Annotated in this window: 41 protein-coding genes and 3 pseudogenes (2 of these 44 cut by a window edge); 26 read left to right on the top strand and 18 right to left on the bottom strand. The window is 62.2% G+C overall.

Annotated features, from left to right (window positions below; translation table 11 throughout):
• On the bottom strand, positions 1-143 hold the 5' portion of the coding sequence (locus ACFE77_RS00615; protein ID WP_375419693.1) for a helix-turn-helix transcriptional regulator. Its footprint begins 694 nt before the window's first position; the window shows 143 of its 837 coding nt (coding positions 1-143); its start codon is at positions 141-143; the stop codon falls past the left edge of the window.
• Positions 144-240: 97 nt separating this feature from the next.
• Here ACFE77_RS00615 and ACFE77_RS00610 point away from each other — a divergent pair, with 97 nt between their 5' ends.
• Both ACFE77_RS00610 and ACFE77_RS00605 read left to right on the top strand, forming a co-directional pair.
• Complete coding sequence (locus ACFE77_RS00610; RefSeq protein ID WP_375419670.1) at positions 241-1140, top strand: SDR family oxidoreductase; 900 nt, start codon at positions 241-243, stop codon at positions 1138-1140.
• Positions 1141-1755: 615 nt separating this feature from the next.
• Positions 1756-3111, top strand: a complete 1356-nt coding sequence (locus ACFE77_RS00605) for an APC family permease (RefSeq protein ID WP_375419669.1) — start codon at positions 1756-1758, stop codon at positions 3109-3111.
• A 191-nt stretch (positions 3112-3302) separates the two neighbouring features.
• On the opposite strand, the gene ACFE77_RS00600 is transcribed toward ACFE77_RS00605, so the two are convergent.
• The gene (locus tag ACFE77_RS00600) at positions 3303-5234 is read right to left on the bottom strand and encodes an alpha/beta hydrolase family protein (protein WP_375419668.1); all 1932 of its coding nucleotides are present in this window, start codon (positions 5232-5234) and stop codon (positions 3303-3305) included.
• A gap of 736 nt (positions 5235-5970) precedes the next feature.
• Here ACFE77_RS00600 and ACFE77_RS00595 point away from each other — a divergent pair.
• The 6 genes and pseudogenes from ACFE77_RS00595 to ACFE77_RS00570 all read left to right on the top strand — a co-directional run bounded on the left by ACFE77_RS00595 (position 5971) and on the right by ACFE77_RS00570 (position 15177).
• On the top strand, positions 5971-8850 hold the full coding sequence (locus ACFE77_RS00595; protein ID WP_375419667.1) for a TonB-dependent receptor plug domain-containing protein: 2880 nt from the start codon (positions 5971-5973) through the stop codon (positions 8848-8850).
• A gap of 156 nt (positions 8851-9006) precedes the next feature.
• A pseudogene (locus ACFE77_RS00590) lies at positions 9007-9195 on the top strand (LacI family DNA-binding transcriptional regulator); the annotation flags it as partial.
• 48 nt (positions 9196-9243) lie between these two features.
• Positions 9244-10113: a substrate-binding domain-containing protein gene (locus ACFE77_RS00585; RefSeq protein WP_375419692.1), complete on the top strand. Its 870-nt coding sequence runs from the start codon at positions 9244-9246 to the stop codon at positions 10111-10113.
• Positions 10114-10147: 34 nt separating this feature from the next.
• Positions 10148-11500: a histidinol dehydrogenase gene (hisD, locus tag ACFE77_RS00580; RefSeq protein WP_375419666.1), complete on the top strand. Its 1353-nt coding sequence runs from the start codon at positions 10148-10150 to the stop codon at positions 11498-11500.
• A gap of 48 nt (positions 11501-11548) precedes the next feature.
• Complete coding sequence (locus ACFE77_RS00575; RefSeq protein WP_375419665.1) at positions 11549-12934, top strand: GntP family permease; 1386 nt, start codon at positions 11549-11551, stop codon at positions 12932-12934.
• Positions 12934-15177, top strand: coding sequence for an alpha-amylase family protein (locus ACFE77_RS00570; protein WP_375419664.1), 2244 nt, complete (start codon positions 12934-12936; stop codon positions 15175-15177). The genes ACFE77_RS00575 and ACFE77_RS00570 overlap by 1 nt, the downstream gene beginning before the upstream one ends.
• Positions 15178-15559: 382 nt before the next feature.
• Here the strand turns inward: ACFE77_RS00570 and ACFE77_RS00565 are convergent.
• Positions 15560-16659, bottom strand: a protein-coding gene (locus ACFE77_RS00565; protein ID WP_375419663.1) for an IS3 family transposase whose coding sequence is annotated in 2 segments (ribosomal slippage) — positions 15560-16407 and positions 16407-16659 — 1101 coding nt in all. Because the reading frame shifts where the segments join, the coding sequence is not laid out codon by codon here.
• 91 nt (positions 16660-16750) lie between these two features.
• Here ACFE77_RS00565 and ACFE77_RS00560 point away from each other — a divergent pair.
• Positions 16751-17050, top strand: a complete 300-nt coding sequence (locus tag ACFE77_RS00560) for a cupin domain-containing protein (protein WP_375419662.1) — start codon at positions 16751-16753, stop codon at positions 17048-17050.
• A gap of 889 nt (positions 17051-17939) precedes the next feature.
• On the opposite strand, the pseudogene ACFE77_RS00555 reads toward ACFE77_RS00560, so the two are convergent.
• A pseudogene (locus ACFE77_RS00555) lies at positions 17940-18796 on the bottom strand (L-lactate dehydrogenase).
• A 228-nt stretch (positions 18797-19024) separates the two neighbouring features.
• Complete coding sequence (locus ACFE77_RS00550) at positions 19025-19516, bottom strand: hypothetical protein (RefSeq protein ID WP_375419661.1); 492 nt, start codon at positions 19514-19516, stop codon at positions 19025-19027.
• A 727-nt stretch (positions 19517-20243) separates the two neighbouring features.
• On the opposite strand from ACFE77_RS00550, the gene ACFE77_RS00545 reads away from it, so the two are divergent.
• Positions 20244-20591 carry an HIRAN domain-containing protein gene (locus tag ACFE77_RS00545; RefSeq protein WP_375419660.1) on the top strand — a complete coding sequence of 116 codons (348 nt, stop codon included), beginning with the start codon at positions 20244-20246 and terminating at the stop codon, positions 20589-20591.
• A gap of 273 nt (positions 20592-20864) precedes the next feature.
• On the opposite strand, the gene ACFE77_RS00540 is transcribed toward ACFE77_RS00545, so the two are convergent.
• The 3 genes from ACFE77_RS00540 to ACFE77_RS00530 all read right to left on the bottom strand — a co-directional run bounded on the left by ACFE77_RS00540 (position 20865) and on the right by ACFE77_RS00530 (position 22381).
• Positions 20865-21491 carry an SOS response-associated peptidase gene (locus tag ACFE77_RS00540; protein ID WP_375419659.1) on the bottom strand — a complete coding sequence of 209 codons (627 nt, stop codon included), beginning with the start codon at positions 21489-21491 and terminating at the stop codon, positions 20865-20867.
• A gap of 42 nt (positions 21492-21533) precedes the next feature.
• The gene (locus ACFE77_RS00535) at positions 21534-21803 is read right to left on the bottom strand and encodes an HU family DNA-binding protein (RefSeq protein ID WP_375419658.1); all 270 of its coding nucleotides are present in this window, start codon (positions 21801-21803) and stop codon (positions 21534-21536) included.
• A 131-nt stretch (positions 21804-21934) separates the two neighbouring features.
• Positions 21935-22381: a hypothetical protein gene (locus ACFE77_RS00530; protein WP_375419657.1), complete on the bottom strand. Its 447-nt coding sequence runs from the start codon at positions 22379-22381 to the stop codon at positions 21935-21937.
• Positions 22382-22551: 170 nt separating this feature from the next.
• On the opposite strand from ACFE77_RS00530, the gene ACFE77_RS00525 reads away from it, so the two are divergent.
• From ACFE77_RS00525 to ACFE77_RS00515, 3 genes and pseudogenes are all read left to right on the top strand, one after another.
• The gene (locus tag ACFE77_RS00525) at positions 22552-23313 is read left to right on the top strand and encodes an ImuA family protein (RefSeq protein WP_375419656.1); all 762 of its coding nucleotides are present in this window, start codon (positions 22552-22554) and stop codon (positions 23311-23313) included.
• 163 nt (positions 23314-23476) lie between these two features.
• Positions 23477-25020 (top strand): annotated as a pseudogene (locus tag ACFE77_RS00520) (DNA polymerase Y family protein).
• Positions 25017-28280: an error-prone DNA polymerase gene (locus tag ACFE77_RS00515; protein ID WP_375419655.1), complete on the top strand. Its 3264-nt coding sequence runs from the start codon at positions 25017-25019 to the stop codon at positions 28278-28280. The pseudogene ACFE77_RS00520 and the gene ACFE77_RS00515 overlap by 4 nt, the downstream one beginning before the upstream one ends.
• 746 nt (positions 28281-29026) lie before the next feature.
• Here the strand turns inward: ACFE77_RS00515 and ACFE77_RS00510 are convergent.
• Positions 29027-30760, bottom strand: a complete 1734-nt coding sequence (locus ACFE77_RS00510; protein ID WP_375419654.1) for a putative bifunctional diguanylate cyclase/phosphodiesterase — start codon at positions 30758-30760, stop codon at positions 29027-29029.
• Positions 30761-31152: 392 nt separating this feature from the next.
• Between ACFE77_RS00510 and ACFE77_RS00505 the strand changes: the two genes are divergently transcribed.
• Entirely contained in the window at positions 31153-32469 is a 1317-nt protein-coding gene (locus ACFE77_RS00505; protein ID WP_375419653.1) for a GGDEF domain-containing protein, read from the top strand.
• A gap of 107 nt (positions 32470-32576) precedes the next feature.
• On the opposite strand, the gene ACFE77_RS00500 is transcribed toward ACFE77_RS00505, so the two are convergent.
• Positions 32577-33569, bottom strand: a complete 993-nt coding sequence (locus ACFE77_RS00500; RefSeq protein ID WP_375419652.1) for an SDR family oxidoreductase — start codon at positions 33567-33569, stop codon at positions 32577-32579.
• Positions 33570-33721: 152 nt separating this feature from the next.
• Positions 33722-34486, bottom strand: coding sequence for an EAL domain-containing protein (locus ACFE77_RS00495; protein WP_375419691.1), 765 nt, complete (start codon positions 34484-34486; stop codon positions 33722-33724).
• Positions 34487-35105: 619 nt separating this feature from the next.
• On the opposite strand from ACFE77_RS00495, the gene ACFE77_RS00490 reads away from it, so the two are divergent.
• Positions 35106-36086, top strand: a complete 981-nt coding sequence (locus ACFE77_RS00490) for a hypothetical protein (RefSeq protein WP_375419651.1) — start codon at positions 35106-35108, stop codon at positions 36084-36086.
• Positions 36087-37853: 1767 nt separating this feature from the next.
• Here the strand turns inward: ACFE77_RS00490 and ACFE77_RS00485 are convergent.
• Positions 37854-38318 (bottom strand): J domain-containing protein, encoded by a 465-nt coding sequence (locus ACFE77_RS00485; protein WP_375419650.1) that lies wholly within the window; start codon positions 38316-38318, stop codon positions 37854-37856.
• Between the two features lie 656 nt (positions 38319-38974).
• Positions 38975-40330 carry a serine hydrolase domain-containing protein gene (locus tag ACFE77_RS00480; protein ID WP_375419649.1) on the bottom strand — a complete coding sequence of 452 codons (1356 nt, stop codon included), beginning with the start codon at positions 40328-40330 and terminating at the stop codon, positions 38975-38977.
• 150 nt (positions 40331-40480) lie between these two features.
• Between ACFE77_RS00480 and ACFE77_RS00475 the strand changes: the two genes are divergently transcribed.
• The 5 genes from ACFE77_RS00475 (at position 40481) to ACFE77_RS00455 (ending at position 47574) form a co-directional block, all read left to right on the top strand.
• Positions 40481-41125 (top strand): glutathione S-transferase, encoded by a 645-nt coding sequence (locus tag ACFE77_RS00475; RefSeq protein WP_375419648.1) that lies wholly within the window; start codon positions 40481-40483, stop codon positions 41123-41125.
• A gap of 413 nt (positions 41126-41538) precedes the next feature.
• Positions 41539-44328, top strand: coding sequence for a TonB-dependent receptor plug domain-containing protein (locus ACFE77_RS00470; protein ID WP_375419647.1), 2790 nt, complete (start codon positions 41539-41541; stop codon positions 44326-44328).
• 328 nt (positions 44329-44656) lie between these two features.
• Positions 44657-45097: a DUF3617 domain-containing protein gene (locus ACFE77_RS00465; protein WP_375419646.1), complete on the top strand. Its 441-nt coding sequence runs from the start codon at positions 44657-44659 to the stop codon at positions 45095-45097.
• A gap of 36 nt (positions 45098-45133) precedes the next feature.
• The gene (locus ACFE77_RS00460) at positions 45134-46000 is read left to right on the top strand and encodes an ABC transporter ATP-binding protein (protein WP_375419645.1); all 867 of its coding nucleotides are present in this window, start codon (positions 45134-45136) and stop codon (positions 45998-46000) included.
• Positions 45997-47574 carry an ABC transporter permease gene (locus tag ACFE77_RS00455; RefSeq protein ID WP_375419644.1) on the top strand — a complete coding sequence of 526 codons (1578 nt, stop codon included), beginning with the start codon at positions 45997-45999 and terminating at the stop codon, positions 47572-47574. Before ACFE77_RS00460 ends, ACFE77_RS00455 begins: the two co-directional genes overlap by 4 nt.
• Positions 47575-47594: 20 nt before the next feature.
• Here ACFE77_RS00455 and ACFE77_RS00450 read toward each other — a convergent pair whose 3' ends face one another.
• Complete coding sequence (locus ACFE77_RS00450) at positions 47595-47813, bottom strand: hypothetical protein (RefSeq protein WP_375419643.1); 219 nt, start codon at positions 47811-47813, stop codon at positions 47595-47597.
• Positions 47814-47911: 98 nt separating this feature from the next.
• Positions 47912-48118 (bottom strand): cold-shock protein, encoded by a 207-nt coding sequence (locus ACFE77_RS00445; RefSeq protein ID WP_375419642.1) that lies wholly within the window; start codon positions 48116-48118, stop codon positions 47912-47914.
• Between the two features lie 321 nt (positions 48119-48439).
• Between ACFE77_RS00445 and ACFE77_RS00440 the strand changes: the two genes are divergently transcribed.
• Positions 48440-49480, top strand: coding sequence for an alpha/beta fold hydrolase (locus tag ACFE77_RS00440; RefSeq protein ID WP_375419641.1), 1041 nt, complete (start codon positions 48440-48442; stop codon positions 49478-49480).
• Between the two features lie 140 nt (positions 49481-49620).
• On the opposite strand, the gene ACFE77_RS00435 is transcribed toward ACFE77_RS00440, so the two are convergent.
• Positions 49621-50481: a LysR substrate-binding domain-containing protein gene (locus ACFE77_RS00435; RefSeq protein ID WP_375419640.1), complete on the bottom strand. Its 861-nt coding sequence runs from the start codon at positions 50479-50481 to the stop codon at positions 49621-49623.
• A gap of 367 nt (positions 50482-50848) precedes the next feature.
• Here ACFE77_RS00435 and ACFE77_RS00430 point away from each other — a divergent pair, with 367 nt between their 5' ends.
• The 3 genes from ACFE77_RS00430 to ACFE77_RS00420 all read left to right on the top strand — a co-directional run bounded on the left by ACFE77_RS00430 (position 50849) and on the right by ACFE77_RS00420 (position 54401).
• Entirely contained in the window at positions 50849-51388 is a 540-nt protein-coding gene (locus ACFE77_RS00430; protein WP_375419639.1) for a GFA family protein, read from the top strand.
• A gap of 195 nt (positions 51389-51583) precedes the next feature.
• On the top strand, positions 51584-52597 hold the full coding sequence (locus tag ACFE77_RS00425) for a D-cysteine desulfhydrase family protein (RefSeq protein WP_375419638.1): 1014 nt from the start codon (positions 51584-51586) through the stop codon (positions 52595-52597).
• Positions 52598-52919: 322 nt separating this feature from the next.
• A complete protein-coding gene (locus tag ACFE77_RS00420; RefSeq protein WP_375419637.1) occupies positions 52920-54401 on the top strand; it encodes an MFS transporter in 1482 nt (493 codons plus the stop codon).
• A 237-nt stretch (positions 54402-54638) separates the two neighbouring features.
• Here the strand turns inward: ACFE77_RS00420 and ACFE77_RS00415 are convergent, their stop codons facing one another.
• Positions 54639-54935, bottom strand: a complete 297-nt coding sequence (locus ACFE77_RS00415) for a hypothetical protein (RefSeq protein ID WP_375419636.1) — start codon at positions 54933-54935, stop codon at positions 54639-54641.
• 19 nt (positions 54936-54954) lie between these two features.
• The gene (locus ACFE77_RS00410; protein ID WP_375419635.1) at positions 54955-55278 is read right to left on the bottom strand and encodes a UrcA family protein; all 324 of its coding nucleotides are present in this window, start codon (positions 55276-55278) and stop codon (positions 54955-54957) included.
• Between the two features lie 120 nt (positions 55279-55398).
• On the opposite strand from ACFE77_RS00410, the gene ACFE77_RS00405 reads away from it, so the two are divergent.
• A complete protein-coding gene (locus ACFE77_RS00405; RefSeq protein WP_375419634.1) occupies positions 55399-56976 on the top strand; it encodes a winged helix-turn-helix domain-containing protein in 1578 nt (525 codons plus the stop codon).
• 312 nt (positions 56977-57288) lie between these two features.
• Positions 57289-57671 carry the 5' portion of a fasciclin domain-containing protein gene (locus tag ACFE77_RS00400; RefSeq protein ID WP_375419633.1) on the top strand. 43 nt of this gene lie beyond the right edge of the window, so the window shows 383 of its 426 coding nt (coding positions 1-383); its start codon is at positions 57289-57291; its stop codon lies beyond the right edge, outside the window.

Raw genomic sequence — 57671 nt, 5'->3', positions numbered from 1 at the left:
ATATTCGCGCGGGCGGCGACCTCCTCGCGGCGCAGCCCCGGCGTCCGCCGGCGGCCGCCTACGAAGCCGAACGTCGCGGGGTCGAGCCGGATACGGCGATCGCGCAGGTAAGTGCCGAGCTGATTTGGCGTACCGTCGGACATGATCAAGCCTGGTGCTGCTTATACCGGGATAATCTCACTACTTTAACAGGCTTCCATCTGAGGTGACATGCGATCCTCTTCAACACGGGGATTTCCCATGCGTGTATTCCTGACCGGCGCGACCGGCTTCATCGGTTCCCGGATCCTGCCCGAACTGCTCGCGGCCGGGCACCAGGTCGTCGGCAACACCCGGTCCAACGCGGGTGCACGCCAACTGGAGGAGGCCGGCGCCGCGGTCCACCGCGGAGACCTCGAAGATCCGGCAGCGCTGGCGAAGGGCGCCGAGGATGCCGATGCCGTGATTCACACCGCCTTTGACCACGACTTCGCGCGCTACGCAGAGAATTGTGACAAGGACCGGCGGGTGATCGAGGCGATCGCCGACGTGCTCGCCGGGTCCGATCGACCGCTCCTCATTACCTCGGCGGTCGGCATGGGTAGCCCGGGGGCGGGGCAGTTCGCGCGCGAGGACGTCCTCGACCGCGATCACCCGATGCCCCGCATCGCCAGCGAACTCGCAGGCCTGGCGGCCGGCGAATGCGGCGTCTCGGTAGGCGTCGTGCGGCTGCCCCAGGTCCATGATCCGGTGAAGCAGGGGCTGATCTCGCCGCTGATCGATCTTGCCCGGGAAAAGCGCATGTCGGTCTATGTGGGCGAAGGCGGCAACCGCTGGTGCGCCGCCGCCGTGGAGGACGTGGCGCGCCTCTATGTCTTGGCGCTGGAACGACACAAGCCGGGCGTCCGCTGGAACGCAGTCGCCGAAGAGGCCATACCGATGCGGTCGATTGCGGAGGCAATCGGCGCCGGGTTGGGCGTGTCGGTCTCCTCCATGAGCCAGACCGAGGCCGCGGCGCATTTCGGGTGGTTGGCGGAGTTCGCCGCATTCGACATGCCTGCTTCCGGGACGGTCACACGCGAACGGCTCGGCTGGAGGCCCCACGGTCCAATGTTGATCGAGAACCTCGCCCGGATGGACTACTTGGTCGCCTCGGTCTGATTGAAACGCCACAACAACGCGCTGCCGCTGCCGTCTCTTCCAAACTTTGTCGTTCAGCTGTCGTTCCCAATGGCTGAGATGAACAAACGGCCGGTTCAAGGAGCGGCAAACCGGCCCTGAGTGGCCGCAACTGGGCCACATGCCCGCCGGTCGCCATCCTGACATCCGCAGGTTAAAAGCAAGTCGCGATCAAGCTAGAAGGGGCACCATCGTCATAAATGAGCATCTGCCATCTGACGCTTATGGACTCCTCATCCTGGCACCTGAGATCGAGCTAAGCAGTGGCTGGCTCGGCGGCGACAGGGTTGTCGGTCGCGCAGCCATCCGTGACCTGCTGATCAAGTCCGCTCGTTTCAGCGAGGATGAACGGCAAAGACTGACTATATACCTACCCGGTAGAGCGATGACGATCCGGTTGGATGAGATCGAAAGATTGTTTGAAGCCTAACTCCGCTCCGCGCTGGCCGCTGAACCAAGATCCGCTTCTGAGTAGCAGCGATGGCCTTGTGAGCGGCCGATTATGGGTCCGGCTTTCTAACCTAGGAGATCTCTGGTCCGTCGCTGCCATCCAGTCTGAAGCGTTAGCGTGCGAACCTATCGGAGCCGCGCGCGTTCATGAAAACAGCCCCAGACGTGGAGGAGCGCCAGTCAGGTCCACAGGCAACGCTTGCGGTCCATGACGGGGTGGCAATCACAATCGGCATCGTACTTGGTGCAGGTATCTTCCGTGCGCCGTCGATCGTCGCCCAGGGCAGCTCGAGTGCCGCGGGCATGCTGGTGCTGTGGCTGGCCGGAGGGCTGATCGCGCTGCTCGGTGCGCTATGCTACGCCGAGCTGGCCGCCGCTTGGCCGAACGTCGGGGGAGATTACCATTTCCTGCGCCGTGCCTACGGGCGAAAGCTCGCACTGCTGTATGCCTGGGCACGCCTTGCCGTGATCCAGACCGGGTCCGTGGCGGTGCTTGCCTTTGTCTTCGGCGACTATCTCGCGGCTGTGCTGCCGATCGGTGAGGCATCTGCTGCCATCTACGCGGCATCAGCGACGGTCGCGGTTACCGCGCTGAACTGGGCTGGATTGCGCCCGGCCGTGGGCGCGCAGAAATGGCTGGTGCCGCTGGAGGTCGGCGGGCTGATCATGGTCATCGCAGCCGGGCTGTTTGTCGCGCCGGGCGCGCCGGCACCGGCAGCGCCGCCTCCTTCTGGGGCGGGTTCGGTCGGACTGGCGATGGTGTTCGTTCTGCTGACCTACGGCGGCTGGAGCGAGGCGGCCTTTGTCTCGGCCGAGCTGCGCGGTGGCGGACGGCGCGTGCTGCCCGTGCTGCTGATTAGCCTGGCGGTGCTCACCAGCCTCTTCCTGCTGGTGAACCTCGCCTATGTCCGCGTGCTCGGCTTGGATGGGGTTGCCGCGTCGCGAGCAGTCGGAGCCGATGTGATGCAAGCGGCCTTTGGACCAGTGGGTTCCGTTCTGCTGGCGGTAGCGGTGGCCCTGGCGGCGCTCACCTCCGCTAACGCGACGATCATCACCGGCGCGCGATCAGCCTATGCGCTCGGCCAAGACGTTCGCGTACTGCGCTGGCTCGGCCGCTGGCACGCGCCGAGCGGATCGCCGCGCAACGCGCTGCTGGCGCAGGGCGCAGTTGTGCTGACGCTGGTGCTGGCCGGTGGCTTTGCCCGCGACGGCTTCCAGACGGCAGTCGACTACACCGCGCCGACCTTCTGGTTCTTCTTCCTGCTGACGGGCGCCTCGCTCATCGTGCTCCGCCAACGCGAGCCCGGACGCCCGCGCCCATTCCGGGTGCCGCTCTACCCGTTGCTGCCGCTCGCCTTCTGTGCAGCGAACGCCTGGCTTCTATGGTCGAGCCTCGTCGACACTGGCTGGGGAGCGCTGGTCGGGGTCGGGGTCGTCGCTACAGGTGGCCTGCTGCTCCCGTTGCTAGACTTGAGCGCGAAAGGCGGCGACGACGATCGGTAGGAGCCATTCCCAACGTCTGAAGTTGCCTCAGTGAGGAGGCGAAGGCGAGCCTCACTCGGCCTTTGAGGCTGCTTTACCGGCATTGATCCTTGGGCATCGTGCTGACCATATACAGCGCTGAACAATGCTCTCGTCTCACCCGAACTAAGCTACCTCGTGCAACTACTAGGGGTGAGATTACTGGCTGCTGATCAGACCGGATTGTGCTTTGCGAGGAATGCCTCCAGCGCCTGGAGAAATTGAAGCCGGTCCTCGCCACGCGTAAAATGATGGTCGGCAGCGGGTTGCTCGATGTAGGTGACGTCCTTGCGGGCGGCTCTAAGGCCTTCGACCATCTCACGAGACTGAGCAATAGGCACTACTCGGTCCTTCTTACCGTGCACCAGCAGCAGCGGGACCGAAAAATCCTTCGCGAAGTTTATTGGCGACACTGCCTTCAGATCTGGCGCCTGCATTTTAAGCCAGTCCTTGCGCGCGCCTGCGCCGAGAAAGTCGCTGTCGTGTCGCTGCATGCGATTGAGGTCCGATACGCCCGCGTAGGATACAGCGCATCGGTAGATTGAGCCGTCGCGCTGTGCGGCCCGCATGGCGGCGTAGCCACCATATGATGCGCCTACCATGCACACCCGCTTTGGATCAGCAATGCCGTTCTTAACGAGCGCAGCCACTGCGTCGTTCAGGTCGTCCTGCATCGCGAGGCCCCACTGGCCCATGCCCCTGGCCGTGAACAGCGTGCCATAGCCCGACGACCCGCGGTAGTTCGGCTGGACCACCGCATAGCCGCGATCGGCAAGGAACTGCGTCCACCAGTCCCATTCCTCCGCGTCCCTAGCAAAGGGGCCGCCGTGTGGCATAACGATTAGCGGAGCGTTCTTCGTGTCGGCACGTGGGAGCGTCAGTACAGCCGCGATCTCGAGCCCGTCACGCCCCTTATAGCGAATTGTACGCACCGGATGGAGCCGCTTAAGACCAATGGTCGAGTTGTTGGTGCTCAGCAGTTGCATGGTGTCATCAGCACCATTGTAGAAGAAATAGCCTCCCGGCGCATCTGCGCCACCGATGTGGACAATTGCAGAGCTATGATCGCGACTCAGCGAAACGATGCGCGGCGACCCGCCCTTTATGCGGGCGGCGAAATTCTTCTGCATTGCTGCCATTTCCGGGTTCGTCCAGATTACGCCTGGCTTATCCTCCAGGACGTCGACGCCGAGATAGCCATACCCGCTTTGATCTCGCCTAAGCCCTCCGATGTCGAACCCCTTTGTCGCGAACAATTGCTTGCCGCGCTGGAGCGTGCGCAGGTCGAACTCATATAACGCCGAATAGCCGCCCTCATCATCACTGATCGTCAGGGCCTTGCCGGGCTCCTTCAAGAATAATGTTGGGACGGTCAGCGCTTCAAGGTGCGTACGGGCTCGATCGATCACTTTGTAGCTGTCACGCGCCGTGTCGCGGTACAGCACGCGGCGATTACGCCCGTCGTCGCTTGTTCCGATCCCCATGCGGATTGTACCACCACCGTCGGCATACCAATTCCAGACGCCCTCGCGCCCCAGCTGAACTGTCTTAGCCTTACCAGTAGAGACGTTGACCTCCTCGACATGCGGCCAAAAGCCAGCTTCGTCACGGTAGATCGCGCTTTGCGACGCCATTAGCACTCGAGGAGTGCCATCATCGGCAAACCACACCACGTCGTCCGCGTTCTGACCTGCTTCGCGCGACGTGAGCCTAACAAGCTTGCCGCCCTTCGCTGGCACACCGTATGCGCGGGTCACATACCATTCGCTGCCCTGCACCGGCACGATCTGCCCGACGCCGAGCACCAGCCAGTCATCGTTGACCCAGCGCCACCATTTGAGGTCGACATCCCCCGTGCCAATCAGCTCCTTCTTGGCGCCGTCCAGCGACACAATTGCAAAGTACTGGTTGCCGGAAATTGCCACCTTTCCGGCCACTGCCTTCCCATTAGGAGAGATTTCGGGACCTTCGAAAGCTGGAACTTGGGCGAAGACCTCTGTCGCATAATGAGAGGGCCCGGCAACGCTGGCCTTCACCGCCTGCTGTGCATTTCCATAATCGGAAATGAGTCCAGCCGATAGCAACAGTAGCGCCAGACGTCGCATTCATGATCCCCCATAAGCCCGCCGCATGTCTGCCCTTGCTGAGCTTGCTTCACAAGAAGGGACAATGCTGCTCCGCCGTCGTTTGCCTCGAAATTGTTAAATTACCCTATCGAGAGAACGGGTACGCGGCAGCACGCCAACGGCGAGTCCATATATCTGGTTTGCGCCAGTCGGCCTACTTACGGCGGCTTTATCCCGGCTGGCCGGAGTGGCTCTTGAATGGACGAAGTGCGGTTGCAATCGCATCTTCTCTTGTCCTCCAATGACCAGCTCAGGACATCCAGGTAGCTGCTTCCCGCCCGGTCGAAGCTGCCGTTCGATCAAGTGAACGAACGGCTGAAATCGGGGAGCCCCACGTTGGTGCTGAATGGCTGATTGTGGGTCTTGCTGACCGCAACCATGACGATTGGCAGCTTCGGGTAACTTCAGATGGCAGGTCGCGCGTGCGCGATCAAGTAACGGGAAGAACGCCTCCAATCGACCGATCACCAGCCACGACGACCCGTCATCAAAAACGAGGTGGGCAGAACCCGCAGCGTTGGCGAGGCAGGAACGTCCTTGTCCAACATACGCGGCACATCGCCTGATTGCCTCAGTCACTACAGGGTTGACAATCACTGACCGCGACCGCATCAACCTGCATGCGCATGCAATTACGAACATGCGGTCACGGGACGCTCGAGAAAGACGGGCTCGGATAAGCCGATCCAGGCAGGACGGCGAGGGAGAGGGTTTGATGCGCGGAGCTTCACTAATTGCTATCGCCGTGGGGTTGGCAGCCACGCCGGCAACGGCGCAGACAGCCACAGATTCGTCTGGAGCTGGGCAGACAGAGGCAGCGCAAGCTCGAGACACGCAGCCTGGTCAGCCGCTGGCGCCGGAGGGCACACCAAACGGCACGACGCCAGATTCCTTAGACGCTGTCGGTCAGCAGGCAACAAGCCAGGACGCTGCAACGCAGGATGGCGGCGAGATCGTCGTTACCGGTAGTCGTATCGCCCAAAAGGGATTTTCGGCGCCGACTCCAGTGACAGCGATCACGCAGGAGGAGCTGCTTGCCAAAGCGCCGGTGACCGTCAATGATATCGTCCGAGATATCCCGCAGCTGCGCCCCAATCTCCAGAATAATGCCTCGGTTGATCCGGGTATCAGCACATTCAACCTGCGCAACCTTGGCGCGACTCGTACGCTGACACTGATCGATGGTCGGCGTGCGATCGACTCCAGCCCGATCAGCGGGTTCGACACAAATCTGCTGCCGGCCGCCCTGATCAGCCGGGTGGAGGTAGTTACGGCCGGCGCGTCCTCCGTATACGGATCCGATGCGGTGACTGGCGTCGTGAATATCTTCCTCGACGGTAAGTTCGACGGCTTAAAGATCAATGGCGAGATCGGTGTCACCGACGCCGGCGACAACCGCGCCTTCTCTGTAAACGCAGCTGCCGGCACTGATTTTGGCGGGGGGCGCGGTCATGTAGTCGTTGCCGGGTCACTCTATCGTAAGCCAGATATCGTCTACGCAGGCGCACGTGACTGGGGCGAGCCGGGCTGGGTGCTGCTGAACAACGCTGCATACACGCCCACAAATGATCAGCCGCGGCGCATCCAGGTGCGTGACGGCCGGCTCGCCACGATGACCGCGGGCGGTTTGATTACCAGCGCCGGGCCGCTGCAATTTACCCAATTCGGCGAGAACGGTGCGCAGTCGACTTTCCGCCGCGGCACTAACGTAACCGGCGTGTACATGCAGGGTGGTGACGGTGAGCTGTCTACGCCGCGTTTTGCCGTGCTTTCGCCACAGGCAGAGCGGGACAACCTATTCGGCCGGGCAAGTTGGGAGTTCGGTGACCGCTTGGACGGCTTCGTTGAGGGGCTGTACGCCCGCTCGCTCGGACGAGCGACAAATGTGCCTAACTACAACAATGCCGACATTACTGTTTCACGCGACAACGCCTTCCTGCCCACCAACATACGCGCGGCGATGGTAGCTAATAATCTGACTACAATTCGTATGGGTCGCCTGAACTATGAACTCGGGATCAACGATAATACCACCGAGTTCAAGTACCTCCGCGGAGTGGCGGGTCTGAACGGCAAGTTGTTCGATGACTGGAAGTGGGATGCGTCCGTCACATACACCAAGGCTTTGCTAAACAGCTTTGCTTTGAACAATCGCAACAATGCTAACTGGAACCGTGCGCTGGACTCCGTCATCGGACCCAATGGCCAGCCGATCTGCCGTTCCACCCTCACAAATCCGGGCGACGGTTGCGCCCCCGCCAACGTATTCGGCGTGGGTTCCGTGTCACCCGCAGCAGTTGCATATGCAACTGGCACGTCCACGCGCAACGGCGACAGCCGAGGCCTCGACATTCAGGCCAACTTCAGCGGTGATATCTTCTCTACCTGGGCAGGACCGGTGTCCGTCGCATTCGGCGGCGAATATCGCGACGAGTCGGTTGTATTTACCACCGACCCGATCTCAGAGGCGCTCGGCTGGCGGCAGAGCACGGCCTTGCCGTATCGTGGCGACGTGCAGGTCAAGGAAGCATACCTCGAGACGAGCATCCCATTGGCGGGCGGATCCCGATTTGTGGAGGATTTGCGCTTAGACCTGGCTGGGAGGGTGGTCGATTACACCACGTCCGGATCCACGTTCGTCTGGAAGGCGAGTGGCAACTATGCGATCAATAAGCAGCTACGGTTCCGCGGTACCTATTCGCGCGATTTCCGAGCTCCCAAGATAAACGAGTTGTTCGCCGCCCCGACCCGCAGCAGCGGCTCCACGGTGTTTGACCCGGTCACCAACACCACAGTGACCGTGGACAATTTCACCGGCGGTAATCCAACTCTGATGCCGGAGCGTGCGACGACTAAGACCGTCGGTGCGGTGTTCAGGCCCGACTTCCTGCGTGGTTTCTCGCTTTCGGTCGACTATTACGACATTGACCTCAAGGACGCGATCTCGGGCGTGTCGCTGCAGGAAACGGTAGATCGCTGCGTGGCAGGTGATCAATCTTATTGCGGCTTTATCACTCGCGAACCGGTGACCAACCGAATCACCAGTCTTTTCCTGACTTCGTTCAACGCGCAGCGTTTGCGTACAAACGGCGTTGATATCGAGGCTTCCTATGTCACACCCCTGTCTCGGATCAGCAGCGCATTGAACGGCACCCTGTCGCTCAGTTCGGTTGCAAGTTACGTGAACAAGCTGGAAACGGTGTCGATCAGCGGGGCAAGCAACGACTCGGCCGGGCAGCTGATGGGTACACTAGCAACGCCAAAATGGCGTGACACTACTACGCTGATCTACCGCAACTCCGGCCTAACCGCGCGTGTCGCGGCGAACATTATTGGTGGCGGCAAGTACAACAACCTCTACAACGCAAAAGAGATCGATCGAAACAATTATCCCGCGTACGTGTTTACCGACACGACAATCTCGTATGAGTTTCAGGATGGCTTGGAACTCTATTTGAAGGTAGAGAACATCACTGATACCGATCCCCCGATTATGGCAAGCAACGAGGCGGTGATCCGTGCCAATGCGACAAATCTGACCTTCTATCCTCTTCTCGGCCGCACCTTTGCAGTCGGAGGACGGCTCAACTTCTAAGCGTTCCCCTTAGGCAACCTCTTGCCTCCTCCTTCCTCCCACTGTGCCCGCCGGTTCGTCCGGCGGGCACTCTTGTTTGAGCAGGGCTGGAGCATGGGGAGCGCACGGAGGCTGTGCTAGGATGCTCTGATCCTGAACGGCGGAACACCACAAGACATGTCTGACGAACCCGATCCGATCTCGCCGAAGCTCTCGCCTCTCGTTCGATCCAGTCCGGTCACCGCGTACGACGTGGCACACCGAGCGGGCGTGTCCCAGTCGGCCGTGTCCCGGACCTTCACTCCGGGCGCTAGCGTATCGGAAAAAACCAGGCAAAAGGTAGTGAAAGCAGCGGCCGAGCTGAACTACCGACCTAACCTGATCGCCCGCTCGCTGTCGACCCGGCGATCGAACATGATTGGCATCATCGTGCCGCCACTCGAAAATCAATTCTACCCTGAAATGCTAGAGACGCTGGCAGGTGCCTTTGGTCAATATGGCCAGCGCATCCTGCTGTTTACCTCCCGTCACGATGCGTCCAACGATCCAATCCTTCAGGACGTTCTAAATGCGCGGGTAGACGCTCTGGTGATGGTCTCTGCTTCCGTGTCTTCGGTGTTTGCCGACGAGTGCCGCGCAATCGGGCTACCGATAGTCATGCTGAACCGCAAAACAGACAGCCGTAGCGTATCCAGCGTCACTGGAGCCAACCGTAAAGGGGCGGCAGCCATAGCCGACTTCCTGGTAGCGGGGCGCCACACGCGCTTTGCTTATCTTGCGGGATTAGAAACCTCCTCTACGAGCCGCGACCGCGAGGAGGCATTCGTAGAGCGGCTGGCCCACCATGGTAAGGAGCTGGCGTGCCGCGAGATTGGTAATTACTCTACCGCCGGCGCGACCGCTGCCGCGCGTGCGCTTCTGGGTCGTGATAGACCACCTGACGCGATCTTCTGTGCCAACGATCATATGGCGCTCGTAACCATCGGTCTGGCGCGCTCAGAATTCGGCCTAGACGTTGGTCGTGCGGTATCGGTCGTAGGCTTTGACGATTCTCAGCTTGCGCGATGGCCACTGTTCTTGCTCACTACGTATTCGCAGCCTTTGGCGACCATGGCGGACAAGGTGGCAGAGATCGTGGACGAGCAGCTGAACGGCGATGGTGGCTCGGTGGCAGAGATCGAGGTGCCCGGCGAGTTACTGGTACGCCAATCGGCTCGCTTGCCACGGCGCGGGCTATCAGGCCCGCCAGAACGAATGATCTGGCGGGCGCCAAAGAACGGCTGACGTACTGCGGGTGGCGTTGACAGGCTTATCTTGCATGCGTATGCAAAAAAGAAGAACAATTGGGAGGGCGTTTGTGGCGCGGTGGATCAAGCGGGGCGCGACAGACGCGACCATGCGGCAGCAGGCCGACCGGCAGGTTCGCGATACGGTTGAGGGCATCCTGGAACAGATCACAGCCGGCGGTGACGACGCTGTGCGTGACTTATCCATCCGCTTTGATGGGCTTGACCGGGACTCCTACCGCCTCACAGATGCCGAAATCGAGGCCTGCCTGGACAGCATGGCTCCACGCGACCTAGATGACATCGCCTTCGCGCAGGAACAGGTTCGTACCTTCGCCACGCACCAGCGCGCTACGATCCTGGATCTGGAGGTCGAAACCCGGCCTGGCGTAGTGCTAGGGCATCGTAACATCCCGGTTGACGCGGCTGGCTGCTACGTACCGGGCGGCAAATACCCACTTTTGGCCAGTGCGCACATGTCGGTGATCACCGCAAAGGTAGCGGGCGTCGCGCGCGTCGCGACTTGCGCGCCGCCGTTCGGCGGCCGGCCCGCTCCTGCGATCGTTGCAGCACAGCATTTGGCCGGAGCCGACGAAATTTACTGTATCGGCGGTATCCAGGCGGTCGGCGCGATGGCGTTGGGAACGCAGACCATTGCGCCCGTGGACATGCTGGTGGGGCCGGGCAACGCTTATGTCGCGGAGGCCAAGCGGCAGCTGTTCGGTCGCGTTGGCATCGACCTGCTAGCGGGGCCAACGGAGACGCTGATCATCGCCGATGACAGTACAGACGGCGAAATGTGCGCGACGGACCTTCTCGGCCAGGCAGAGCATGGGCCGGACTCTCCCGCGATCCTGCTGACCACGTCAGAGCGGCTGGCAAATGATACGCTACGCGAGGTGGAGCGCCTTCTGGCCGTGCTGCCCACCGCGCCTATCGCAGGTCGCGCGTGGCACGATCATGGCGAGATCATCGTGGCGGAAACCGACGAAGAGATGGTTGAAGTAGCGAACCAGATCGCGTCGGAGCACGTACAGGTACTGTGCCGCGACCCTGAATATTTTCACAAGCGCATGCGCAATTACGGTGCGTTGTTCCTGGGGCCGCGCACCAATGTCGCGTATGGCGACAAGGTGATCGGCACCAATCATACCCTGCCAACCAGGCGCGCGGGCCGCTACACGGGCGGACTTTGGGTTGGATCCTTTCTCAAGACGCACACCTTTCAGCGCGTTCTGACAGACGAAGCCTCGGCGGAGATCGGCGCTTATTGTTCGCGGCTGTGCGCGCTCGAAGGCTTTGTCGGCCACGGCGAACAGGCGAACCTGCGAGTACGCCGCTATGGCGGGCGCAACGTGCCGTACGGAGCCGCAGTGGAGGGCTGACGAGAAGGAACGGTCGACCCGGAAAACGGGCGTACGGAAGGGAGAGAGATGGCCGTTCTGGCAAGTCTGATCAGCCTCGCATTCCTGATGTTCGTGGCTTATCGAGGTTTTAGCGTCATCTTGCTCGCGCCGGTGGCTGCAATGATCCCGGTGCTGCTCTTACAGCCGGGCGACGTGCCGCTCGTGTTTACCGGCGTGTTCATGGAACGCGCAGTCGGGTTCATTAAACTCTACTTCCCACTATTTCTACTCGGCGCCTTGTTTGGCAAATTGATGGAACTTTCGGGTTTTGCGCGCGCGCTAATCAATTGGGTGGCCAAGCGGACGGGAGGTCGAGCGGCTGTTGGGCCGGTGGTGCTGGTTTCCGCGCTGCTAACCTATGGCGGCGTGTCGCTGTTCGTCGTCGTTTTCGCCGTCTACCCCTTTGCGGCCGAGCTGTTCCGGCAGGCTAAGGTGCCTAAGCGACTGCTTCCCGCCAGCATGGCGCTTGGTGCATTCAGCTTCACTATGGATGCGCTGCCCGGCACGCCACAAATCCAGAACATAATTCCAACCAGCTTTTTCGGAACCACAGCTTGGGCGGCGCCGTGGCTGGGTCTGATTGGAAGCGCGTTCATCGCGGCGCTGGGTACTGCCTATCTGCAGTGGCGGGTGCGCGCAGCAGGCGACGAGGGATATGGTGAGAACCATCTGAACGAGCCGGTGTCGCTGCCCGATGCAGCGCCGGCAAACCCGATCCGGGCGCTGTTGCCGCTTGTGACGGTGGTCGCGGCGAATGCCCTGTTCGCGACCGCAGTTGCCCGTAGCTTCGGCCCGGAAGTCAGCGTCGCCCTTCCGGGCGTCGCGACCGTCGTCACGGCCAAAACCAGCAGCGTAGCGGCCATTTGGGCCTTGGAGGGGGCGCTGCTGCTCGCGATCCTGCTGGTGATCGCCCTTCGCTTCCGGCACGTTGTCGAAGGATTCAGCGAGCGGACCCGGCCGGCGATCGCCGGAGCGTTGCTCGCGGCGATGAACACCGCATCCGAATATGGTTATGGTGCTGTAATCGCAGCGCTGCCGGGCTTCATTGCTGTCCGTAATGCGGTAGCGTTGATTCCCGATCCGCTGGTCAACGCCGCGGTAGTAACCACCACTCTCGCCGGGATCACCGGGTCTGCATCGGGCGGGCTGGGCATCGCGCTCGGCGCCATGGGAGAGCGGTTTGGTGCAGCCGCACAGGCGGCCGGCATCCCGCTGGAGGTCATGCACCGGGTCACCGCTATGGCGAGCGGAGGCATGGACGCGCTGCCGCACAACGGGGCGGTGATCACGGTACTTGCAGTGACCGGACTAACCCACCGCCAAGCCTACAAAGACATATTTGCGATCACGCTGATCAAGACCGCGGCCGTGTTCGTGGTGATCGGTGTATTTTACGCGACGGGCATTACCTGATGGAAAGGCGGAAAATGCATACTAACAGGCGCGAATTCGCGGGCGGCGCTGCGGCACTGGCCGTCGGCCTAGCCGCAGGCACCGGTCCTGCGCTGGCGACGGCAACAAAGACTTCAACGCCAGCGCGCCTCGACCCGAACGCCTGGCATCAACGAATTAAGCGTATCGTCCAGGTAAACTTCAACGAGCGCGATCCAGAAAGCTTCGATGTCGACCGCTGGGCCGATTATCTCGCCGCGACAGAAGCGCAGGCTACGTTCCTGAGCGTTACTAACATCGTTGCGTTCTACCCTACGGCATTGCCCGACCTGCCGGTCAGCCGCTATCTGAACGGCCGCGACCTGTTCGGCGAGTGCGTGGCCGCCCTACGCAAGCGCGGCATCCGCATCTTGGGACGGCTTAGCATTGACGTTGCAGAGATCGGGCTCGCCGAGGGGCGTCCAGAGTGGTTCCGTCGCAACGCCAACGGGTCTCTGGTGGTGCGCGGGCTGGTAGGAGGGCCAGGTGACCCAGCCTCGTCGCGCGAGCATGCGGCCACCTGCCAGTTCAGCACCTACTACTCGGAGTTCGTACCTGCGCTTATTAACGAGGTCCTGTCCCGCTACGCGATCGACGGCATCTACTCGAACGGTTGGCCCGGGGTGGATGCACCGGTCTGCTACTGCCGGGCCTGCCGCGCCATCGGCGAACCAGGCAGCGAAGCCTACAAGCAGGCGTACCAGCGCCGCGCTGTGGAGTTGTGGCGGCTTTACAGCGACCTGGTCAGCCGACGGGGGTCAGCCGCTATCTTCTCCGGAAACTTAGGGGGCGGTTTTCGCGGCGGTGACCTGGATCTCACAGAGCTAACCGCGCAGGCGCCCTGGTTCCTAGCCGATAATCAGGGGCGCGGGGGCGTCGGGGCACCAACTTGGGACGCCAGCCAGCAGACGCGGATTGCCAAGGCGATCGTCGGGTCTAAGCCGGTCCCGAACTCGACCGGATCGTACCAGATTGCCGGCGATAATCGCTGGCGCAACGTCACCGGCAACCCTGACGAGGTTCGATCTCGGCTCTTCCAAACCGCGGCGGCGGGCGGCGTGCTCTACTATCACTGGCTCGGGTACCAGCAGGGGTTCGTCGAGGACCGGCGCTGGCAGGAAGTCGGGCGCGAGGTGTTTGCATGGCAGGCAAAGCATGATCGTCACTTCCACAATTTGGCGTCCTTGGCCGAGGTGGCGATGGTCGTCTCGCAGCGGTCTAACCGTTTGTACAAGCCGCCGGTCGGCACCGAGACCCTGGACGCTGTGCAGGGCATGTACCAGCTGCTTACGGAGGCACGAATCCCGTTCGACGTTGTGCTGGACAACGCGTTGTCGGCAGATGCGCTAAAGTCATACCGAGTCCTAGTGCTGGCGAACGCCGCGCTGCTGAGCGACGCGCAGGCAGCGCAGATCGAAGCGTTCGTGGGGCGGGGCGGCTCTTTGCTGACTACGTTTGAAACTGGCCTATACGACGAGGCCGGCAAGCCCCGCGCCGACTTTGCGCTAGCGCGGCTCTTTAGCATGCGGCGGACGGGGCCGCGTGAGAGTTTTGGTATCGCGGCGTCGGCGCCGGGTGGACCGTTCCCCGGTTCTAGCGCTACCCAGCGGCTGGGAAGGCCGCACCCGCTGACCGCAAGCTTTCGCGACACTAACTGGATCCAGGGTTCGAGCGCGCGGGTACCGATTGCTGCTGAGGGAACGGCGATCCTGACACACGTCCCTCGCTATCCCTGGTACCCGACAGAAGCCGTGTTTCCGCGCGAACCGCGCACGGACTCACCGACGGTAGTCGCACGTGAGCGAGGGCGGTCGCGGATCGCTCACCTCGCGGGAGACGTGGAGGCGGGATACTGGCGGACCGGAGCTGGTGACTTAGGTGACCTCGTTACCAACGCGCTGCAATGGATAAACGGCGACGGGGGAGCGTTTCAGGTTGAGGGCGAAGGGCTGGTCGAGACGTTTGGCTGGCGGACTGAGCCGGGTTATGCCGTTCACCTGGTCAATTTTACTAACCCCAACTTCCGCGCCGCTGCGCTGCGCCGGGCTCACCGGGTCGGGCCGCAAACGGTGAGCATGCGAGTGCCGGCATCATTCCAGGTTACCGAAGCGCGGCTGTTGCGGTCAGAACGCAGCGTTCCCGTCCGCCGAACGGCCAAGGGTATTGAGTTCGTGGTGCCCGACCTTGTCGACTACGAAGTCGCGGCGTTAGAGGCGAGAGCTTAGCGGTCCGCAAATAACTGGTTGCTCGACGCTGCCAGCCGAATTGTCCCGGGGGATGCGCCTCGACCCTGACTACGTCCTTTTGCGCTAAGCATCGGTCGAGCATTCGATCTCGCGGCGCGACTATGCGCGTCTCAATCTACCAAGTTCTGGTCGCAAACGGCTGAACCAAGGAGACAGCTATGTGCAAAGAAGTCGGTATTGCGGTTGCAGCAGCGCTGACGCCTCAGGTGCCTTAGCAGCAACCATGCAAGGGCAGCCGGGCGTCAAGCGCACGGATCTTCATGAGCTGCCCCCTTCTGAGTGGTCCATCGACTATGACAGTCTGGATCGAGGTTGAGGGTCCCCCGGTTTCTCATCCAGGCTGAGGGTGAGTTTCCGGCGTTCATACGGCGGCGATCTTGACCGCGGCAGCAGCATATTCGACTGGCGTCAGCCAGCCAAGCGATGTGTGAGGACGGCTCTCATTGTAGTCCCGACGCCAGGCTTCGATCTTAGTTCGGGCATCGGCAAGCGACAGGAACCAGTGTGCGTTCAAGCACTCGTCGCGCAAGCGACCGTTGAAGCTCTCGATGAAGGCGTTGTCCGTTGGTTTGCCCGGCCGGCTAAAGTCCAGCGTCACACCGTTCTCGTAGGCCCAGCGGTCCAGCGCCTTCGAGATGAACTCCGGCCCGTTGTCCACCCGGATGGTTCTGGGTGCGCCGCGGATTGACGAGATCCGCGTCATCGCCGCAACCACCTGTTCGCCCTTGATACCCTGGTCGACATCAATCGCCAGCGCCTCGCGGGTGAAGGCGTCGACCACCGTCAGCGCCCGCAGCCTTCGACCGTCGAACAGCGCGTCCGAGACAAAGTCCATCGACCACATTTCGTTCGCCGCCAGCGCCGCTGGTTGCCGCACCCGATTGGCAGCGCTGACATTACGTCTAGGCTTCTTGAGCCGAAGGCTCAGTCCATCCTCCCGGTAAAGCCGGTAGACACGCTTGTGGTTCACGAACCATCCCTCCCTGCGCAGCAGGATGTAGATCCTGAAGTAGCCATACCGCGTCCGGGTCGCCGCCAGATCGCGGATCCGCATCACAAGCGGCGTCTGGTCGGGGCGGTGTGACACGTAGCGCACCGAAGACCGCTCGGCGCCCAGAACCGAGCAGCTACGCCTTTCGCTGACCCCATGAGACGCCTGAACGTGCGCGACGAGCTCGCGTCGCCGCCCAGGCGTCAGAGCTTTTTTGCCAGCACGTCCTGCAGAATGTGCTTGTCCAGGCTCAGATCGGCGACCAGCTGCTTCAGCTTCCGGTTCTCGTCCTCAAGCTGCTTCACCCGCCGCAACTCACCGACGCCTAGCCCACCGTACACCTTCTTCCAGCGATAGAATGTCTGCTCCGAAATCCCCATCCGCCGGATGACTTCGGCCACCGACGTGCCGGTTTCCGCCTGCTTCAGCGCGAAGGCGATTTGCTCGTCCGTGTACCTCGACTTCTTCATGTCCCAGCTCCTTGCCCGCAGGCTTCATAGGGCCGGAAAACTCTCATTCAGATTGGGCTAAAAACAGGGGGGACGTCATCAACGACATGACTTGTCGATCGCCAACTGGGAGACCGTTCAAGCCCGGATTGAGATCGCTCCGGGAGCCACCGCGCTTTGGCACCGCCACTCAGGAGAGGAGGTCATCTACGTCATCGAAGGCATGCTCGAGTATCAGCTAGAGGGGAAATCCCCCGCGACGTACAAGGCTGGCGAAGTTCTATTCATTCCTGCAGGTGTGGCACATCAAGCGTACAATCCTGGCAGGGCCAACGGCGCCGAGCTCGCGACCTACATAGTAGAAAAGGGCAAGCCGCTCGTGCAACCCGCTCCTGACGTTGAGCAGCGTTGACGATCACGGCGCTCTGCTGTCCAGACGACTAGAAACGCACATGCCGCCACACCGGCGCGAGGGGTAGTAAACTCGGGCCGATGAATGAACGGCTGATGTTGAGGAGCCTCAAACTGGTCCTGAATGACCGAGAGTGGGTCTTGCTGTTCAAAGAGCGCGCTGCCGGAGGCTCTGGCGTCCCGACCGTAGGCAGCTACCCGGCCATCATTCCTGCCGGTATGGACCGTTGATCCGTAGTTGATGACGGTCTATATCGAATATGCTGGTTCGCTCTCGATAGCGGATACATCAACCCTGAGGCTCGAGATGTGCTAGCGTCTCGAGCCTCAAATTTTGGAGGGGCCAGCGCTGCTAGACGCCGACCCCCGTCACTCACTCGCCTTTGCGAGCAACTTCGATGATTTTGAGCACCAAAGTGGCAAACGCGATGCAAAGTATCGCGCCACCAATGAGCAACTGTGCTAGTTCACTGTTTCCGATAGAGAATACACCTCCTTTGACGGCATGAATACGCCCGACGCTGCTAGGCGCCGTTCGTCACCGCCATGTTCCTCCTGAATGATCATCGCTCCGCGGGGAAGGGGGTTTACAGCATCGGTAGCGACCTCGGACCGGGCAGCCGATCCGCGTTGGAGCGCCCAGCTCTTGGCTCCTCGTTGTCGACTAAAGTCGCGTGCTTTCGAGTCGTTCAGTGAATTGGCCGGATGCGCCGAGCGCTCTTGCTGGCGTGAGCGAGGCCTACCCTATTGCGAGACATCAGCCGAGCATGCTGACCTTCCGCCGAAGCATAGCTTAGGTGCAACCTTGCGCCGCACGCCTGCTCAGGTGAGGCGATCGGCGGGGGCAAGGGCTTGCTGATTTAACATTGATTGGTTGCCATGATTGCTTCTCAGCTGGCTGCTTGCAGGGTTTGTCGTAGGAGGTCGCTCGATGCGACCAGCGCGATCTGCTCGTCGTCGGTTAGCAACGGCGTCAGGATCCGCAGGATGCCGCCTGCACCAACCAGGCAGGGGAGGCTCAGGTAGATGCCGTCGATCCCGTACTGCCCTGTCAGCAGCGTTGAGACAGGCAGTATCACGCGCTCGTCGCGGTGGATGGCCTCGCAGATGCGCGCGATCGAGCTAGCGACGCCAAACGAGTGTAACCCTTTCCGTCGCTGATCGTGTAACCTGCGCGCATAACGTCGTGCGCTACGCCGGGACGGTCGAAGCTCTGCTCGCCCAGATATGCGTCGAGATCCATGCCGCCGATGCGCACGGTCGAGTAGGCCATGACTTCGCTGTCACCATGTTCGCCGAGCACAAGGGCCTCGACGGCGCCGGGTGCGATCGCGAGCTGATCCGCGATCCGCTTCCTGAAGCGGTTGCTGTCCAGGAGAGTGCCCGTGCCGATCACACGTTCCGGCGGTAGCCCCGATGTCTGCTGTGCGACCTGCGTCATTGCGTCGGCCGGGTTGGAGGCAACCACGAGGATGCCGTCGAACCCTGCTTCCATCGCCTGAGTGACGCACTCTCGCACAATGGCGGCGCTTCTGCCCGCAACAGCGGTGCGCGGCTCGACGTCCTTGGTTCCAGCACCTGCGGTGATGACGAGGATGCTGGCGTCGGCGACGTCGGCGTAGTCACCGGCCCAGATCCGCACCGGCTGAGCTATCGCATTGGCATCGGCGATGTCGGTCGCCTCGGCGCCGGCTCGTTCCGGATTGTGGTCGATCAGCACGATCTCGGCGAACAACCCGCGCAGCATCAATGCGTAGGCGGCGGTGGCGCCGACGTTACCCGCGCCGACAATGGCGATGCGCGACGATGTAGACATGAGTGACCTTCCTGGATGCCGAACGGAAGCCAGCGTTCAGCGCCAGCCCGGTCGAACGGATGTAACGACCAGATCCTCCTGATGGGTACGGCGTTCATCGCACGCCCGACAATCGTAGGTCTGCGGACGACTGAGCAACGGAATTGAGAGACGCTGCACCTACTTCAAAGCACGCGCGAGATCGGCCTTGCTCATCTTTGATCTACCGGGGATGCCTTGCTCCTTGGCCAGCCTGTAGAGGAGCGCTTTCGATCGCTGATCATCGTGATGGTTGGTCTTGGATGCTACATCGGCCGGCTGGGCCGAGTACTGTTTGCCCATCTTCGTGTCGGCCCGCTTCTTGGCGGTGGTAAGATCATACTCCGACGCGGTAAGTTTCTCTCGCTCGGCTCTGGGCAGATAACGCTCCTGGGTTTCGCCACTTGGCGCGCCCGACTTTGTACCCCAATCTTCCTTGGTCCACTCCGCCAGCGAGTTGTCCGCCTTCTTCTTGCCTTCGTATCCTCCGCCCTGTTTCTTGTACTCGGCGACGGCAAGTTGCGCCTTCCGAGCGGACCACTCGCCTTCCTCTCCGCCTTTCTCGCCGGCGATGACGCTCTTCTTGATCTTGTCCCAAAGGTCAGGATCGCTACGCTTTGCGGTGCTGCTCATCGATGAACAACTTGGAGGCGACGGGCCGGTTCCGGCGTCGGTGTACCATCGCGATTTGACCCCGAGGTAAAGCGCTCGATCTTCTCCGTAAGGTTCAGTTATGCGGCCCGTCCGCCCCCTCGTTGCGGCGGCGGAGTACGCGCAGAATCACAAGCGCAGCTAAGAACGGGGTGGCGAGGGCCACGAGCACGGCAACACAGATGACAAGAACCGTTCCGGTCATCCGCCTAGTTTCGAGCTACGGGAAAGACCTACACCCGGCGGAACATCCCGCCGGGTGTAGCCGCGGCAGAACCTTCTAGACGACGTTCGGGGAGTTGCTGCGCGCTGGACACAATCACGCACGTTGTTAGCTTTTCGCTGTGATCGGAACCGACGCCCGACTGACGGCAGATGTCCTATTCTCGTCCCGGCTCCCTTCGCCCTCTATGACGTGTCTGGTGGCGTAGAGGCGGCGCAGGATCAGCGCGAGGTCACCCTCGGTAAGTTGTGAGGCCGCATCGACCAGCGTCCCCTCCGGGAGCGGTTCGACCCAAGCGGCCAAGCGGTTGCACGCCGCGGCCAGATCCTCATCAGCGCTGTCATCGAAATTAGGCATCGGACAAGCGTACGCCTTCCGCGGTGGCCCGCAAGATCATAGATCGTCGACATGCAGGAACTCACCCTCGCAGTCGTCGGCATCGACTTTCCAAATGCGGACGGCAGCAACCGACGGTCGGAGGCGATAATGACGATGCCCGGCGACCCGGTCCAGCTGATAGCGGAGCCCAGGAACAAGCACGACAGCAATGCAATCGCCGTGATCAGTTCAAGCGGCGTGCAGCTCGGCTACGTCAACGCCGAGCGGGCGCCGTACATCGGCAGTCGGCTCGCCCGCGGCGAGGACGTGATGGCCATCTTCCAGGGGATCGACGGCGGATCGGCGTTTATCCGCGTTCGTTTCGGCGGTGGCGCTCCCTCGCTTCCGGCGACGACGAACGTCGTCCCGTCTGCACCACGTCCGCCCCGGCGGCAGGGGCCAGCCGATCCTCACGCCTTCTATCCGGACGAAGATAGTTCAGAGTGGGGAGCCTGATGCAGCCGGCACGGCAACCGGGCACTCCAGTTTGCGGCGAGCCGCACCGTTGCGCCAGGCCGAACATAGCGGGCCATCCTGTGGGCTCGATTCAGGCGGGTGAGCGCTCGTTGACGGTCGGGCAAGGTTCGATCGGCATAAGCGGTGCCGGGCGCTGCCGGTCTCCCAACTCTTCTGGCAGCGTTCGACCGCCATCGCCAGCGCCGTAGCATCCGGTCTCCACCGCCCTCAGGCGCGGTCTGGCGATGGCGGTGCGCATAAGGTGCGTCCTGGTCAGCTGCTTACGGTCATTAGCTGAGACGGGTAGGGCGCCACCATTTCGGTTAAGTCTTCCCATGGAGCCGACAGCCAACGCTCATAGTCGTCGTCGTGGAGTATGACGGGCATGGCCTTCGGGTGGATCGGCGCCACGATCGCGTTCGGTTCCGTAGTCAGGAAGCCATAGGCGTTGCCGCGCTCGGTCGGTCGCCAGATCCCGGCGAAGGCAAAGATCGGCCGGCTAGGCACATCGAACCAGTGGAGTGGCTTTCTGCCGTCCTCGCCTGGAGCAATGCCAAACTCGGAGAACGCGGTTACCGGCACGAGGCAACGCTGCGCCGGTGTGGTCAGCATCGACCGCCAGAAGGCTGAGCTCAGGTTGCGGACGTTGGTGACGTACTTCGTCAGCTTGACCGAAGGGTCACGCTTGCTCGGCACATAGGTAGGAACGCCCCACTCCATGCGCTCGATGCGCCGCTCAGCTCCGTCTTGTACGATGACGGTGCCGTAAAAGGGTGTCTTGTTGCCCGTCGGGAAGATGTCCGCCGGCGGGAACGTCTCATCCGGCTCATAGGGCGGGCGGATGCCAAAGGTGGCAGCGACTTCGGCCTGTTTTGCCGTCAGCCTGTACCGATTGCACATCCGCCATCCCTTGATGCCAGCGACGGATCGCCAGCGCTTGGCTCAGAGCTTGTCCTTAAGGCCCTTGGCCGCCGTGAACGACACCTTCTTGGACGCCGCAAACGTCATGGTCTCGCCCGTTGCCGGATTACGGCCCTGACGCTCAGGACGATCCTTGACGGTGAACTTCCCGAACCCTGCGAGCGACACTTCCTCGCCCTTAGCCGCAGCGTCCGCGATCTGGTCGAAAACCGCGGTGACAGCCTTCTTCGCGTCAGCTTCGCTCGAGCCGGTCACCGTCGCGACGCCCTTGGCCAATTCAGCGATATTCATGTTGATCTTGCTCCCTGAGAAAACGAGCGGGTCCCTTACCAACGGCGAGCGGCGACACAACGCCCGTTCTGCGGGAGGTGCGGGCCGTTCCCGTCATTGCCGACCGCTGAGGCACTCGCACAAGCTGGAATTCAGCGCTCCGCCAGCCGTTGTCGTGTGACGCGAGGATCCTCGTACAGGTCGCGCAGCGCGCGTCGGCGAAAGACGTTCCACCAGCGCTGCCAACGGTGCTCGGGTGCATCGTGGATCATGTGGCAGCGCTGGCAAAGCGCCTTCAGGTTTGCAGACGCGCTGTTGCTCGGATCATGGTCGAGGTGAGCGCAGGCCAGCACGACGTACGTCACCCTGACACTCGCAAGCGTGAAGCCGCCCTTGATCGAGATCCGCTTGCCCCGGTCTGAGCGCCAGCACGCTGCCTCCGCATCCCACCAGCGACCATCGCCGAGATGCGCGACCCGCTGAAGGTGCGGGCGGCTACATTGCTCGCAGCGTCTCCCGGCCCGCTCGAAGCGGATCGTGCCTGACAGCTGCTGCCAGTCGATCGGGTAGAGCCAGCGGTTTTCGGCACGTATCGGCATCGCGATTCTATGAGTCAGCTGGTGACCCAGGGGAAGCGAAATCTTCCCTCTTCGTTGCCGCTACGTTTTGCTCCCGTTCTTCGCTGAATCGATGAACCGAGCCGATGCGAGCTTGACCGATGGAGCACGGTAACGGAACATAAAGGGAACAAGCCGAGTCTTAGAACACGATGCCCGCCGCCCTCGATTCTCTCGCGCCAAGCATAGCGCACCTGCGGACGATCGCCACACCGGTGACCGACTACCGCGTGCTGCCGTTCGGCGTCGATGCGATCGACAGCAGGCTTGGGGCAGGGGGATTGCGCGCTGGTGCGCTCCACGAGGCGACCGCGCAGAGTGCCGCGTTGGTCGACGACGCGGCAACGACCCTGTTCCTTGCCGGGATCGCAGCGCGGGAGGCTGCGAACACCGGAGGTCTGGTCCTCTGGGCCAGCTGTAGGCACGACCTCTACGCTCCCGCGCTGGAGCAGGCGGGCCTCGCGTCTGCCAACGTTATCTACGCTCAGCCGCAGGACGATGCTGCGCTACTGGCCGTGATCGAGGATGCTGTCCGCGACGGCACGCCATGCGCGATCATCGCAGAGGCGAGCAAGGTCTCGATGGTCGCGACCCGCCGCCTGCAGCTCGTGGCGGCTGAAGCCGACATGCCGGTACTGCTGCTGCGTCGTCGCCGCGGCAGAGACCAGGATCCATTCTCCGAGCCATCAGCTGCCTGGACGCGCTGGCGGATTGGCTCTGCGCCTTCGGCGCGGTTGGACGTCGCGGGTGTGGGAAGAGCGCGGTGGTCGGTCGAACTTGCACGTCAACGTGGCGGTGCATCCTTCTCCCTGATTGTGGAGGGCAGCGATGAGACGGGTCGTCTCGCTGTTCCTGCCGAACTTGGCCATCGAACGGCTGAGACGGTTGGAACGGCCCGCTACGCGGCTGCCTGAGCGGCCTGCCGTGCAACTGCCGGTCGACGACGACCCGGGTGCCTGTTCGGTGCCGCGGGGCGGCGGTTGGCGGCCTGGTGCCCGCTGGGCACGAACCAGCGCGCAGTCGCGAGAGGAGGTCGAGGCTCAGATCGCAACGCTGCCGGTTCACGCGCAGCCGCCCATGCGTGAGCTCGGCAGGCGTTCGGAAGCAGCAAGCCACCCTTACAGACCGCCGACTGATACGAGAAGCCAGCAGCCTTCATCGCGCTTTAATATTCAAAGCAATGTAACAGCACCTCTAGCGCTGGTGGGGAAGGTAGGGCGCCGCGAAGAGGTGGTGTCCGCTTGCGAGGGCGCGCGAGCGCTCGGCATTCATCCCGGCATGGCGGCGACCCACGCGCGTGCGCTGGTGTCGGATCTCGACTTCCGACCAACCGAGCCGGAGGCCGATGCGGCTCTGCTGGATCGACTGGCGCTGCTGGCGGTCAGGCGCTGGTCCCCGAGCGCGGCCGTGACGCCGCACGATGGCCTGTGGATCGACTTGGCAGGCTGCGAGCACCTGCATGGCGGCGAGGAACGGTTCTGCCGACGCTTGCTCGCCTTCTGCCGCCGTGCGGGCTTCACCGCGCGCGTTGCCGTCGCAGACACCCCTGGCGCTGCCCATGCGCTGGCTCGCTTCGGCAAGGGTGACCTCATCCGCGTCGGACCTCACGGGACAGCGGACGCACTTGCTCCGCTGCCGATCGCGGCGCTTCGCCTCGCACCCACGGCGCTAGCAGCGGCGCGTAAATTCGGCTTCGATCGGATTGCGGATCTGCTGCCGGTCGCGCGTGGTCCGCTGGCACGTCGTCTTGGCCTGCCAGCGATCACACGCCTAGATCAGGCACTAGGCGGCGTCCCAGAGCCGATCACGCCGCGTGACGACCCGGAGGTGCCCGCGGCTGAGCGCCGGCTGCTGGAGCCGATCGGCACGGCCGAGGCAATCGAGCAGGTCATGGGCGACCTGCTGCGCGATCTAGCCGTTGTGCTGCAGGCGAAAGGGCTAGGTGCGCGATCACTTCGCCTGAAATGCTTGCGCGTCGACGGCACCGAGCAGCTCGTGGCAGTCGGCACCTCTCGGCCGACCCGCGAGGTGTCGCATCTCCTGCGGCTGCTGAAGCTGCGCATCGAGCGCATCGATCCGGGCATGGGCATCGAGCAATTCATGCTTTTGCTCCGCACACCGAGCCGCTGGATGCCCTCGATCTGGGGGCCGTCCTGGCGGGCGAAACGCTGGTGCGCGATCCGTCCCGGTTGGTCGACGTCATCGCCGGCAGGATCGGTGTCCGATCGGTGTTCCGCATCGCCCCGGTCGAGAGTCATGTGCCGGAGCGAGCCGTCGCCCACTCCGACCCGAACGAGGTTCCGGGAAACTGGCCCGCTTGGCAACGTCCCATCCGCCTTTTCGCGCATCCAGAGCCGCTGCATCGGGTCATGGCTCTGATGCCGGACCAGCCTCCTCGCCGGTTCGAGTGGCGTGGCAAGACCTACAAGGTTGTCGCAGGCGACGGACCTGAGCGCATCCATGGCGAATGGTGGCGCCGCGACGCGGAGGTGTGGGCCGTCCGGGACTATTACCGCGTCGAGGACGAGACCGGCGGGCGCTTCTGGGTGTTTCGCCGCGGTGACGGCTTCGAGGACGATACAGGCGATCTGTCCTGGTGGATGCACGGGGTCTTCGGATGACCCACTATGTCGAGCTTCAGGTGCTCACCCACTTCTCGCTCCTGCGAGGCGCTTCCAGTCCGGAGGAGCTGTTCGCGGCCGCGGCACTGCTCGGCTATCCCGCGATCGGCGTCAGCGACATTGGCACCGTCGCCGGTGTCGTGCGCGCATGGGAAGCCCAGAAGGCGACCGGCGTCCGCTCGATGGCCGGGACTCGCGTTGACCTCTCCTGCGGTAGACGCGTGTTGCTCTATCCAACCAACCGACCAGCCTGGTCCCGGATCACGCGGCTGCTGACGGTTGGCAAGACGCGGGCAGGGAAGGGGGGCTGCCTTCTTCACTGGCATGACCTGGAGCAATGGTCGGAGGGCGTGATCGCCATCCTGCTGCCTCATGAGGCGGACGAGGAGAACCTTGCGGCCCTGAAGGACCTGAAGGCGGTTTACGGCCGGCGAGGCTACATGGCGCTGTTCCAGCGGCGCCGGCCGGGGGATGCTGTCCGCATCGATGCGCTCGCCCGACAGGCGGGCGGTGCCGGCGTGCGCGCGGTCGTGACCGGCGACGTGCTCTACCACGCGCCCGAGGCGCGGCTGCTGCAAGACGTGGTCACCGCGGTGCGCGAGAAATGCACCGTCGATGAGCTCGGCTACCGCCGCGAGGTCAACGCCGATCGCGCGCTGAAGTCACCCGACGAGATGGTCCGGCGCTTCCGCGCCTATCCCGACGCACTGCAGGCGAGCGTGGACATCTCGCGGATCTGCACCTTCGATCTTGGCGAGCTTCAGTATCAGTACCCGCACGAGAAGCTGATCGACGGACTGACCGCGCACGAAGCGCTTCAGCGCCTGGCCGATGAAGCTGTCGACCGGATGTTCGATGGCAACGTGCCGCAGGCCTACACCGACCAGATCACGCATGAGATGCGGCTGATCGGGGAGCTTGGCTACGCGCCTTACTTCCTGACCGTCTACGCGATCGTCCGCGAGGCACGCCGGCGCGGCATCCTTTGCCAGGGCCGGGGCTCGGCTGCGAATAGCTGCGTCTGCTTTGTGCTCGGGGTCACCTCGATTGACCCGATTAAGCACGAGCTGCTGTTCGAGCGGTTCGTGTCTGGAGAGCGGCGCGAGCCGCCCGATATCGATGTCGATTTCGAGCATGAGCGCCGAGAGGAGATCATCCAGTGGATCTATGAGACCTACGGGCGCAATCATTCCGCCCTAACGGCGGTGGTCCAACGCTATCGTGCGCGAGGCGCGGTCCGCGACGTCGGCAAGGCGCTCGGGCTTCCAGAGGATCTGACCTCATCGCTCGCGGGCCTCGTCTGGGGCTGGTCGGCCGAAGGCGTCGGCGAGAAGCAGGTCGACGAGCTGAACCTAGACATCGGCGATCGCCGGCTGCGACTGACGCTGGAGCTTGCCCGCAAGCTGATCGGCGTGCCGCGCCACATGTCGCAGCATCCGGGCGGCTTCGTCCTAACTCACGACCGCCTCGATGACCTGGTGCCGATTGAGCCTGCCGCGATGGAGGATCGTCAGATCATCGAATGGGACAAAGACGACATCGACGCACTCAAATTCATGAAGGTGGACGTTCTCGGCCTAGGCATGCTCGGCTGCATGAACCGCGCCTTCAACATGCTCGAGGCGGACAAGGGGCTACGCGTCGAGCTCAAGGATCTGCAGGACGACGACCCTGACGTCTACGCGATGATCCAGAAGGCTGACACGCTCGGCACGTTCCAGATCGAGAGCCGCGCCCAGATGAGCATGCTGCCGCGCATGAAGCCGCGGCGCTTCTACGATCTTGTCATCCAGGTCGCGATCGTCCGGCCAGGGCCGATCCAGGGCGACATGGTCCACCCGTATCTGCGCCGGCGTGAGGGTCTGGAAAAGCCGGAATACCCGCGACCCGAGTTGCGGGCGGTGCTGGAGAAGACGCTCGGCGTGCCGCTCTTCCAGGAACAGGCGATGAAAGTCGCGATCGTCGGTGCCGGGTTCACCCCGGCCGAGGCGGATCAGCTGCGCCGCGCCATGGCGACGTTCAAGTTCACTGGCGGGGTCTCGCACTTCTCAGAGAAGCTGGTCAACGGCATGGTTGAGCGGGGTTACCCCCGCGAGTTTGCAGAACGCACATTCCGCCAGCTTGAGGGTTTCGGCTCGTATGGCTTTCCCGAGAGCCACGCAGCGTCCTTCGCCAAGATCTCCTACGCCTCGTCTTGGATGAAGCACCATCATCCGGACGTGTTCTGCGCGTCGCTCATGAACGCGCAGCCGATGGGCTTCTACGCGCCGGCACAGATCGTCCGCGACGCGCGCGACCACGGCGTCGAGGTTCGTCCGCCCTGCGTGAACGCGAGCCGCTGGGATTGCACATTGGAGAAGACGGGCGGGCGCTATCTCGCGGTGCGGCTTGGCCTGCGGCAGATCCGCGGCCTGTCGAACGCTGATGGCGCCAAGATCGTAGGCGCGCGCACCACGACTGCCTTCGAGAGCGTGGAGGATGTCTGGCGGCGATCGGGGGTCCAGCGGGCCGCGATCGAGAAGCTGGCGGATGGCGATGCCTTCCACGGCTTCAGCGTCGATCGCCGCCAGGGGCTCTGGAAGGTGAGGGGTCTCGGAGAGGCCCCGCTGCCCCTCTTTGCTGCGGCCGATCGGTCTGCCGAGACCCTCAGCGCCGAAGGTGTTGAGCCGGACGTGGCGCTGCGGCCGCTTACCGACGGACGTGAGGTGATCGAGGACTACCGGGCACTCCAGCTCTCGCTCCGCGCGCATCCGCTGACGTTCGTCCGCGACGAGCTGACCCGCCGCGGCGTCACTAAATGCGCCGACCTCGCGAGCATCCGCGACGGCCGTCATGTCGAGGTCGCGGGCATCGTTTTGGTTCGCCAGAAGCCCGGGTCGGCGAAGGGTGTCCTGTTCATTACGATCGAGGACGAGACCGGCATCGCCAATGGGATACTTTGGCCCGACCGTTTCGAGGCGCAGCGCCGAACGATTATGTCGGCGTCCATGGTCGGCATGAAGGGCCGGGTGCAGAAGGAAGGCGAGATCATCCATGTGATCTGCGACCGGATCATCGATCACGGAGATCTGCTCCACCGCGTCGGTGATATGTCGTTTCCGCACCGCACCGGCCGCGGCGATGCTGCGCAGCATCCGGGCTCGCCTGATCGCGGCGACAAGGGCTGGCAACCAGAGCCGCGCAACCAGTATTGGCCGCCCCACGCGGACGGGATGGATCCGGAGGAAGTGGTGCGGTTCAAGTCGCACGACTTCCACTGATAGGTGTCCCAGCTCTCAAGGCACCAGCGCGTCGTGATCGGGCTTGCCGTCCACATCCTGCGCGGCGGCCTTAGCCGTTGCGCAGATGCCCGGATCGATGGAGTCGAGGTTCGCCTGGCGCTACGCTGCCTTCTGCCACACTGCCCAGAGCGCTGGCCACTCGAGCTCTATTGGGACGCCGCAAAACAGGATAACGAGATTGGACGAGCACAGGGAGTAACGGCGGCTTTCAATGGCATCGTGCGGCAGCTGCGGCGGGCCGGGCGCTACGATGAACACTCGCCGCTATAAGGCGCGCGAGCGGGCCATATTGGCGACGGCGCCCACAATGGACCTTTGTTCAATCGGCCGCTGCACAGCTCATTCTTCGTTGTGCGGGGAAGGCGATCTAAGTGAGCGGGTAGTAGCCGGTACGAGAGCACCCTTGGTCAGCCGAACTCGAGTTCTACAGCGGTCAAATCCCGTCCCCGCAACCAAATCTAGCCGCTATGTCAATGACATGGCGGCTTTTCCGTGTACGCCGTAGATGGCTGATATAACCGCTGGAAGCACGGCGGAAGCAAAACAGCGCGTGGTCCTGCGTACTTATACCTTCAACCAGTCTACGATAGCATGGGCTTAAATCTGGTGGAAAGCGGCTTGTCTGCTTTCGTGCTGGCTGGCGGTAAGCAGCCGTTCGTTTTGGCGGCGGTCGAGGGGCTAAACGACTGGTGGTGGGTGATAGCCGCACGCTGCCCTAGGGTGGCTTACGCCGCCGGTGAGGCGACTCCACTGTCAGGCGCTGCATCTAAATACGTTGCTGCTATCTCGCGCGCTGGCATTGGACGGCCATATCGGTACCCCTGTGCTTCGTCGCAACCCAGGCGACGTACAGCGGCTTCCTGTTCGATCGTCTCAATCCCTTCGGCGATCACTTCGAGCCCGAGGCTATTGGCCATGCTGACGACTGCCCCGACGATCGCTGCATCGCCAGCTTTTCGGTCTACCCGTGCGATGAAGCTCCGATCGATTTTCAATCGGGTAACAGGGTACCTTTGGAGCAGGCTCAACGAAGCATAACCGGTTCCAAAATCATCGAAAGCAACACCAACGCCTAGCGCCCTCAGCTTTCTAAGTGCTTTTGTCGACTGGCTGCTATGGCGAAGAACGGTGTTCTCTGTGATCTCAAGCTCAAGTTTGTTCGGGGAGAGTTTGTGCTTCTGCAGTGCTGCCGTAACTACGTCGAACAGCCGACCAGATCGCAGCTGTGCAGCAAAGAGGTTCACTCCGATGCGCAAGGGTCCAAGCCCGGCTTGATCCCAGTGGGTCGCTTCCGCGCAGGCCTGTTCGATGATCCAATCGCCAACTTCTTCCGCGATCGCACTCTCCTCGAGCACCTGGATGAAGAACTGTGGCGCGAGCAGGCCGTGATGCGGATGACGCCAGCGAAGCAGTGCTTCTACGCCCGCAAGCGAGCTGTCCCGGAGCCGAATCTGAGGCTGATACCACAGCTCGAACTCGCCGTTGGCAACAGCTTGGCGAAGCTCCGAGCCGAGGCGATGTTTCTCCTCCGATCTGTTCTGCATCTCGCGCGCGAAGAACGTCCGGACGCCGCCCCCAGTACTCTTTGCGCTGTACAAGGCTAGGTCCGCGCTCGATAGAATTTGCCCGACGTCGGACGCGTCTTTCGGCGACATGGCAATGCCGATGCTCGTGCCGATGTACACGGACTGTCCTGCAAGTTCGAACGGCGCGTGCAACGCCTTCAGGATTCGTGATGCAAGTTCGTCCAGTCGCAACGGGTCGGCACACGCGGAAAGGAAGACCGCGAATTCGTCGCCGCCCAGGCGCGCAACGAAATCGGTGTTGCCGACCGCGGCGCTCAGCCGGTCCCCGACCGCGGTCAGAAGCTGATCACCGACAGAGTGCCCTAGGCTATCATTCACATGCTTGAAGCCATCAAGATCGAGCAGCATCAAGGAGCAAGGCATGCGTCCGACGCTCGCGTTCAGCGACTTGAGCAGCGCGTTGCGATTGGGCAGGGATGTGAGGGTGTCGCAATGGGCAAGGTGCTCAAGGCGCTCCGTGGCTGAGCGCCGATCTGCGATGTCGCGCAGCAAGGCACCAAACATCGGCGTGCCACCTTCGAACCACAGCGACAGCGACAGATCGACAGGTATCTCACTGCCGTTTGCATGCAGCGCCAAGATATCAACCGACTGGCCCGCCAGTCGTGCTTGCCCGGTCTGAACCGCGCGAGCAAGGCCTGCGTCGTGCGCAGCGCGCAGCCTTTCTGGGATGATGATCGAGAGTGGCTGGCCGATCGCTTGTTCCGCGCTGTAGCCGAAAAGCTGTTCGGCCGCGGAATTCCATGAAATGATCAAATTGTCCGCGCCAGCGCAAATCGCGGCCGTCGCCGAGTTGGCCAGCATCTGCTCGTATCGATGCCGCGTCGACTCGCCTGCCGTAAGCTCGACCGATGATTGATCCTGTGGCTGCATCTCAGTCTCACCTTCCGAGGAAGGATGGCACACAAATGTTAATTACCACGCGTGGATTGGGCGTGGCCTTCCGGCGATCCTGCGTAAACTCACTCCCCCTTGATGCTGCTCGTCTGCATGAACTTGAGTCTAGGCCGGGGAGCGCCATTGCGGCCTGGGCTGAACGCTGAGTAGCTGCAGCAGGACCTCGCTGACGTGACGCCGCATTGGCGAAACTCTCGGCGCACTTGTCACGAAGGGCGGCGGACCCGCCTAGCGATCCGTCCGGGCACGTCGCTTCGATTTCACCTGATCCGAGGCTTTAACGCGACCTTAGCGCCTGCAGGGCATGTCCTCCATGCCAGGAGGTTTGCTGAAATGCCGTTGATAGGCTCTATGCGGGTGGAGACGGAATGCTTCGCATGATCCCTCGCCGCCGGAAGCTGATGTCATCGTTCAGGATCGAGGCAGCCTTTCTGGTGCTGCTCCTCCTAACCGTGCTCGCCATCGCATTTCGGGCGCCGCTGCTGAACCGGTCGCTCGTCTTCAATGCAAGGAGCGGCAATTATAAGACGCTGCTGTACGGCGACGCGAACATGGGCGGCACATCAACTGCCTGGCGTGAGCGATCAAGGCCGCTGGCATGGTCGTGCGAGCTACGCGCAGCGTATGACTATACCTACTGCGGATTTGAATTGCTGATGGACGGCACCCGGCGGCAGAAGGGTATCGATTTACGGCGATACGACACCATCAAGCTCGCCCTTTCCTATGAAGGGCCCGCCAGATCGCTTCGCCTGCATCTCAAGAACTACGATCCGCGCTACAGCCATCCCAGCATCGGTGACGGTGACAAGTTCAACCGGATCGACTTCCTGCCCAAGGGCAAGAGTGGCGAAATTACGTTACCCTTGAGCGATGCGACTGTGCCGGAATGGTGGCTCGTGCAGAACAAGGTGCCGCCCGAACTCTCTCAGCCTGACGTGAATAATGTCATTGCAATCGACATTCAGACGGGCGGCGGTCAGCCGTTGGGCCGGCATCACTTCCAGATACGTTCGATACGTTTGGACGGCGTGCTGCTGAGCACCGAGCAGTTCTATCTCTGCATTCTGGCTACGTGGGTGACCGCTATAGGGCTGTTCTTCATTCACCGCATCTCCTGCCTGAAGCGGGATGTCGAGGCTCGTCGCCTGCTGCAAGCCGCGCTCCAGTGCCAAGCCGAAGAAGCTGAGCGGGCGGCGAAGATCGACCCGCTCACGCGGCTACTCAATCGCTCGGGCATCGCAGAGAAGCATCGGGAGCTAATTGACAGGAACGCGGGTCCGCTCACCGCGATGCTGATCGACATCGACCACTTCAAAAGTATCAACGACACGCTGGGCCACAGCTGCGGAGACGAGGTGCTCGCGTCCTTTGCAGGCATCCTCAAGCGCAATGCGCGGGACGGTGATGTGGTGGGCCGCTGGGGCGGTGAGGAGTTCCTGATCCTGTGCGCAGGGCTCGATGAGGAGCAGGCGCTCGCCTATGCGAACGGCCTATGCCGCCGCATCAGATATTTTCACTTCGGCGAGTGCGAGACGGTGACAGCCAGCTTCGGTCTACGCACCAGCGGACAGGCATCGTTGTCCGACGTCGTCAGTGACGCTGACTTCGCTCTATATGCAGCCAAGGAACGGGGGCGCAACCGAGTGGAGTTGTTTAGCAACGAGCTGCGCAGAGCCGCCTGACTGCGCCTGCAAAGGAGCGGGAGTAAGAAGAAGACCGCGTTGACAACGAGTGGCAGGTTCTGGGCGGTTGGAAACCGGCGTCGCGCGGCCGCTTCTGAATCTCATCATCACCTCCGGAGACCCTGTAAAAGCATGCGACTGATCGCACCTGCGCCAGCTGCGTGGCGCAGCGGGCCAGTGCGCAATGCCGTATAGATGCTCGGGTGCGAGGAGCGGCCGTGAGTGCTGCCGGCGACGCCTGCGGGAGGACTGGCCGCATCGAGGTTGTCGACACGGCTCTGACGAGGCACCGGCGCTCTAAAGAGCCGCGGCCCGAAGACCGCGGCTGCCGCATCAGCGACATTTGGAAAGACTTGGCCGAGTAGGCTGCCGACCATGCCCGTGCCGCCCACGTAGAGGTCGCGCTCCGGGTTGACGGCGGCGAGCAGGACAGTTTCGGCCACGTCGTTCGGCCGGTAGAAGGGTGGGGGCATCGTCGCCTGACGGTTCATTCGGTTGCGCTGGTGCTCAAGGATCGGCGTCGCGATCGGGGCAGGCTTGATCAGCGTCACCGCGACAGGTGCACGATCCATCATGAGCTCGATCCGCAGCGCATCGGTGTAACCCTTGATCGCCTGCTTCGAAGCTGAATACAGCCCCATAAAGGGGGCTGCGACGTCCGACGTGACACTGCCCATGTTGATGAGCACGCCGCCGTGGCGCTTCAGATGGGGCAGGGCTGCTTTGCAGCCGTGAACCGTACCCCAGAAATTAACATCGAAAACGCGACGGGCATCTTCTTCTGACAATTCTTCCAGCTTGCCAGCGACCGCCACGCCAGCGTTGTTCACCCAAGTGTCGATCGTGCCGTATGTCTCGATCGCATGGGCTGCCAGCCGAACGACGGCGGCGGGATCGGTGACGTCGGTCGCACATGCAGAGGCGCGGCCTCCATGAGCCACGATCTCTGTTACCAGCGTTTGTAGTCCCTCAGACCCTCGCGCCGCGACCATCACCGCCGCACCTCTTTTCGCGGCCAGAAGCGCGGTTGCCCGGCCGATGCCGCTCGAAGCGCCGGTTACGACGAGCACCTGGTCAGCAAGCGACTTCAATCTGATCACGCTCATCTCCTTGAAGGCAGCGGTTGCGGCTTCTCGCCGGCAGCAACTCCGTTGCGACAACGCACCTTCGTTGGATCAGTCGCAAAACCGCAAACCGCACTCCTGCGGCCGCTGTGCGCCAGGTCCAAGATCATCGGCGAGCCAGTAGATTGTTACGCTGCGCGCAAGAGGCACGCCGGGTTCAGTTGCGGAAGCCGTTTAAGTGCCGGTCGAGCGTACCAGAAGCCTTGGTGATAACGGACACCAAGTCGGCGCAGCGTTGCTGCCTCGTCAGCAGTCTCGATCCCTTCGGCGATCAGCAGCGTCTCGAGATCGGCGCACATCTGGACGACCGCTCTCACGATTGCCTGCCGGCGCCGATCGGTATCGATCCCTCGGACAAGCTCCATGTCGAGCTTGATCTCGTCTGGTCTGAATCGCGCGAACATATCCAGCCCGGAGTAACCCGCTCCGAAATCGTCGATCGCCGTCGAGAAACCGATCTGCTGATAGGTCTCGATGATCGATGCGACGTGCTCTGGTGACCCCATCTGCTCGTTTTCAGTGAACTCGAAGATAAGCCTGTCAGTGGGCATCCCCACAGCCTTAGCCGTCCGGAGCGTCAACTGAATGCACGCGAGAGGCGAGTAGACTGCATTCGGCAGAAAGTTGATCGACAAGCGAGCGTCATCGGCCATGATCCCTGCCGACATGGCGCTCTCGATTGCCTTCACCCGGCAAGCCTGGTCGAAGGAGTAGCGGTTCGCGTCAGTGACGCGAGACAGGATGCTCGCTGCACCGGCGCCGTCGGTGCCGCGGATCAACGCCTCGTAGGCAAACGGCTTGCCCGTCAGGGTGTCAACGATCGGCTGGAACGCCATCGCGAACGGAATTTCGAAGTCCACGCCGTCGCGGCAGCCGCTGCAAATCTTCCGCATTTCCATAGCGCCATCATTAAGGAGGCCAGCTTAAGAAGCTGTCAAAACAGCAGTTTACCTAGGTTAAAGGCCGCACGCGATCCGATTGCGCATGGCTGTTCCGGACGAGGATTCGGCGCCGGCTATATTCGCAGTCGGCAGCGTCGAAGCTACCTCGCACGCTCCGCAAGCTCCGCAAGCTCCGCGAACTCCAGGCGTCGAGCAGGCGACGACCCGCCTCGCTTTGGCTTAGAACGACCTACGCCCCCGCCTCGACCTACGAGGCAAAGTTGGCAAGGATTTTTGGCAGGGAGGGTCTAGGTGGCCTCAGCCGAATTCCGCTAAAGGCGGCAGTCGGCGTGCGCTTTCCATTCCGCTCTAGAACCGCATTGCAAGGGGCGCATCGCGGAGGTGCGTGCCGAGATTGATGCGCTGGAAGCGCGGGGCCGGTTCCTGCGCGAGCAGATCGCGATCGCGGTCCAAGGATCAAAATGTTCCTCGTATGTTCCACTCGCTGCTACTCACATAGAGCACCTTACCACAGCCGATGAGTGGCAATGGTTTGGCCCCATGCACGTTCGCCTATTTGTCATCGCAGCTGCTATGTGGCCCTTGCATTTACCCTGGAGACGCGAGAAATATGGTGCCGCTTTTCACCCGGATGCGAGGAACGCAATTGCGCCCTCGAATAGTTTTGAAACCTCCAGATATATTTTCATCAACTGAAAAACCGCAGGCCCGTAAGCTTCGATCGGAACAGATCATGCAAGTTCTCCTGCCTCGCCACTCATTTCTATTGGTCGCATGCTTGATCGCAAGCCCGCAATCTGTGGCTCAGAGCCAAAACTCGCAGCAAGCCGAGAAGCAGACGCCCGAGCGAGAAGATGTCGTCGTGATCGGCCGACGCGATCTCGGTGATCTCGACAACCCCAACTCAGCAGTTACTCGCGGGACGTTGGGCAGCGCTAAGACAGGGGCTGGTCCGATCGTAAGCCGGTCCATCTCCGCCTATTCCCGTCGATTTGCGCGTTGCGCGATGAAGCGGTCGCGCGATGGTCTTGAGTTGGTGCGTCAAGTGCTGGACGGTCAAATCAACAGCGCTACGCAGCGATATGCGCAGACTCGGCTGGTTCAGGCCTATGCGGTGTGCTCGCAAGATCCATCGGTGGCTCTGCGAAAGGGACTCGCCAGCAAGTCGGTACTCTACGACACGACCTACTATGATCGCGGAGCACTCTTCATCGAAGCTATAAATAGCTTCGTACCTGAGCTGCTTCTGACGAAACAGCTAACCGCGAACGCAACGGTGCACGCGCGCTTTAATGCGAGAGAAAAACCACTGGCTGAGATGCGCGAACCCGCTGATCGCCGCTATTTTGAGATGGCAGTCTGTCTCGTTCGTCTGAACCCGGAGATTGCAGTCGAACTGGTGAGGACGAACGACAGTATCAGCCGGATCGGCAATTTAGAGGCTGCGCTCGTCAACAGGGGACGAGTCTGCGTCAGCGGAGCCAAGCGCGTTTATTTCGATGCTACCCAGTTCCGCTTCTACATTGCCGATGCAGTTTATCGTTGGGCCGTGGCGGCAAAGGGTGCCAACACCCTAGTCCCGGAGAGCTGAGGGTGAGGTCCAGCTGAGCGTCGTCTCTGATGCCGCGGCGAACCTCTAAACTGCCGGCTCTGGGTGTCCGGTCTCGCCTGTTGGCGGATGATTAAACGTCCGCTTCCGGGCGCAGCGCAAGTCGCGCTGAAGGTCCTCCATTGGGCGTGAGCTGCCGTTCCAAGCTGTGTCGCTGAAATGCTGAGTTTCGGACGTCGCGTATGTTGCCACTTTTACGACAGCGGCATGTCCGAACATGGTCCGAACCGAATTTAGCTCCCGCTACGAGCTAAGGCGGCTAGACTCGGTTCGCCTGGGCCGAGCGGCATCCGCTTGGCGGATAATGCTTTCACATTAACGCCGCTAGCCAGCTGACTACCTCGCCACGCTCCACATCTCCCAATAAGGAAAGGCTACCTGATGCCAGCCGCAGCCAGCGAGCTATCGTTCAGCTAGCGCTCGATCCTGTCAGCATATGACTTTGGCCAAGGAGACGTTTCGTTGGACATCGCGCCAGCAAATGCTGCGGTCCTGGCATCGCTGTCTCTCCGCAGCGGAGTGCCCATCGAACGATTCTTTATCCGGTCAGCTAACTCGACCAGAACGTCGGTCCATGTGCAACTCACGCTTATGTCAGAGAACGGTCCCCATCCAGCCGGGCGACCACCGTTACGCGCCGCTTCGTTCCGATCGACCCGCGACTAGCATGGCAACGGCAAGAGGCGCCGACCGCAATTGCTGGCGTCTCCATAGATGGATGATCTGAACGGACGTTCGTTCAGGCCGCCGACCAAGGGCTAGCCGACCGGTGTTGATGTTGATGCGCGCAGCCCGAGCCGAGGCTCCAGCGCACGCCTAAGCGGACGCGAGCGGAGTTCCAGCCGTTTTGCAGATGAAGGTCGCCAGCTCTTCGCGCAGCGGTAGCCCTTCGATCGATCGAAGCGGTCCATCATACGCTATCGCAGTTTCAGCAAAAGCACGGCGATTACCAACACCGAGAACGTGTAAAAGGCGCTTTGAGCAATCCACCTCTATCCGCGCGTAAGCTACGCGCGAGTTAAGCTCCTGCCTGATAAGAGCGACGTGTGAGTCCCTGAGCAAAGGCTTTCGTGACCGTAAGAGATAGTAGCGCGACCTAGTATCCGAAGGGGTCGGGATTGAATCGCCTCGTAGCTCATCGCTGGTTGAAGGTAACGAGGATGTACGAGTCGCCAAATCTCTCAAGACGACCTTGTTTTCCGTTCCTCCATCTTGACCGTTGCTGCTGTTCGAGCATGCTGTTGCGCAGATACTAATCATAATTGGTAGCAGCAGGCGGATATTTGTCATCATGTTCTCCTTAGGAACACGCGACAAACGAAAGCTTTTGTTCTCCGATCCTCGAGCAGCAATATGTTACATGGCGTACATGTCGGGCTACGGCGGCCGTCGCCTGCAGTTTTGCCAATTACGCGCGCAATGTCGGGCGAAAAACAATTCTGCAACAACTTCTTGGCCAGCGCGCCACGCTGGTAACTGAAGCAGGCGATCAGGGTAAATGGCCGTTTGTCCGCCAGCGGAGCATGGATTGCGGCTCCACCGTTGGGGGAGAAGCAACGCAGCTTCAGCAGATAAGACACTCGTTCTGGCAGGATCGTCGGCTGACGCAAGAGCGCTAGCTTGGCAGCCTCCAAGTGTCCGACGAACGGTAAGAAGGCTTGGTGCGGTTTTTGATAGTTCAGGAGCAGGATGCCGACATCAAAACTTTGTGTACGATGAGGTTCGCTCGAGTTCGGCGGGCATTTGCGCCTAACGGCGAACGGCTGCGCCAGGTCTAACCGGATATACCGACCGGGACTCCTCGTAATGCAGAACCAAGATCGTCGCTAAGGGTGCGGCAGTGAGGAGCAGCAAAAATACGCCCATTAGCCATTGATTGGTTTCGAGCGGTTGCGAGAAGCTATCGCTCGGCCGCATCGACCGGCTAGGCTGCATCGGGCGCCTGCCGCGTGGCGAAGCTTGAGCCGAGCGGTGCGCGTTAGGTCGGCGGGACGACTGCGTTGGCCGCGAGCGGTCGTAGGCGGCGCGTGTTTCCTGCCTTCCTAAGACCGTGTAGGCCTCGTTGATCTCTTTCGCACGGGCTGAAACATCCACGCCATGGTTGACGTCGGGATGATATCGACGAAGAAGCGCCTTCCACGCGGAGTGGATGGCCACGCGATCTGCCGTAGGGGGCACCCCCAAGACGGAATAATAGTCGGGTGAAGGAGCCATGCAGTCTTCGTGTCTCGAAACTGCCGAAAAAGAAAGTCCGTCTGTCGCGCGAATACACCTGCCGACCGATGACATTTGGGCCGTGAAGTTGCTCGTTCGTCGTCCAGTACTTGGCAGTCACCACCGGTAGGGACGTCTATCGGTAGCTACGCCCGTACCTGGGCTGAAGCCGCCGTCGGCGCTTACGCGGCAGGCGCCGTGAGTAGCCCTAGTTTCGCATGGGGGGGCGGAGTTTATCGGCGACTTCATGGTGGGAAGCGGCGCGCCCGAATGAGCGTCTATCGTCGTGTCCGGACTGTCGCTCAGGTGAAGACAAAAGGAGGCAAGCAACCAGGTATCGGCGATCAGCCGACTTGCTGCTGTCGCTCGTGCCCGCGCGCCAGGATCGTTCATGCATTGATTCGATATCCCGGAGTTCGCCGGCACGCTGCAGTCGGTGACCATTCGGTGCAAGATCCGCTGGTCCAGCAGCTGCTGACAAAGCCGACCCGGTCGATGGCTACAAAGTCTGCCAAAAGCCGGTACTCTGCCGTGGCTAATTGACCTGCCGATAGCAAGTGGCGGACTCTCGTGAAAAGACGTGATCGGGGAAACCCAGAGCGCTCTTCCTCTCGCAAAAAAGAAGTCAGCGTGCTGAGTTCAGAGTCACCTGAAGGCTACGGCAACACCGCGGCGATATCCGCTGTAAACTGGGCGATGTCGAACCGTGCGGTGCCCGGATCCTCGCCGCGCCTAACTACCACCAGACGGCGAGACGGGACCACCATCACGTACTGCCCGCGATTCCCCTGGGCACCGAAGCTGCCCTCGGGCAAGCCCTGCTTCGGGCCAAACAGCCACATCGTCGCGCCATAGCCGGGTCCGCTCGTCGGCTGCGGGCCACTGGGTGACTTTAACGTCTCCATCCAGCCTTCCGGCAGAAGACGCTTGCCCGCCCAGACACCGTCCTGCGACCAGAACAATCCTAGCCGGGCCAAGTCACGCCCGGTCGACCAGACCTGACTGGAGAGGATGTAGTTGCCGTGCCAGTCCGTCTCCGCAACGGTGTGTGACATACCGAGCGGGGCGAAGAGGCTGCCCGGCAATGCGCGGTACCGGTCCTCTCCAATCGCTTGCCGCGTGGCATAAACCGCCAGCAGTATGTCGTTGTTTGCGTACCGGAAACGCGTGCCCGGCACAGCCTCGAGGGGCCAAGACACTGCCTGCTCGTCCACCGTGGTGCCGCCGAAGTAGATGGCATCGGTCCGGTTGCCGGGGGTGTCGCTATGTAGGCCGGAGGCCATTCGTAGCAGGTCATCGAGCTTGATGGCTTCTCGCGGGTCACCGGCCTTCCATTGTGCCACGGAAGCACGAGCATTCAAGGAGCCGGCATTGGCAAGGCCGATGAGCGTCCCTGCGATCGACTTGCCGACCGACCAGGTGCGATTGGATACGAACGGCCCGAAGCCGCTGCCGTACCGCTCGGCGAGAACTCGACCGTCCTTGACCACGATCACGGCCACAGTTTTCGTGCCGGCGCCGTACGTGCCCTCGAAAGCCTTGGCGACGCCGCCGGCCAGCGCGCGGGATGGCCGCGGCGCAATGCCGGCGTCACCTTGCGGCCACCGACGAGGATCCGCTCCTGCTATCGGTGAGGTCGCCGCCGACTTGCTGCCTTGCGGTGCCGTGCTGCCGATTGGCAGGGTCACGCAGCCATGTCCGCTGGTCCAAACCGCGCGTCTCGGTTGAAGCTTAGGATCAAACATCACTTCGACAGTTTGGAGCTTGCGGTCGACCTTCGCCGTTAGTGTCGACACGATCCCATCGTATTCGGGATAGATGCCGGTGAGCTCATCGGCGTCGATCTGCTCAGGGGCTCTCCCGGCATTGAAGATGCCAGAACAATAAAGTGCCGCTTTGTAACCGGCTGCTACCGCGCGCTGGTAGGTACCAGCCGAGGGCTGGGCGACGATCTGGGCAGGGGCGGGAGCTGTAACGAGTAGGGTGAGCCCGGCTGCTTTTAGTATCCGCATGGCCGCACCATTCCATCAAGCTCGTCGATCGGCAATCCAATTGTCCGCGCGATAAGCTCGGCTCATCCGACAGGGTGCAAAGACCGCGACGGGCGTGCAGAGCCAGACGCCGGCCTTTCACCCGACCCTCGTGCAAAGCATATCAGCGCGATGGCCAACCACGTCCTCTACAGCTTCCGTCGATGTCCTTATGCGATGCGCGCCCGATTGGCGCTGGCCGTCAGCGGTGTGCGTTACGAGCTTCGAGAAGTGCGGCTCACCAGCAAGCCGGCAGAATTGCTCGCGATTTCGCCAAAAGGGACCGTACCTGTGCTGCAAACGGCAGATGGAGCGGTGATCGAGGAAAGCCTCGCGATCATGCGTTGGGCGCTGGCAACGCGCGACCCTGACGGCTGGCTCGCCCGGGGAGATCCCGCTCTGATCGCGCGGAACGACACCACATTCAAGCACCACCTCGATCGATATAAATACGCCGAGCGTCATGGTTCGGATGCGGTCAGGGAACGCGCAAACGCCCTCTGTTTCCTGCAGGAACTCGACGGGCGGATAGCAACGGCCGGTCAGATTTGCGGCACGACGCCCGGCCTCGCCGACGCCGCGATAATGCCGTTCGTCAGGCAGTTCGCCGGAGTAGATCGTGACTGGTACGACGCCCAGGCTCTGCCGTCCCTGCAGCCTTGGCTTGCAGACCACCTGGCTTCGGATCTGTTTGCCAGCATCATGCACCGGTCTGTCCCTTGGTGCCCCGTTGACAGGTCCATCATCGTGGAGGGCCCGATGCAGCCGAACAGCTAGGAGCTCGGCTAGACAAAAGTCTTGTCATGCTGGCGGAAACGAACATTCGATACGGAAGCCGACCCGGAAGTTCTGTTGAGCGCTTCATAGGTCGTCATCAGACCTCGATTTGTTCCGCAAGCTCCAACGCAACTTCCCGATGGACACTTAGATAACGGACAGCTTTCCCACGTTATGCTCCCAACACCGACCTTCGTTTCGGGGGCGGAGTTCGTAAAAGGCAGCATCGATCAGAGTGACGGGGACGCTGCCGCACCAAGTGGCGCAACGCCGGACGCCCGTTGTGGCAGAGCGGCAACAGCACACGTCAAACAGTGTGGAGGAGGACTGGCGCACTTGCGAGGTTCGAGAGACCCGATCACTAGCGTATCAAAGAGACGGCAGGGGAAGCCGCTCGAAACAGGGGTATTTTCATGAAGCGTGGAAGCTTGCTCGCCGGCATGTCGTTGTCGGCTTTGGTCGTGGCGTTCGCTACACCTGCAATCGCTCAAACGACGCAATCCGCGCCGAGCCAGGAAAGCACCACAGAAACGCCAGCCATCGCGAGCGAGGATCCGGGCGAGCAGATCGTCATTATCGGTAGCCGCGTCGCCAACCGCACTGTCTCCGATAGCCCGGTGCCGATCGACGTCATCACCGACAGCGCCTTGCAAGCATCGGGTACGGGCGAGCTCAACAAGACGCTCAACCAGCTTGTCCCGTCGTTCAACTTCCCGCAGCCGTCGATCGCCGACGGATCCGATGTTACCCGCCCGGCAACGCTGCGCGGCCTCAATCCCGACCAGACACTGGTGTTGCTGAACGGCAAGCGCCGGCACGTCTCTGCGCTCCTCAATATCAACGGCACGGTGGGGCGCGGCGCCGCCGCAGTCGACATGAACATGATCCCGGCACTCGCGATCCAGCGGATCGAGGTGCTGCGCGACGGTGCTTCGTCGCAATATGGTTCCGACGCGATCGCCGGCGTGATCAATGTCCAGCTCAAGACCGCTGATTCCGGCGGGCGGGCGCAGGTCAGCTATGGCAAGTACGTGACGACGCTCGACGGCGTTGCCGATTTTGACGGGCTGGGCCTGACGGGTGGCCAACCCGCCCTCGACAGCGCCGATCCGCGCTACCTGCAAGCGACCGGCTCCGGGGAGCGCAAGGCACGCGACGGCATCTACACGACCTTCGGCGTCAATGTGGGGCTGCCGGTTGGCGACGGTGGATATTTCAACTTCACCGGCGAATATCGCGATCGCAACTTCACCAATCGCCAGGGCTACGACCTGCGCCCCAACTACGTGCGTCCCACCGCAACGACGTTCGATCCGCGCGAGACGAGCTTCAACCGGCTCGATTTCCGCTATGGCGACGCCAAGACCGAAGACTTCAACTTCCTGATCAACACCGCGGTCCCGCTCGGCGCCGCGGAGTTCTACGCGTTCGCCACCTATGGACATCGCGACGGCCTGTCAGCGGCAAACTTCCGTCAGCAATCGGCAGCGACCAACCGTGACTTCTCGACGATAACCCCGGGCACCACGCCGACCAACGCCAACTTCGTCGGGCTCACCCCGGACGGTTATCTGCCCAAGATCCAGTCGAACATCGACGACATGGCCGCGACCAGCGGCATCCGCGCCGAGATCGCCGGTTTCAAGGGCGATTTCTCGCTGGGCTTCGGTCGCAACGAGCTGAGCTATCGCACCGAGGACAGCGTGAACGTCTCGTTCGGGCCGACCAGCCAGCGATCGTTCGATGCGGGGCATCTCGCCTTCTCGCAGATCCTTGCCAACGCCGATCTGTCGCGGCAGTTCGATGCGGGGCTCGCCGGGCCACTGTCGTTCGCGTTTGGCGGCGAATATCGGCACGAGATTTATCAAATCCGTCCGGGCGATCCGCAATCTTACCAGACCGGACCGCTGTTCACTCCTTCACGACCGACCACAGCCGACAATTGTACGGTGCTCGGCGGTGCCTACAACGCAATGACCGGCATCTGCTCGTTCCCCGGTCGTGCCGCAGCGGCAGGCGCGCAGGGCTTTGGCGGTCTGCCCGCCTCGGCGCGAACCAACGTCAACCGCGACAGCTTTGCGGGTTACGTCGAGTTCGACGCGGACCTCTTCACCGGCCTCACTGCTACGGCCGCGGGACGCTTCGAACATTATAGCGACTTTGGCGACACGCTGAACGGCAAGCTCGCGCTGCGTTATGAGTTCACGCAGGGCTTTGCGCTGCGCGGGTCGGTGTCGAACGGCTTCCGTGCGCCTTCGCTCCACCAGCAGTATTTCACCACTACCTCGACCAACTTTCTGGCGGGTGTGCCGGTCGACGTGTCGACGGTCCCGGTCAGCAGCCCGGTTGCGCGGGCGCTAGGTTCACAGCCGCTCGATCCGGAGAAGTCGCTGAACCTGTCGGGCGGTGCGACCCTTAACCCATTTCGCGGGTTCAACCTGACGGTCGATTACTTCCACATCAAGATCAAGGATCGCGTCGTGCTATCCGAGAACCTGGGTGCGGCGGGCGTTGGCACGGCGGCGCAGAACGCAGCGGTGCAGGGGGTGTTGGCGGCGAACGGTTTCAGCACCGTCGGTGCGGCGCGGTTCTTCATCAACGGGCTCGATACCACTACTCAAGGCGTGGATGCGGTCGCGACCTATCGGGCCAACCTGGGCGGGTTAGGTGCCTGGAACTTCTCAGCGGCTTACAACTATACGCAGAACAACATCGATCAGCGGCTCAACAATCTCGGTCCGCTAGCGACGATCCCCGGCTTGGCGTTGTTCGGCCGGGTCGAAGGCATCCGCTTCGAACGCGGCCAGCCGAAGAGCAAGGTAGTGCTGGCAAACGATGGCAAGATCGCGGGCGTCGGCCTGTCGGCGCGTACGACCCGCTACGGCTCGGTGATCTCACCGGAGACGACTGCGCCGCTTGGCGCCGATGCAACCAGCCTTACCGCGCTCGGCCCCGACGACCAGAAACTGAGCCCGAAATGGGTGACCGACTTTTCGATCAGCTACGAGCTGAGCGGTGTGCAGCTGACGCTGGGCGTCGACAACGCGTTCGACGTCTATCCCGATCGCCGCCCGTTCGGTCTGCGGCCGGCGAGCGTTGGCGGCAGCTACCCCGCAACCTACCAATTCTTGCCATATACCGGCTTCTCGCCGTTCGGGTTTAACGGCCGTTTCCTTTATGCGCGGGCAGCGATCAACTTCTGACCAAGCGAGGGGAGGGAGGGGGAGCGCCCCTCTTTCTCTCTCTCCTCCCACGCCGCTCCTACTGGCCCAAGCCGTTTTGGCGGCGTCTGACCTTTCGCTAGCTGCCGTTCAACCAGATGAACGAATGGCAGGTCTCAGAAAACGACAGGGCGATCAGCGATGATGAATCTCGCTGCAGGCCGCTGCGGCCTCGTCACCGTAATTGACTGCTTCACCGATCGGAGGGTCACCTTGGTGATGAACCAAGCGCGATGCCACGCGTAGCGATGAAGTAAGGTTTGATTGGCGGACTGCCGGCGAGGAAATCGCGGAAAGTGCGAGGGCGAAAATGATCAGATATCTTGCCGCTGCATTCATGCTGCTGTGTGCGGCGGCCAACGCTGCGGATAGGACAGTAGCGCCCGGGAAGTGGGATGTTCGGTCCACCACTGTGGACATGTCCGTACCAGGCATGCCGACCTTCGTCGCGCGGATGATGCGCGGCAAATCCAAGGTAGAGCACAAACGTCTGACGGCGGGGCAAGGAGTGGAGGCGCTTCTCGCTCCCGATCCAAAGGCGGATTGCCGCATCGATGTTCAGCAAATCGCTGATGGCAAATACCGGCAGACGCTTACCTGCCCGCAGAAGCGAGGCCAGCCGGTTCAGGTCACCCGGGCCGGAAGCTATAACCAGAACGGATTTGCGGGAGAGGCCACGGTGGCCGGGAGCACTGACAAAGGGCCTATGCGCATCACCCTTACGCAGCGTGCTACCCGCGTCGGCGATTGACTAAGTCAGGCATCTGCTACTGCGGAGGACGAACGCGTGCTAGAGATCGGCTCCGTGTCGCACGTCTACGCCGACGGAACACAGGCGCTCGACGGCGTGAGCCTGTCGATCGATAAAGGCCTCTTCGGCCTGTTGGGGCCGAACGGCGCGGGCAAGTCAACGCTGATGCGGGTCGTGGCGACGTTGCAGCTACCGACGACTGGCACCGTTACATTCGCCGGCATCGACGCCCGTGCCGATCCTCGCCGGGTCAGGCGGCGACTAGGCTATCTGCCGCAAGACTTCGGTGTCTATCCAGGCGTGTCTGCAGAGGCGTTGTTCGATCAGGTCGCGGTGCTGAAGGGCCTCGCCAATCGAACAGAGCGCCAAGCCGCTGCCGAGCGCTTGCTGAAGCTGGTGAACCTCTGGGAAGCGCGCGGTCGCGCTGTTTCTTCCTTTTCCGGGGGCATGCGTCAGCGCTGGGGCGTGGCGCAGGCGCTGATCGGCGACCCCGACCTGCTGATCCTCGATGAGCCTACTGCCGGCCTCGACCCCGCAGAGCGCAACCGCTTTCACGAGCTGCTGTTCGACCTAGGCGAGAAGGCAGTCGTGATCGTCTCGACGCATTCCGTGGAAGACGTGGCCGACCTCTGCAGCGGCGTGGCCGTGCTCGCGGGCGGACGTCTCCTTGCTGAAGGGGCACCGGCTGCCCTCGCAAAGGCGCTGGATGGTTCGGTCTGGCAAGGGCCCGCCGCTGCGGCGTTACCCCGTGGAAGGTTGTTATCGCGCCGACTGATCGGCGGGCAGAGGATCGCGCGCGTGCTTGCCGAGGACCAACCGGGCTCGGATTTCGTCTCGGTACCTTCAACGCTCGAGGACGCCTATTTCGCCGCGCTCCCCCGTGCAGCGGCGCTTAGCGAGTGATCGCACGGCTCGCCTGGGCTGAGCTTCGCCAGCAAGTCGGCAGCCGCGTCTTCTGGATCGTTTTCGCGGTGTCGGTGCTGATGGTCTCCGGAGCCATGTTGATCGATGAGCTGCGCATCGGCCTTGTCGAACAGGGAACTCGCACGGGCGCCGAGGCCGTCATCCGCACCCACCTCGTCTGGACCTTGTTCTTCCTCTTCACTGCCGCGGCACTGGTAGGCGAAGCGGTGCTGCGCGACGAGGTTACTGGCTTTGCTGATCTCGTCCGGACCACGCCAGTCGACCGGGGGAGCTACGCGCTAGGCCGGTTCGTGGGCGCTTTCGGAGCAGTGGTTCTCTGCTTCCTTTCCGTACCTGTAGCACTGGCGGTGTCTGGCCTCGCGCTTGGTTACGGCACTGGATCGCTTGCCGCTTACCTGTTCGCCTTTTTCGCGCTCGCGCTGCCGAACCTGTTCCTCGCGGCCGCCCTGTTCTTCGTTCTGGCACGTCTCACACAGTCGATGACGGGCTGCTTGCTCGGCGCGACTGCGCTTCTGACGCTCTACGGCCTGAGTCCAGGCGGCGGCAGCGTATCGCTGATCTTGGCGGAGCCGTTCGCCTTTTCCGCGATTGCCGACGCGACGGCGAGATGGAACACGGTGCGGCGCGAGGTGCAGGCACCGGCGTTCGAGGGGGCTCTGCTGGCCAATCGCGTGCTGTGGCTGGCCGTTGCATCCGCTTGCCTGATTGCCGGCATCCGCCTGGCTCGGCGCGCACCGCGTACCGCTGACCCGCGGCGCAAACGCATCGTGGACATGGGCTCGGCCGCGTCAGCCTCGCTGAGCCCGGCAAGGTTTGCGAGGGCGTCGGCAACAAGCCTCGCAGCAGCTCAACTCTCTGTGCGGACCGGCTTCGAAGCTCGCCGTGTGATCACGACGCCGGCATTTGCCGCGCTGATGGTGATGGGACTGGCATCGGCTACGGCGGCAGCGTCACGGGTGACAGGCTCCCCTGCAACGATAGCTGCGCTCGCTACCTCGTTTCAGCTCGTGCCGCTGGTCATGGCGTTGTTCTTCGCTGGAGAGCTGTTCTGGGCCGAGCAGGAGCACAACGTGGCATCCCTTATTGCCGCTACACCTGCGCGCGGCGTGATAATGGTGCTGCCGAAGTTTCTGGCGATGGCACTCATCTTTTTGTTGCTGGCCCTGATGACCGCAGGTGCCGGCGTGGCTGTGCAGCTCCTCCACGATCAGCGACCGGACCTAGTTGCCTTTCTCACCTGGTATGTCCTGCCGAAAACATTCGAGTGGCTGCTGGTCGCGGCGCTGGCGCTGTTCCTCCAGTCGCTTGCGCCGTCTAAGCTCGCCGGCTGGGGCTACATGGTCTTCTACCTCATCGGCTCGCTCGCGCTCAGCAACCTCGGCTTGGATGATCCGCTTTACCGGTATGGAAGCTATCCCGGTGCGCCACTTCCGCCAGCACTCAGCGGCGCGCACGGAGTAAGCTGGTATCGGTTCGGCTGGGGAACACTTGCGGCAGGGATGGTTGCCTGGGTGTGCCGACGCGGACTGCCCGGCGATCCCGCGGCGCGCTGAACCGAGATCGACATCCAACGCTAGTAACGGGTCATTCGGGTTGGCGTGCGCGTCACAGCCCCAGTAATCACCTTCGAGCCGTAGATCTTCGCCAACATGGCTACATCGTCGGCGTTGTTCATCACCACGCGGGTTCCGCCAGACTGAAGCGCCTCGATGGCGCTGATCGTCGCGTTGCCTTTCGCGCAAGTCGCGGTGACGTGACTAGGCGTTGCATTGATGTTGATAGCTCTCGACATGGCATTCTCCCGCGGCGGCAGCTGATAGGTTCTGCGCTCGCTTGGTGGCGGAGCCGCAAGAGCCGGCGGACGCTGATCGGCGTCCGCCGGCACGCTAGTTACGCCGCCTGAAGATTGACGGCCGAGGTTTTCCCGCGGTTGTCGGTCTCGAGCTCGTACGTGACGCGCTGATCCTTATCCAAGGTGTGCATTCCTGCACGTTCGACAGCCGAGATGTGGACGAACGCATCGCCGCCGCCGGTCTCCGGCGCGATGAAGCCATAACCCTTGTCGATATTGAAGAATTTTACGGTTCCGGTGATCATAAAGGGCATCCTTGTCCCAGGTGTGACGGGCATGCGTCGTCACGGTGCATCCCGGCTTCGGTGAGGCTAGAAAGGGACAAAGGGGGCAACAAGAGTGGCCCGAATATCCGTCGCATGCGACGTCAGCCATGCCGCTATAGGCTATTGCCGATCTTTTTGTAAGCTGGAACGGTGAGCTGGGCGGAAGCCAACGTCGGACGGTCCCTGCCGTTTAACAATCAAAGGCAAGTGCGGGCCGAGATGCTTACATGTTCCTCCGACGGATTGTTGCTCGTTGCCTCGTTCGTCGCAACTTGTGCGCCGCACACTGGTTCATCAGCCATGACGAAGATCTCGCACCAATCAGCTCGACACTCATCACCTTCTCCCCAGAAGCTGGAACTTACGGAGCACAACGGCGTGCCGCTTCCCAAGCGCTGGCTGCTCGCCGGAGCCGCTGTTGCTGGGATCGTCGGCACTGCGATCATCAACCAGCTCGGGGCGCGCCGCGCAGAGGCGGCAACGCCGCCGCTGGGTAAGTTCGTCGAAGTCGATGGTGTACGGCTGCACTATGTCGATGAGGGGCAGGGGCCTGCTGTCGTGTTGCTGCACGGCAACGCCGTGATGCTTCAAGATTTCGTGGCGAGCGGCGTCCTGACCCTGGCAGCGGAGCAGCACCGGGTGATTGCCTTCGATCGGCCAGGCTTTGGCTATAGCGAACGCCCCCGCTCCACCATTTGGACGCCCGAGGCGCAAGCCGACTTGCTGGCAAATGCGTTGAGGCAAATCGGCGTGAAGCAGGCGGTTTTGGTTGGTCATAGCTGGGGCACACTGGTGGCACTGGCAATGGCGCTGAACCATCCAGACCTCGTCTCCGGGCTGGTTCTCCTGTCGGGCTATTATTACGGCACCGCACGGCCCGACGTGTTTCCTGCATCGATCCCTGCGATTCCGATCCTGGGCGACCTGCTCGCCTACACGGTCGTGCCGCTCACTGGTCTGATGAGCGGGCCGGTGGGCATCAAAGCCAGCTTTGCCCCGGCTCCTGTTCCCGACGCGATTGCAGCACTGCCCAAGGCGATGGCCTTGCGGCCTTCACAGGTGCGGGCGACCGCCGCCGACACTGCCCTCATGGTGCCGAGCGCCGTGGCGCTCAGCAAACGCTATGGCGAAATCGCGATGCCGGTGATCATCATGGCAGGCGCTGGAGATCTGATCGTGCACGTGGACGAGCACGCAGAGCGGCTTGTGCACGATATAGCCGGCGCCAAGCTGCAGGTGGTGCCGGAGCAAGGGCACATGCTCCACTATGCCGTGCCCGAGGCGGTCGTTGCCGCGATCGACGAGGTGCAGGCCCGCACCGGTCGTAGCGTCGGGGCATAGGGCACGTCCGCGAGCCAGGCGTCACGACTATTTTCTTCGCAGACCGTTCTGTGCACCCGCAGCGTTGCTGCAGGGCGCGAGCTGTATCGTCGTTCACGAGCGGGGAAATGGCGCGCTCACTTGGCAAAGGGAAGCGACCGTCACGAGACTTCATGGAATCGGGAAAGTAGCCAGCTGCGAAACTTCACGATCTTGGCGACCCGACGCCGCGCAGCCGAACACACGACCCAGTAAGCGTCACCTTCGCTAGCAGTGGCCGCGAAAGGTCGAACCAAGCGTCCGTCGGCGAGTTCTGCACGCCAAAGCTCCGGCGTAAGCATCGCCAAACCCTGACCGCCCAAGGCCGCCTGCCCGTCGGAGATCTGCGAGTCCGAACGGATGCCAACTGGTGGATCGAAGTTCCCCGCATCGACCCCTGCGGCTTTTAGCCACACCGACCACCAGCCGTCCCGCGGATTGATCCATCGCAGACTCAGGGCCTCGGAAGCAGGCAGCGGAAGAACGCGGCTTTTAAGCATCGACGGGCTGCACATCGGCGTGAACTCGAGTTCGAACAGGCGTTCCGCCGCAAGACCCGGCCAATTGCCGCAGCCAGAGCGGACCGCGACATCGACATCTTGCGACGCGAAATCGACGACACGGTTTTCCGCGTCCACCCCGATCTCCATGAGAGGATGATCCGCCTGAAAGGTGCCAAGATGCCTTGCGAGCCAACCGTTGGCGAAGGTGCTTGTGGTGGAAACGCGCAAGCTGGAGCCGTCCTCTCCCCGCAGTTCGTCGAAGGCCGCGTCGATTTCGTCGAACGCAGTGCCGACTCTAGCCGCCGCGCGTGCCCCTGTGGGCGTCAGAACGACGCGGCGACCGTGACGCAGAAAGACGGGCGCGCCGAGCCGCTCTTCAAGCAGTTTGATCTGATAGCTGACGGCAGCCTGCGTCATCCCCAGTTCGGTCGCCGCTGCCGTGAAGGTGCCGAGCCTGGCCGCGGCCTCAAACGCCTTCACCGCGGACAGGGGAGGAAGCCGACGCACACGCTTTGATTAATCCAGCTTATCAACGTCGTCCATCCTTTGATTGGATGCCGCGCCGCTCACCCTCCACGTGGGTCACATCCGGAACGGAGGCGAAGATGGACGACATGCTTTCAAGGGCCTGGGCTGAGAACCACGATCGCGTGAGTTCCGATGTGGACAGGATGTTCCAATGGATCGGCCGTGCGTGGAGCAGCGTCGTGACGCGGCGCCAAGACCGCCGAGAGCGAAACGCGGACGATAAGCCCGGTGACGTTTCGAGCGGGGAATCGGAAGCAGCGGTCTAGGTTCGCGCGGGACCGTCGCGGACGCAGGCGCGTCGCGCAACCTCGGGAAGGTAATGACAACGGTTCAGGAGCCGCGCGAGCGGATCAATGCCGGTGTTCATCGCGGGCCTTTAAAACCGACCACGTTGATCGACAGAACGCTTTGGCAACGCGAGCGGATTGCTCTGGGTTTAGGAGGTAACGAAATTCCAATGCTAAGCGGATCGTGTAACTGCGGCGCTACGGGATGGACGCTGACCAGCGACCTTGATTCGGTCACCGCCTGCAATTGCACCATGTGCCACCGCTACGGCGCGTTGTGGGCATACGACTACGAAGACGGCCGGATTGAGATCGTTGGCTCGACATCGTCCTTTCGCCGGGTCGGTAAGAGCGATCCGACACTAGAGCTGTTATTCTGCCCTGCGTGTGCTGCCGTGCTGGCGTGGCGCGGTCTGCGACTAGAAGTCGATCATCGAAGGCGCATGGCGGTCAACATTCGCCTCGCAAATCTCAACGATGTCGGCGACCTGCTGATCGATCATTTCGACGGGCTGGAGACTTTCGAGGAACTGCCGTCCGACGGCCGACGGGTGCGGGATCTCTGGGCCTAGGTCCGCGGACCGATGTCGCGCTTGCCGGCTGACGAGCTGAGATCCTGGAGCGGCGAAACCCGTGCGACTGGGTATTTGAGTTGCCGCGCGTACGGATAACCGGCAGCGGCGGGGATGCCCGCCTACGAGCACTTGAGCGTGACGAGGTCGTCCAAAGCTGTCACCAGAATAGCTACCGCTGAACCGGAATGATCGATGCTAGATCAGCTTGTAAGACGACCTCGATTCCTCCTGCTGGAGGGACGCACGCCTATTCAGCGCCTGATCCGGCTGGAACAGTCACTCGGCTGCCACGGCTGCCCTCCGATCTACGTCAAGCGCGACGACCTGATGGGCGTCGGTGGGGGCGGCAACAAGCTGAGAAAATTGGAGTTCCTGATCGGCGAGGCGTTGGATCAGGGCTGCGATACGTTCATCACCACAGGCGCGCGGCAATCGAACCATGCCAGGCTGAGCGCAGCTGCCGCGGCGCGCGCCGGACTCTCCTGCGAGCTGGTCCTGACCGATACCGTCGCGCGCTACGACGAAGCCTATTTGCGCAACGGCAATGTGCTGCTCGACGATCTGTTCGGCGCAACTGTCCTTCGCAGGCCAGGCGATGTCGATGCCTTTGCGATCGCGGAGGAGCGCGCTGTGCTCCTGTCCGCCGAGGGACGCCGCGCCTATGTCGTCGGCTCTGGTGGCTCTTCGCCACTTGGCTGTCTCGGCTATGCTGTGTGTGCAGAGGAGATCATGGCTCAAGAGGCTGAGCTTGGGCTTCGCTTCAGCCGGATCATCGTGCCGAACGGTAGCTCCGGCACGCATGCCGGGTTGGCTGCGGGTCTGAAGGCGGCGGGAGACGAGCCTAGCCGGGTCGAGTCATTCACCGTCCTCGCTCCGATCGAGAAGGCGCGGGCAGTCACCAACGAACTCGCGCGGCGGGCGCTGGGCGTCATCGATCGCGCCAGCACATTCGTAGCAAGCGACATCGTCGTCACGGACGGCCAACTCGGCGATGGCTACGGCGTGCCGACCGAAGCGATGCTCGAAGCAGTACGACTGGTTGCTCGGTCGGAAGGGCTGCTGCTCGATCCGGTCTATGGCGGAAAAGCTTTCGCAGGTCTCATTGCTGCCATCCGCAACGGGTCATGGCGCAGTGAGGGACCGGTATTGTTCGTCATGACCGGCGGATTGCCGGGCCTGTTTGCCTACGAGCCAGCGTTACGGTGAGATCAGGACCAGCGCGATCTTCCAGCGTGACGCGTGGTTTGCAGCACTAACCGGTAGCCTGGTCATGTCGCTCAGCGATCCGAGGATCATTATGTCCGGCGCGAAGTCCGCACCCTTACGAGGCCGTTCATAAGATAGGGGCCGGGTCCTTCCGGTAGACCAACGGTCCCGTCCGACCTAGGATCTGCCGCTTGCAAATCGTGATTAGCGGACAGGGCAAAACTTGCAGGCAATGAAAAGCACCCTGTCGGATCGACAGGCAGTTTGGGCGTTTGTGTTAGGCTGCGTCGCGGTAACGGCCGGAGTGTGTGCGCACTTGCCCATGTTCGCGATGGCGCAATCGATGGGCTATCATCTGGCTGGCATGCCAATGGACAGCGCGATGGTCGCTGGCATGGCGCTGATCGTGCTCGGGACGTTGGTGGCAGCCTATGGCTTGCTGCCGCGCGATCTCGCCGCGCAACGCGCGCTTTCGGCAGACATCGTCATCGCGGCGCCTGAAGACGCGCCGCTTGGCGCAGCACACTGGGGCCTGATGGCGGTTCTCGTGATCGCGCTAATCATCGACGTGATGAAACCGGCCTCACTCGGCTTCACGGTGCCCGGGATGATCAGCGAATACGGTGTGCCCAAGAGGACGGTGTCTCTCGTCCCGTTCTTCGCGCTGGCGGGCACGGTCACCGGATCGATCCTATGGGGCTGGATCGCCGACATCTATGGCCGCAAGGCCTCGATCCTGCTGTCGGCGGTGATGTTCGTCGGCACGTCGATCTGCGGCGCCATGCCGAGCTTAGCTTGGAACATCGCCATGTGTTTCATGATGGGCGCAGCGGCGGGCGGGATGCTGCCGGTTACCTATGCTCTGCTGGCCGAGATGATGCCCAACCGCCACCGGGGCTGGAGCCTTGTGCTAGTTGGCGGGTTAGGCGCCGTCGGCGGCTATTTCGCTGCCAGCGGCATGTCGGCACTGCTGCAACCGATCTTCGGCTGGCGCATCTTGTGGCTGGCAAATCTGCCTACTGGGTTGACGCTGGTCGTACTCGGCGCGTTCATACCGGAATCGGCCAAGTTCCTGCTCGCGCGCGGCCGTGTCGAGGAGGCAGAAGCGGTGATGCGCCGGTTCGGTGCTAAAGCCGAGCGGGGCAGCGCGGCGGTCATCGCCGGGAAGCGCGCCTCGCATGCGCTGACCGGTCTCAAGCTCTACGGCAAGCTCGCCGCGCTAAGCTTGTGCGCGCTCTCATGGGGATTGATCAATTTCGGCCTGCTGCTCTGGCTTCCGGCAGATCTGGTCGCCAAGGGCTATTCCGTTGGTGTGTCGAGCCGCCTTCTGGCCGAGAGTGCGCTGATTGCTTTTCCAACCGTTTTCGTTGCCGCATTTCTATACAGCCGGTGGAGCACTAAATGGTCGCTGGCGACGATGATCGCCGTCACGTTGGCGGGCCTGCTGCTCGTGCTGCGATTGGAGCTGGCCGGCAGCGGCAGTCCCGTGCTGCCGGTGGCACTGTTGATCGTCGGGACAAACGGGATCATCGCGATAGTGCTGCCTTATGCGGCCGAGAGCTTTCCGCTCCGCGTCCGCGGACGAGCGACCGGCTGGGTGGCCGCTTGCACCAAAGGCGGCGGATTGCTCGCCCAGGGGCTCACGATCAGCGGCATCATCCTTACGATGGGCATATCATCGCTGCTGGTGATGGTGCCTACCGCGCTCTCGCTGGTGCTGGTGGCGTGGTTCGGACGCGAGACGCGCGGGCGCGATCTGCGCGATCTAGAAGCCGATAGCGGTCAGCTCGGCCATGCGGCGTGATAAGGGGATGTCCGTTTTCGCAGCACCCTGCAATAGCTCGCGCGATCGACATAATCGGCAGGTTCTAGGCCGCGGCAAACAGGCTCTGAATATCGCCTTGTGGGGCTCACCTGTTGCAGTGGCCGCGCCACGGGCCGATGCCGGAGCGGTGGCATCAACTAATTCGTCACTTCTTCGCAATGCCGCAATAGCGCCTCACGACTTCGCTTAGTAGCGCCTCACTGATCAGCCGCGCGATCATGGTACCGGCGCGTCGCGCTTGATCCCCGCGGCTCGCATGTGGAACTTGGCGAGTTCTTCATGGAAGATCTTTGCTTTGCGATCGGTCGCAGCCGACGCATTCGCCCGCTCTTGCTTCAGCTGCGCGACGTGAAACGCGCGGTGAGCGTCTGATCTCGGATTGCTTGACTGCACAAGGTCTTCCTTGCTGGAACCATCGGGTTGAGGGTCGGAGATGCTCGCGGAGTTCGACGTGATCTGCAGAGGCCGTGTTTCGTTGAGGCAGCTGATCATCTCTCGGACAGCAGCCGACATGATCCCACGTGCCTACTGATCATCGGGCGGCAAGTTGATGGACAACCCGCTCGGAAAGCGCCAGTTTGAGGAACCAAGCGTTCGACGTCTCAGCAGCCCGGGCCACGGAGGTGGCAACGCACTTGCGCTGTTCGACCTCGACGCCGGCGTTGCACAGCTTGCCAGCAACCCGTTCCAGGCGAACGAGCATTGCAGCCCGACCGTCGCGCGTTTGCAGGTCGAGCCCCTTGCTATAAACATGATAGCTGTCGTTTCCGACCTTCCAGCTATGGTTGGGTTCGGCATGCGCCGAGCTTGCAGAGACCAGCGCGATCGCAAGGTTGGAGATGGCGAAGATGGACATCGGGTGCATGAGCTTTGCCCTTCGGTCAGGCAGCGAGATTGCTGCGCTGGCAGCAGCGGTTGCGCCCGGCTGCTCCAGATGCCGAGGTGGACGACCTGACGAATTGCTGATGAAGCACTGATGTCGGGTGATATCAGCAGCTTGAGTAGCGATGGTCCAATCGATCTGGCGAAATGCGCAACCTTTCGGCTGGGCGAGGTGGAAGTTCGACCATCATTCCGGCAGCTCTTGCGCATCCAGGACGGACAAGAGGAGATCGTCGAACCGCGGATCATGCAAGTTCTGGTGACGCTCGCGCAGGCACAGGGCGCGATCGTCACGCGAGAGGATCTCGTACGCCGGTGCTGGGAGGGACGGATCGTCGGCGAGGACGCGATCAATCGTGCCGTCTCTCGCGTCAGGCGGCTGCCGGAGGGGATCGCTAAAGGCTCTTTTCACATCGAGACATTGAACAAGGTGGGATACCGTCTGATCATCGACGGTACGCAACGCGAACTCTCGATCTCGCAGGCCGAGCCACACACAGTCGCTTTGCGGTTTGATCGGCGGCATCTCCTGTTGGGAGGCGCAGCAGCGGCAACGGTGGCGAGCACTGCCGCGTGGTGGGCGCTACGTGATCGCGCCAGCGCGGACCAACCTGATGCCGAAGTTGCCGCCCTGATGAGCCAAGCACAAATTTTGATGGGCCAGCGCGACTCTCAAGGCCTGAGCCAAGCGGTGGGGCTTTTCAGGGAGGTGACCCGGCGCGCACCCGACTATGCAGACGGTTGGGGCGCGCTGGCGCTCGCCTACTCGGTGACCACTGCGTTCGGTAGGCGTGAGGCACGAGCGGCGCAAGCCGCGCGCTCGGCGGCTGCGGCTGCGCGTGCCGAAGCCATCGAACCTGGCAACGGGTTCGCTGCTCTCGCCAGGATCGGCCTGCTGCCGCGGCGCGGTCGATGGTGGCAAACCGAATGCCTGCTGATGGACGTCCTCAAGCGGCTCCCCGACTTTGTGCCGGCCAAGATAACCCTCGCCGTTCTCTTCGCTCAGGTTGGACGAATTAAGGAGTCACTGCCTTTGTGGCAGGATGTCATACGAAGAGAGCAGCCAGCGCCCTCAATCGCCTATCTGTATGGCAACGCGCTTTGGACTGCTAACAGGTTGGAGGAAGCAGAGGCGGCGCTTCAGCATGCCCGCGAGCTATACCCGCTACATTACGCGGTCTGGTTCACTTGGGCATATTTCCAGCTCTACACCGGCAGAGTGCGAGAGGCGCTCGCGATGCTAGAAGACCGCGCCGGAAGACCGCCGGGCTTTGAAGACTTCAACTTCGACGTCGCTTCGGTGGTGGCGAAGGCGCTGCTCTCGGGCGCTCGCCGCGACATCGATCACGCAGTTGCCGTCAATCAGGATGCGGCGCGACGTGGCGTGGGCTTTGCCGAGAACGCGATGCAGTTCATGGCGGTGCTGGGAAGACCAACGGAAGCTTTCGCAGTTGCGGACGCGTTGTTCTTCGATCGCGGCTGGGTCGTTCCCGACGTTCGTTTCATGCCTCAGCAAGCCGCCCACACCCGCCTTGCCGATCGCCGCACCGCAGCCCTCTTCCTACCCTCAACTGCTGCTCTGCGTGGGGACTCGCGGTTCTCCCGACTGGTGGAAGAGCTCGGGCTAAGCCGGTACTGGCAGCGATCCGGCAGCCGTCCTGATTTCCGGTGATCCCAGGGCACACAATGCACGGTAATCAGAAGTACGGCATTTGTTTAGCATCGCTGGCTTTTTGCTTGCCACACCAAGCATGAACGGACGGCTGCTTACGGGATGGGGCAAGGGCGCTCTGAACGGCGGAATGTGGATCGTCGCGAACCGACGTGGCCCAAAGCCGGTATGGTGCGAGGTGAGTGAGGGTGAGAGAGCGAGAGCCCTGGGCAGGTCCTGCTCAGTAACGCCGCTCCGCGACCCCGATCAACTCACGTCTGCGACACCAGCAACGCAGTCGGGAGTCGCTCGAGCGTTATCTTAGGAATGAACATGACCGACACCGTCCAAGACATCGTCGACACCGCCGTCGCCGCAGGCAGCTTTACGACCCTCGTCGCTGCCGTCTCTGCCGCCGGGCTAGTCGACACGCTGAAGGGCGAAGGTCCTTTTACCGTCTTTGCTCCCTCCGACGATGCGTTCGCGGCGCTTCCTGCGGGCACCGTGGACGAACTCGTCAAGCCCGAGAACAAGGACAAGCTAACTGCGATTCTGCTCCTTCACGTTCTGCCGGGTCGCGTCCTCGCCGCCGACGTGGCAGGCAAGGTCCTGGATCCGGCCACCGCAGGCGGATCGACGGTCCACGTCGATGGTACTGACGGCGTCAGCGTCGACGGTGCCAAGGTCGTCGCCGCGGACATCGCGTGCAGCAACGG

Origin of the sequence: uncultured Sphingomonas sp. (assembly GCF_964243315.1) — a bacterium.
In the GTDB taxonomy this organism is placed as follows: Bacteria; Pseudomonadota; Alphaproteobacteria; order Sphingomonadales; family Sphingomonadaceae; genus Sphingomonas.
This window is presented reverse-complemented; position numbering and strand designations above follow the sequence as displayed.

Bases quoted from the DNA above. Each gene is read 5' to 3' on its own strand.
- ACFE77_RS00420 (WP_375419637.1), top strand. From the start codon at position 52,920: ATGTTCGCGATGGCGCAATCGATGGGCTATCATCTGGCTGGCATGCCA.
- ACFE77_RS00575 (WP_375419665.1), top strand. From the start codon at position 11,549: ATGGCCGTTCTGGCAAGTCTGATCAGCCTCGCATTCCTGATGTTCGTG.
- ACFE77_RS00425 (WP_375419638.1), top strand. From the start codon at position 51,584: ATGCTAGATCAGCTTGTAAGACGACCTCGATTCCTCCTGCTGGAGGGA.
- ACFE77_RS00540 (WP_375419659.1), bottom strand. From the start codon at position 21,491: ATGTGCAATCGGTACAGGCTGACGGCAAAACAGGCCGAAGTCGCTGCC.
- ACFE77_RS00585 (WP_375419692.1), top strand. From the start codon at position 9,244: ATGATTGGCATCATCGTGCCGCCACTCGAAAATCAATTCTACCCTGAA.
- ACFE77_RS00465 (WP_375419646.1), top strand. From the start codon at position 44,657: ATGATCAGATATCTTGCCGCTGCATTCATGCTGCTGTGTGCGGCGGCC.
- ACFE77_RS00605 (WP_375419669.1), top strand. From the start codon at position 1,756: ATGAAAACAGCCCCAGACGTGGAGGAGCGCCAGTCAGGTCCACAGGCA.
- ACFE77_RS00515 (WP_375419655.1), top strand. From the start codon at position 25,017: ATGACCCACTATGTCGAGCTTCAGGTGCTCACCCACTTCTCGCTCCTG.
- ACFE77_RS00415 (WP_375419636.1), bottom strand. From the start codon at position 54,935: ATGTCGGCTGCTGTCCGAGAGATGATCAGCTGCCTCAACGAAACACGG.
- ACFE77_RS00470 (WP_375419647.1), top strand. From the start codon at position 41,539: ATGAAGCGTGGAAGCTTGCTCGCCGGCATGTCGTTGTCGGCTTTGGTC.
- ACFE77_RS00610 (WP_375419670.1), top strand. From the start codon at position 241: ATGCGTGTATTCCTGACCGGCGCGACCGGCTTCATCGGTTCCCGGATC.
- ACFE77_RS00440 (WP_375419641.1), top strand. From the start codon at position 48,440: ATGACGAAGATCTCGCACCAATCAGCTCGACACTCATCACCTTCTCCC.
- ACFE77_RS00480 (WP_375419649.1), bottom strand. From the start codon at position 40,330: ATGCGGATACTAAAAGCAGCCGGGCTCACCCTACTCGTTACAGCTCCC.
- ACFE77_RS00450 (WP_375419643.1), bottom strand. From the start codon at position 47,813: ATGTCGAGAGCTATCAACATCAATGCAACGCCTAGTCACGTCACCGCG.
- ACFE77_RS00530 (WP_375419657.1), bottom strand. From the start codon at position 22,381: ATGCCGATACGTGCCGAAAACCGCTGGCTCTACCCGATCGACTGGCAG.
- ACFE77_RS00550 (WP_375419661.1), bottom strand. From the start codon at position 19,516: ATGAGCAGCACCGCAAAGCGTAGCGATCCTGACCTTTGGGACAAGATC.
- ACFE77_RS00475 (WP_375419648.1), top strand. From the start codon at position 40,481: ATGGCCAACCACGTCCTCTACAGCTTCCGTCGATGTCCTTATGCGATG.
- ACFE77_RS00510 (WP_375419654.1), bottom strand. From the start codon at position 30,760: ATGCAGCCACAGGATCAATCATCGGTCGAGCTTACGGCAGGCGAGTCG.
- ACFE77_RS00570 (WP_375419664.1), top strand. From the start codon at position 12,934: ATGGAAAGGCGGAAAATGCATACTAACAGGCGCGAATTCGCGGGCGGC.
- ACFE77_RS00410 (WP_375419635.1), bottom strand. From the start codon at position 55,278: ATGTCCATCTTCGCCATCTCCAACCTTGCGATCGCGCTGGTCTCTGCA.
- ACFE77_RS00595 (WP_375419667.1), top strand. From the start codon at position 5,971: ATGCGCGGAGCTTCACTAATTGCTATCGCCGTGGGGTTGGCAGCCACG.
- ACFE77_RS00545 (WP_375419660.1), top strand. From the start codon at position 20,244: ATGACGATGCCCGGCGACCCGGTCCAGCTGATAGCGGAGCCCAGGAAC.
- ACFE77_RS00525 (WP_375419656.1), top strand. From the start codon at position 22,552: ATGCCCGCCGCCCTCGATTCTCTCGCGCCAAGCATAGCGCACCTGCGG.
- ACFE77_RS00600 (WP_375419668.1), bottom strand. From the start codon at position 5,234: ATGCGACGTCTGGCGCTACTGTTGCTATCGGCTGGACTCATTTCCGAT.
- ACFE77_RS00430 (WP_375419639.1), top strand. From the start codon at position 50,849: ATGACAACGGTTCAGGAGCCGCGCGAGCGGATCAATGCCGGTGTTCAT.
- ACFE77_RS00405 (WP_375419634.1), top strand. From the start codon at position 55,399: ATGTCGGGTGATATCAGCAGCTTGAGTAGCGATGGTCCAATCGATCTG.
- ACFE77_RS00485 (WP_375419650.1), bottom strand. From the start codon at position 38,318: ATGGCTCCTTCACCCGACTATTATTCCGTCTTGGGGGTGCCCCCTACG.
- ACFE77_RS00505 (WP_375419653.1), top strand. From the start codon at position 31,153: ATGCTTCGCATGATCCCTCGCCGCCGGAAGCTGATGTCATCGTTCAGG.
- ACFE77_RS00535 (WP_375419658.1), bottom strand. From the start codon at position 21,803: ATGAATATCGCTGAATTGGCCAAGGGCGTCGCGACGGTGACCGGCTCG.
- ACFE77_RS00445 (WP_375419642.1), bottom strand. From the start codon at position 48,118: ATGATCACCGGAACCGTAAAATTCTTCAATATCGACAAGGGTTATGGC.
- ACFE77_RS00490 (WP_375419651.1), top strand. From the start codon at position 35,106: ATGGTGCCGCTTTTCACCCGGATGCGAGGAACGCAATTGCGCCCTCGA.
- hisD (WP_375419666.1), top strand. From the start codon at position 10,148: ATGCGTATGCAAAAAAGAAGAACAATTGGGAGGGCGTTTGTGGCGCGG.
- ACFE77_RS00495 (WP_375419691.1), bottom strand. From the start codon at position 34,486: ATGCGGAAGATTTGCAGCGGCTGCCGCGACGGCGTGGACTTCGAAATT.